This is a genomic window from Actinoplanes sp. CA-051413, from assembly GCF_050955795.1.
Classification (GTDB): Bacteria; Actinomycetota; Actinomycetes; order Mycobacteriales; family Micromonosporaceae; genus Actinoplanes.
Window position 1 is genome coordinate 823,023 of sequence record NZ_CP192100.1, and the last position, 54,930, is coordinate 877,952.

55 protein-coding genes (1 of these 55 cut by a window edge) are annotated in these 54,930 nt (G+C 71.8%); 33 read left to right on the plus strand and 22 right to left on the minus strand.

Annotated elements, in window-relative coordinates:
- Positions 1 to 199: 199 nt before the first annotated feature.
- The 5 genes from ACQP2Y_RS03845 (at position 200) to ACQP2Y_RS03865 (ending at position 1,979) form a co-directional block, all read left to right on the plus strand.
- A complete protein-coding gene (locus ACQP2Y_RS03845) occupies positions 200 to 379 on the plus strand; it encodes a hypothetical protein (protein ID WP_433724646.1) in 180 nt (59 codons plus the stop codon).
- Positions 380 to 396: 17 nt separating this feature from the next.
- Positions 397 to 585, plus strand: a complete 189-nt coding sequence (locus tag ACQP2Y_RS03850) for a hypothetical protein (RefSeq protein WP_433724648.1) — start codon at positions 397 to 399, stop codon at positions 583 to 585.
- Positions 586 to 658: 73 nt separating this feature from the next.
- On the plus strand, positions 659 to 1,009 hold the full coding sequence (locus ACQP2Y_RS03855; RefSeq protein ID WP_433724650.1) for an STAS domain-containing protein: 351 nt from the start codon (positions 659 to 661) through the stop codon (positions 1,007 to 1,009).
- 87 nt (positions 1,010 to 1,096) lie between these two features.
- The gene (locus tag ACQP2Y_RS03860; protein ID WP_433724652.1) at positions 1,097 to 1,543 is read left to right on the plus strand and encodes an ATP-binding protein; all 447 of its coding nucleotides are present in this window, start codon (positions 1,097 to 1,099) and stop codon (positions 1,541 to 1,543) included.
- A gap of 61 nt (positions 1,544 to 1,604) precedes the next feature.
- Positions 1,605 to 1,979, plus strand: coding sequence for a hypothetical protein (locus ACQP2Y_RS03865; RefSeq protein ID WP_433724654.1), 375 nt, complete (start codon positions 1,605 to 1,607; stop codon positions 1,977 to 1,979).
- A 10-nt stretch (positions 1,980 to 1,989) separates the two neighbouring features.
- Here the strand turns inward: ACQP2Y_RS03865 and ACQP2Y_RS03870 are convergent, their stop codons facing one another.
- From ACQP2Y_RS03870 to ACQP2Y_RS03895, 6 genes are all read right to left on the minus strand, one after another.
- Positions 1,990 to 2,943 carry a discoidin domain-containing protein gene (locus tag ACQP2Y_RS03870; RefSeq protein WP_433724655.1) on the minus strand — a complete coding sequence of 318 codons (954 nt, stop codon included), beginning with the start codon at positions 2,941 to 2,943 and terminating at the stop codon, positions 1,990 to 1,992.
- A 70-nt stretch (positions 2,944 to 3,013) separates the two neighbouring features.
- A complete protein-coding gene (locus ACQP2Y_RS03875; RefSeq protein WP_433724656.1) occupies positions 3,014 to 3,958 on the minus strand; it encodes a quinone oxidoreductase family protein in 945 nt (314 codons plus the stop codon).
- The gene (locus ACQP2Y_RS03880; RefSeq protein WP_433724658.1) at positions 3,958 to 4,317 is read right to left on the minus strand and encodes a hypothetical protein; all 360 of its coding nucleotides are present in this window, start codon (positions 4,315 to 4,317) and stop codon (positions 3,958 to 3,960) included. The genes ACQP2Y_RS03875 and ACQP2Y_RS03880 overlap by 1 nt, the downstream gene beginning before the upstream one ends.
- Positions 4,314 to 5,177, minus strand: a complete 864-nt coding sequence (locus tag ACQP2Y_RS03885; RefSeq protein ID WP_433724660.1) for an extradiol ring-cleavage dioxygenase — start codon at positions 5,175 to 5,177, stop codon at positions 4,314 to 4,316. The genes ACQP2Y_RS03880 and ACQP2Y_RS03885 overlap by 4 nt, the downstream gene beginning before the upstream one ends.
- 9 nt (positions 5,178 to 5,186) lie before the next feature.
- Positions 5,187 to 5,966, minus strand: coding sequence for a citryl-CoA lyase (locus ACQP2Y_RS03890; protein WP_360820645.1), 780 nt, complete (start codon positions 5,964 to 5,966; stop codon positions 5,187 to 5,189).
- Positions 5,948 to 7,072, minus strand: a complete 1,125-nt coding sequence (locus tag ACQP2Y_RS03895) for a CaiB/BaiF CoA transferase family protein (protein WP_433724662.1) — start codon at positions 7,070 to 7,072, stop codon at positions 5,948 to 5,950. The genes ACQP2Y_RS03890 and ACQP2Y_RS03895 overlap by 19 nt, the downstream gene beginning before the upstream one ends.
- Before the next feature lie 192 nt (positions 7,073 to 7,264).
- Here ACQP2Y_RS03895 and ACQP2Y_RS03900 point away from each other — a divergent pair, with 192 nt between their 5' ends.
- The 4 genes from ACQP2Y_RS03900 (at position 7,265) to ACQP2Y_RS03915 (ending at position 11,308) form a co-directional block, all read left to right on the plus strand.
- Positions 7,265 to 8,695: an amidohydrolase family protein gene (locus tag ACQP2Y_RS03900; protein WP_360820649.1), complete on the plus strand. Its 1,431-nt coding sequence runs from the start codon at positions 7,265 to 7,267 to the stop codon at positions 8,693 to 8,695.
- Positions 8,696 to 8,724: 29 nt separating this feature from the next.
- Entirely contained in the window at positions 8,725 to 9,522 is a 798-nt protein-coding gene (locus tag ACQP2Y_RS03905; RefSeq protein WP_433724664.1) for an IclR family transcriptional regulator domain-containing protein, read from the plus strand.
- A gap of 70 nt (positions 9,523 to 9,592) precedes the next feature.
- Positions 9,593 to 10,204, plus strand: a complete 612-nt coding sequence (locus ACQP2Y_RS03910; protein ID WP_433724666.1) for a GNAT family N-acetyltransferase — start codon at positions 9,593 to 9,595, stop codon at positions 10,202 to 10,204.
- A gap of 12 nt (positions 10,205 to 10,216) precedes the next feature.
- A complete protein-coding gene (locus ACQP2Y_RS03915) occupies positions 10,217 to 11,308 on the plus strand; it encodes a DNA glycosylase AlkZ-like family protein (RefSeq protein ID WP_433724668.1) in 1,092 nt (363 codons plus the stop codon).
- Positions 11,309 to 11,348: 40 nt separating this feature from the next.
- On the opposite strand, the gene ACQP2Y_RS03920 is transcribed toward ACQP2Y_RS03915, so the two are convergent.
- The 4 genes from ACQP2Y_RS03920 to ACQP2Y_RS03935 all read right to left on the minus strand — a co-directional run bounded on the left by ACQP2Y_RS03920 (position 11,349) and on the right by ACQP2Y_RS03935 (position 16,474).
- Entirely contained in the window at positions 11,349 to 11,648 is a 300-nt protein-coding gene (locus tag ACQP2Y_RS03920; protein WP_433724670.1) for a DUF3040 domain-containing protein, read from the minus strand.
- A 96-nt stretch (positions 11,649 to 11,744) separates the two neighbouring features.
- On the minus strand, positions 11,745 to 13,025 hold the full coding sequence (locus ACQP2Y_RS03925) for a glycosyltransferase (protein ID WP_433724672.1): 1,281 nt from the start codon (positions 13,023 to 13,025) through the stop codon (positions 11,745 to 11,747).
- 135 nt (positions 13,026 to 13,160) lie between these two features.
- Positions 13,161 to 15,314: an ArnT family glycosyltransferase gene (locus ACQP2Y_RS03930; protein WP_433724674.1), complete on the minus strand. Its 2,154-nt coding sequence runs from the start codon at positions 15,312 to 15,314 to the stop codon at positions 13,161 to 13,163.
- Between the two features lie 98 nt (positions 15,315 to 15,412).
- The gene (locus ACQP2Y_RS03935; protein ID WP_433724676.1) at positions 15,413 to 16,474 is read right to left on the minus strand and encodes a 3-deoxy-7-phosphoheptulonate synthase; all 1,062 of its coding nucleotides are present in this window, start codon (positions 16,472 to 16,474) and stop codon (positions 15,413 to 15,415) included.
- Positions 16,475 to 16,744: 270 nt separating this feature from the next.
- Between ACQP2Y_RS03935 and ACQP2Y_RS03940 the strand changes: the two genes are divergently transcribed.
- Complete coding sequence (locus ACQP2Y_RS03940) at positions 16,745 to 17,155, plus strand: hypothetical protein (RefSeq protein ID WP_433724678.1); 411 nt, start codon at positions 16,745 to 16,747, stop codon at positions 17,153 to 17,155.
- On the opposite strand, the gene ACQP2Y_RS03945 is transcribed toward ACQP2Y_RS03940, so the two are convergent.
- On the minus strand, positions 17,121 to 18,662 hold the full coding sequence (locus ACQP2Y_RS03945; RefSeq protein ID WP_433724680.1) for a sensor histidine kinase: 1,542 nt from the start codon (positions 18,660 to 18,662) through the stop codon (positions 17,121 to 17,123). The genes ACQP2Y_RS03940 and ACQP2Y_RS03945 overlap by 35 nt on opposite strands.
- Positions 18,640 to 19,377: a response regulator transcription factor gene (locus ACQP2Y_RS03950; protein ID WP_360832056.1), complete on the minus strand. Its 738-nt coding sequence runs from the start codon at positions 19,375 to 19,377 to the stop codon at positions 18,640 to 18,642. Before ACQP2Y_RS03950 ends, ACQP2Y_RS03945 begins: the two co-directional genes overlap by 23 nt.
- Positions 19,378 to 19,507: 130 nt before the next feature.
- On the opposite strand from ACQP2Y_RS03950, the gene ACQP2Y_RS03955 reads away from it, so the two are divergent.
- Complete coding sequence (locus ACQP2Y_RS03955; protein ID WP_433724682.1) at positions 19,508 to 19,759, plus strand: hypothetical protein; 252 nt, start codon at positions 19,508 to 19,510, stop codon at positions 19,757 to 19,759.
- Positions 19,760 to 19,810: 51 nt separating this feature from the next.
- A complete protein-coding gene (locus ACQP2Y_RS03960; RefSeq protein ID WP_433724684.1) occupies positions 19,811 to 21,433 on the plus strand; it encodes a hypothetical protein in 1,623 nt (540 codons plus the stop codon).
- A 4-nt stretch (positions 21,434 to 21,437) separates the two neighbouring features.
- Here ACQP2Y_RS03960 and ACQP2Y_RS03965 read toward each other — a convergent pair whose 3' ends face one another.
- The gene (locus ACQP2Y_RS03965) at positions 21,438 to 23,603 is read right to left on the minus strand and encodes a hypothetical protein (protein WP_433724686.1); all 2,166 of its coding nucleotides are present in this window, start codon (positions 23,601 to 23,603) and stop codon (positions 21,438 to 21,440) included.
- A gap of 178 nt (positions 23,604 to 23,781) precedes the next feature.
- On the opposite strand from ACQP2Y_RS03965, the gene ACQP2Y_RS03970 reads away from it, so the two are divergent.
- Together ACQP2Y_RS03970 and ACQP2Y_RS03975 are read left to right on the plus strand one after the other, a co-directional pair.
- Positions 23,782 to 24,165, plus strand: coding sequence for a tetratricopeptide repeat protein (locus ACQP2Y_RS03970; RefSeq protein ID WP_433724688.1), 384 nt, complete (start codon positions 23,782 to 23,784; stop codon positions 24,163 to 24,165).
- Positions 24,162 to 24,446, plus strand: a complete 285-nt coding sequence (locus ACQP2Y_RS03975; protein ID WP_212987410.1) for a Smr/MutS family protein — start codon at positions 24,162 to 24,164, stop codon at positions 24,444 to 24,446. The genes ACQP2Y_RS03970 and ACQP2Y_RS03975 overlap by 4 nt, the downstream gene beginning before the upstream one ends.
- 17 nt (positions 24,447 to 24,463) lie before the next feature.
- On the opposite strand, the gene ACQP2Y_RS03980 is transcribed toward ACQP2Y_RS03975, so the two are convergent.
- Positions 24,464 to 26,869, minus strand: coding sequence for a M28 family peptidase (locus tag ACQP2Y_RS03980; RefSeq protein WP_433724691.1), 2,406 nt, complete (start codon positions 26,867 to 26,869; stop codon positions 24,464 to 24,466).
- Positions 26,870 to 26,935: 66 nt separating this feature from the next.
- Here ACQP2Y_RS03980 and ACQP2Y_RS03985 point away from each other — a divergent pair, with 66 nt between their 5' ends.
- From ACQP2Y_RS03985 to ACQP2Y_RS04025, 9 genes are all read left to right on the plus strand, one after another.
- Entirely contained in the window at positions 26,936 to 27,283 is a 348-nt protein-coding gene (locus ACQP2Y_RS03985) for a hypothetical protein (protein WP_433724693.1), read from the plus strand.
- 148 nt (positions 27,284 to 27,431) lie between these two features.
- Entirely contained in the window at positions 27,432 to 28,628 is a 1,197-nt protein-coding gene (locus ACQP2Y_RS03990) for a PP2C family protein-serine/threonine phosphatase (RefSeq protein WP_433724695.1), read from the plus strand.
- A complete protein-coding gene (locus ACQP2Y_RS03995) occupies positions 28,625 to 30,220 on the plus strand; it encodes a sensor histidine kinase (protein WP_433724697.1) in 1,596 nt (531 codons plus the stop codon). The genes ACQP2Y_RS03990 and ACQP2Y_RS03995 overlap by 4 nt, the downstream gene beginning before the upstream one ends.
- Before the next feature lie 28 nt (positions 30,221 to 30,248).
- Positions 30,249 to 30,704, plus strand: a complete 456-nt coding sequence (locus tag ACQP2Y_RS04000; RefSeq protein WP_360551624.1) for a response regulator — start codon at positions 30,249 to 30,251, stop codon at positions 30,702 to 30,704.
- Positions 30,697 to 31,503: an inositol monophosphatase family protein gene (locus tag ACQP2Y_RS04005; RefSeq protein WP_433724699.1), complete on the plus strand. Its 807-nt coding sequence runs from the start codon at positions 30,697 to 30,699 to the stop codon at positions 31,501 to 31,503. The genes ACQP2Y_RS04000 and ACQP2Y_RS04005 overlap by 8 nt, the downstream gene beginning before the upstream one ends.
- A 9-nt stretch (positions 31,504 to 31,512) precedes the next feature.
- Positions 31,513 to 32,286 (plus strand): SDR family NAD(P)-dependent oxidoreductase, encoded by a 774-nt coding sequence (locus tag ACQP2Y_RS04010; protein ID WP_433724701.1) that lies wholly within the window; start codon positions 31,513 to 31,515, stop codon positions 32,284 to 32,286.
- 64 nt (positions 32,287 to 32,350) lie between these two features.
- Entirely contained in the window at positions 32,351 to 33,367 is a 1,017-nt protein-coding gene (locus ACQP2Y_RS04015; RefSeq protein ID WP_433724703.1) for a coiled-coil domain-containing protein, read from the plus strand.
- A 27-nt stretch (positions 33,368 to 33,394) separates the two neighbouring features.
- Complete coding sequence (locus ACQP2Y_RS04020) at positions 33,395 to 34,903, plus strand: fused MFS/spermidine synthase (protein ID WP_433724705.1); 1,509 nt, start codon at positions 33,395 to 33,397, stop codon at positions 34,901 to 34,903.
- A gap of 237 nt (positions 34,904 to 35,140) precedes the next feature.
- Positions 35,141 to 36,877 carry a serine/threonine-protein kinase gene (locus ACQP2Y_RS04025; protein WP_433724707.1) on the plus strand — a complete coding sequence of 579 codons (1,737 nt, stop codon included), beginning with the start codon at positions 35,141 to 35,143 and terminating at the stop codon, positions 36,875 to 36,877.
- Between the two features lie 92 nt (positions 36,878 to 36,969).
- Here ACQP2Y_RS04025 and ACQP2Y_RS04030 read toward each other — a convergent pair whose 3' ends face one another.
- Positions 36,970 to 37,644, minus strand: coding sequence for a potassium channel family protein (locus tag ACQP2Y_RS04030; RefSeq protein WP_433724709.1), 675 nt, complete (start codon positions 37,642 to 37,644; stop codon positions 36,970 to 36,972).
- Positions 37,637 to 38,893: a TrkH family potassium uptake protein gene (locus ACQP2Y_RS04035; RefSeq protein ID WP_433731733.1), complete on the minus strand. Its 1,257-nt coding sequence runs from the start codon at positions 38,891 to 38,893 to the stop codon at positions 37,637 to 37,639. The genes ACQP2Y_RS04030 and ACQP2Y_RS04035 overlap by 8 nt, the downstream gene beginning before the upstream one ends.
- Positions 38,894 to 39,155: 262 nt before the next feature.
- On the opposite strand from ACQP2Y_RS04035, the gene ACQP2Y_RS04040 reads away from it, so the two are divergent.
- Entirely contained in the window at positions 39,156 to 40,385 is a 1,230-nt protein-coding gene (locus tag ACQP2Y_RS04040; protein WP_433724711.1) for an MFS transporter, read from the plus strand.
- A 164-nt stretch (positions 40,386 to 40,549) separates the two neighbouring features.
- On the plus strand, positions 40,550 to 41,275 hold the full coding sequence (locus tag ACQP2Y_RS04045) for an SDR family NAD(P)-dependent oxidoreductase (RefSeq protein WP_433724713.1): 726 nt from the start codon (positions 40,550 to 40,552) through the stop codon (positions 41,273 to 41,275).
- A gap of 66 nt (positions 41,276 to 41,341) precedes the next feature.
- On the opposite strand, the gene ACQP2Y_RS04050 is transcribed toward ACQP2Y_RS04045, so the two are convergent.
- The gene (locus ACQP2Y_RS04050; RefSeq protein WP_433724715.1) at positions 41,342 to 41,743 is read right to left on the minus strand and encodes a hypothetical protein; all 402 of its coding nucleotides are present in this window, start codon (positions 41,741 to 41,743) and stop codon (positions 41,342 to 41,344) included.
- Positions 41,744 to 41,789: 46 nt separating this feature from the next.
- Positions 41,790 to 42,137 carry an integrase gene (locus tag ACQP2Y_RS04055; RefSeq protein ID WP_433724717.1) on the minus strand — a complete coding sequence of 116 codons (348 nt, stop codon included), beginning with the start codon at positions 42,135 to 42,137 and terminating at the stop codon, positions 41,790 to 41,792.
- 137 nt (positions 42,138 to 42,274) lie between these two features.
- Here ACQP2Y_RS04055 and ACQP2Y_RS04060 point away from each other — a divergent pair, with 137 nt between their 5' ends.
- The 4 genes from ACQP2Y_RS04060 to ACQP2Y_RS04075 all read left to right on the plus strand — a co-directional run bounded on the left by ACQP2Y_RS04060 (position 42,275) and on the right by ACQP2Y_RS04075 (position 46,271).
- Positions 42,275 to 44,431 (plus strand): RecQ family ATP-dependent DNA helicase, encoded by a 2,157-nt coding sequence (locus ACQP2Y_RS04060; RefSeq protein ID WP_433731735.1) that lies wholly within the window; start codon positions 42,275 to 42,277, stop codon positions 44,429 to 44,431.
- A gap of 197 nt (positions 44,432 to 44,628) precedes the next feature.
- Positions 44,629 to 44,934 (plus strand): metal-sensitive transcriptional regulator, encoded by a 306-nt coding sequence (locus ACQP2Y_RS04065; protein ID WP_360551644.1) that lies wholly within the window; start codon positions 44,629 to 44,631, stop codon positions 44,932 to 44,934.
- A gap of 103 nt (positions 44,935 to 45,037) precedes the next feature.
- The gene (locus tag ACQP2Y_RS04070) at positions 45,038 to 45,250 is read left to right on the plus strand and encodes a heavy-metal-associated domain-containing protein (protein ID WP_360551646.1); all 213 of its coding nucleotides are present in this window, start codon (positions 45,038 to 45,040) and stop codon (positions 45,248 to 45,250) included.
- Positions 45,251 to 45,380: 130 nt separating this feature from the next.
- On the plus strand, positions 45,381 to 46,271 hold the full coding sequence (locus ACQP2Y_RS04075) for a hypothetical protein (RefSeq protein WP_433724720.1): 891 nt from the start codon (positions 45,381 to 45,383) through the stop codon (positions 46,269 to 46,271).
- Here the strand turns inward: ACQP2Y_RS04075 and ACQP2Y_RS04080 are convergent.
- On the minus strand, positions 46,264 to 47,400 hold the full coding sequence (locus ACQP2Y_RS04080) for a class I SAM-dependent methyltransferase (protein WP_433724722.1): 1,137 nt from the start codon (positions 47,398 to 47,400) through the stop codon (positions 46,264 to 46,266). The genes ACQP2Y_RS04075 and ACQP2Y_RS04080 overlap by 8 nt on opposite strands.
- An 85-nt stretch (positions 47,401 to 47,485) precedes the next feature.
- Here ACQP2Y_RS04080 and ACQP2Y_RS04085 point away from each other — a divergent pair, with 85 nt between their 5' ends.
- Both ACQP2Y_RS04085 and ACQP2Y_RS04090 read left to right on the plus strand, forming a co-directional pair.
- Entirely contained in the window at positions 47,486 to 48,130 is a 645-nt protein-coding gene (locus tag ACQP2Y_RS04085) for a heme oxygenase (biliverdin-producing) (protein WP_433724724.1), read from the plus strand.
- Positions 48,127 to 48,420, plus strand: coding sequence for a DUF2470 domain-containing protein (locus ACQP2Y_RS04090; protein ID WP_212987390.1), 294 nt, complete (start codon positions 48,127 to 48,129; stop codon positions 48,418 to 48,420). The genes ACQP2Y_RS04085 and ACQP2Y_RS04090 overlap by 4 nt, the downstream gene beginning before the upstream one ends.
- A gap of 78 nt (positions 48,421 to 48,498) precedes the next feature.
- On the opposite strand, the gene ACQP2Y_RS04095 is transcribed toward ACQP2Y_RS04090, so the two are convergent.
- From ACQP2Y_RS04095 to ACQP2Y_RS04105, 3 genes are all read right to left on the minus strand, one after another.
- Positions 48,499 to 50,364, minus strand: coding sequence for a DEAD/DEAH box helicase (locus ACQP2Y_RS04095; RefSeq protein ID WP_433724726.1), 1,866 nt, complete (start codon positions 50,362 to 50,364; stop codon positions 48,499 to 48,501).
- A gap of 262 nt (positions 50,365 to 50,626) precedes the next feature.
- Positions 50,627 to 50,851, minus strand: coding sequence for a DUF3107 domain-containing protein (locus ACQP2Y_RS04100; RefSeq protein ID WP_360551658.1), 225 nt, complete (start codon positions 50,849 to 50,851; stop codon positions 50,627 to 50,629).
- Between the two features lie 36 nt (positions 50,852 to 50,887).
- Positions 50,888 to 51,550, minus strand: coding sequence for a TetR/AcrR family transcriptional regulator (locus tag ACQP2Y_RS04105; RefSeq protein WP_360551660.1), 663 nt, complete (start codon positions 51,548 to 51,550; stop codon positions 50,888 to 50,890).
- Between the two features lie 152 nt (positions 51,551 to 51,702).
- On the opposite strand from ACQP2Y_RS04105, the gene ACQP2Y_RS04110 reads away from it, so the two are divergent.
- Both ACQP2Y_RS04110 and ACQP2Y_RS04115 read left to right on the plus strand, forming a co-directional pair.
- Positions 51,703 to 54,177 carry a hypothetical protein gene (locus ACQP2Y_RS04110; protein WP_433724729.1) on the plus strand — a complete coding sequence of 825 codons (2,475 nt, stop codon included), beginning with the start codon at positions 51,703 to 51,705 and terminating at the stop codon, positions 54,175 to 54,177.
- Positions 54,177 to 54,930, plus strand: the 5' portion of a protein-coding gene (locus ACQP2Y_RS04115; RefSeq protein WP_433724731.1) for an alpha/beta fold hydrolase. The gene runs 239 nt beyond the window's last position; the window shows 754 of its 993 coding nt (coding positions 1–754); its start codon is at positions 54,177 to 54,179; its stop codon lies off the right edge, out of view. Before ACQP2Y_RS04110 ends, ACQP2Y_RS04115 begins: the two co-directional genes overlap by 1 nt.

A 54,930-nucleotide genomic window follows, 5' to 3' on the forward strand; every position in this document is an offset into this window, starting at 1 on the left:
CGGGCGTCAGCGTACACGGGTGGGGCGAACCGCCGGCCGGGCCAGATTCCCGTGCGGCTGCGGGGAAACCGATTCGTGCTACCGTGAGTGTGTTCCCGTTTCGAATCCGTTGACGTTCTCCGCGCCCGATGGGTATTCGCTCCCGTCCGGCGCATTTTTCGTTTTCGACGTCGCGACACCTCTCCAGACGGGCAAAAAAATGATCATCCAGAAGAGCGCCATCATCGCCAAACTCCGCGAACGTGGGCTGACTGCGCGGGCCGACTGGGTCGACCGGGAGCTCCCCGACGACGTCGACCCGTTCCTGCACAGCGGTCTGCTGTCCACCCTGCACCTCGATCTCAAAGAGCTGCAGAGCCCGCCCGCCCCCACCCCATAAGAGCATCGGATCGGTCAATGAACTCCACGGACAACAACGACGCCGACTTGTTCCTCGCTCCGGCCGGAAGCGCCGCGCCGCAGGACAAGTCGGAGGTGGCCGACAACAGCGCCGAGGCGATGACGAAGCTGCGTGATCCGTTCGCCGTCGAGGGCGCTGAGCCCACCAAGCCCGGCGAGCGCCAGGCGACCGCCGAGGCGCACTAGGCGTTCGGCACGGTCGGCCATGGCTGCCTCGCGGATGACATTCGCGGCCGCCGCAGGGATCACGGTCCTTTCGGTGGTGACTGTGGAATCGGGACCGGTGACGGTCCTGCAGGCCGCCGGCGACCTGGACATGGACACGGCCGGCCGGTTCACCCGGCAGGTCGACCGGGCCGTTGCCGCCTGCGGGCCCAGGATCCTGGTCGTCGACCTGGCTGATCTCGGCTTCCTCGGCGCGGCCGGCGTCTCGGCGCTGCTCGACGGCGGAGACCGGGTCGGCCGCGGCGGTGGACGGCTGCGCCTGCGCCGGCTGTCCCGTTCGGCCCGCCTGGCCCTGTGGGCCAGCCGCACCCTGGATCTGTTCGAGGTCGAGGACGAGCCGGCGGTGGGCACGGACTGCCGGTCCGGACGAGCGATGGCAGACTGACCCGGTGCAACGCCGGTGCCCGGGGTTGTCCGGTGGGCGCCCAGGACTGTCCCGCCCACCGTCTGCCGCTGGTCCGCTGGATTGACGTTGCCACCTTTCCCCGCTCGGGACGACTCCGCTCCGGAGGACTCCGCCGGCGGTCGCCTCGCGGTGCTGGACGACGTCCCGGCCACGGGCTCGGCCTGCGGGGTGGGGCGCCGGTTCGTGGCCGGCACGCTGCGCGGCTGGGGAGTCCCCGATGAACTCGTCGAGATCTCGGTGCTGATCACCAGCGAACTGGTCGCGAACGCGGTCAACCACGCCCCGCCACCCGGATACCTCCAGGTCCAGGCGGACGACGAGCGGATCCGCATCGAGGTCAGCGATGCCGGTGGAGCCGAGCCCCGGATCGTCCGGCCGGGTGACGCCGTGGCCGGCGGCCGGGGGCTGCTGCTCGTCGACCGGCTCGCCGCCCGCTGGGGTTGGAAAGTCCGGCCCCGGGGAAAAGTGGTGTGGTGCGAGGTGAGCCTCCCGGCCGCCTCCCAGCAAATGTAGGCTGCGATTCGTGGGTGATTCGGAAGCTCCGGATGACCGGCAGAGGGCCAGGGCTGCGAGCTTGGACGAGTGGGAGCGCCGTCTCGACGCACGCGAGAAGGCGGCGGACGAGCGTGATCGGCGTGCCGACCAGCGCGAACGGGACGCTGACCGGCGCGAGCTGGACGCTGACGCGCGGGAGGCCGACGCCACCGAGCGCGAGCGCAAGCTCGACGACGAAGCCGAGCATCAGGCCGAGCGGACGGTGGACCCGATCGGGCGTTTCCGGGACGCGATCGAGCGCACCTCGGCCAAGACCGACCGCAGCAACGAGTTTCTGCAACGCTCCCGGGCGGCGGTCCAGCGCGGCGTCGACCGCATCGACCGGGTCCGCCTGGAGACCTCCCGGTCGGCCGATGAACGGGCCGACAGCGAGCCCGAGGCCGCCGGCGACTGACCAGCGCCGGTCAGCGCACCTCGATCTCCAGCAGCGAGTAGCCGTAGTCGGTCGAGCGCGCGGTGCCGTACATCCGGACCAGCCGGGCCGGAAGCTTCGGCACCTGCACAGTCACGTCACCGCCCGCGCTGTCGGTGGTGCTGAAGACCTGCTTCCACTTCCGGCCGTCGGTCGACAACTCCACCCGGTACGCGGTGGCGTGCGCGTTCTCCCAGCGCAGCAGCACCTCACTGATCTCCCAGCTCTTGCCGAGGTCGACCGTGAGCCACTGCGGGTCGCTGAAACCGCTGCTCCACCGGGTCGCGCTGTTGTTGTCGATCGCGTAGGCGGGTCCCCAGGACGACCGCTCGACGCTGGAGGCCGTGGCCCGCGAGCCGAGGGCCAGGTTCCGGCCGGTGGTGTTGACCGCGGCTGTGGGCTTCCCGACCGGCTTGCCCGAGCGGCTCGCGGCGGGCGATCCGCCGGAGGAGGCCGGCCCACCGGACGAGGTCGAGCCGGCCGAGGTCGAACCGGCCGAGGCGGCCGATCCGGTGGACGCCGTGTCGCTGCCGACCCCGGCGGACGCCTCCGCGCCCGGTGCGGTGATTCGCATGGTGGGAGCAACGGCCGGCGGGAGCACGGGCGCGGCCTGCGGTGCCGGTGGATCGGCGCGATCGTGCGACCACCACAGCGCGCCGGCCACCAGGACCAGGACAGCGGCGGCCGCGGTCAGGATCCAGGACCTCGGCCGGCGTGGCGGAACGGCGTCGGTGGCCACCGGCTGAGGCTGCGGGTCCGGTGCTGGGGACGGGACCACGCGGGGCGGGCGGAAACCGGTCGCCCGGGCCAGGGGAGTGCGGGCAACGGTCCGGGGTCCGGGCGCCGGCCGTTCGGGTGCGACGGTGCCGGGGTGCGGGCCGGCGAAGGGAACCCTTGTCGGCAGCTCGGGGCGGTCGCCGGGTCGCTGCTCGGCAGGCTTCGCCATCGTGGGCCTTCCTCCACGGGGACGCGCCTGACCGGAGAGTCCCGAGCGACCCACCTTAGTGGAGCCCGTGTTACGGGATGACGACCATCCGGCGGTCGGTGCGGTGCCAGGCCGTGGTGACGTCGCTCAGCCGTACCGTCTCGTGGTCGACCGTCAGGCGGCCGGCCGCCGCGTGCGCGGCGACCAGGGTGAGGGCCGCCGACCTTTGCGCCGGGTTCAGTTCGTTGTTGGTGTAGCCGAGGATGCGCAGCGAGCCGGCGCGCAGCGTCGCCGAGTCCAGCGGCGCGGTCTCGCCCGCCGCACTGCCCAGGTTCACCAGCCGGCCGCCGGACCGCAGCGTCCGCAGGGCGGCCGCCGCGGGAATCCCGAACAGCGGATCCAGGACCAGATCGACCGGGCCGTCCGTGGCCGACTTCAGCCGGGCCGCCAGCTGGGCGACATCGTCGCCGTCCTTCAGCGGTACGACCTCAGCCGCCCCCGCTTGCGCAGCCCGCTGCCGTGCGGCGTGGGAACGAGCAGCCGCGGTCACCCGGCCGGCCCCGGCCAGCAGGGCCAGCTGTACGGCGGCCTGCCCGACCACACCGCCCGCGCCCAGCACCAGCACGTGCTCGCCCGGTTGCAGTTCACCGCGCCACGTCAGGGCCATCTGCGCGGCCACCGCCGACAGTCCGAGCGCCGCGATCAGCCGGTGATCGACGTCGTCCGGCAGCTCCACGGTGTCGGCGGCGCGCACGGCTGCGTACTCGGCGAGACTGCCGTCGCCCGGGCGCATACCCGCGGTCGTGGGGAACCAGACCGCGGTGCCGTCGTCGCGGGTGCCGACCCCCTGCACGCCCGGGACGTACGGGGTGGCCGGTGCGCCGAAGTACGACGTACCGGATGCGCACAGCAGGTCGAGCGGGGTGATGGACGCGGCGGTGACCCGTACCAGGATCTGGTCCGCGGCCGGCACCGGCACCGCCCGGTCGCCGACCTCCGGGGGCGCGCCGCAGGCGTGCAGGAGCGCGGCCCGCATCACGTGGCGATGTCCGGGTACGGCATCTCGAAGTGCGCGAGCCGCGCCCCGAACGCCTTCTGGTATTCCAGCGGCCCGTGGTCGCGCTCGAACATCGCGATGAACAGGGTCAGCGTCAGGAACGGGTGCGCACCGAGCGAGAAGAGCGTGACGTGGTCGTGGGCGGCCAGCGCCTCGCGTTCCTCGTCGGTGAAGCGCAGCCAGGTGCTGGCCTCACCGGCGTGGCAGTTCAGCACGGTGTTCGCGCACTCGGTCTCCCACCACGTCACCGTGCCGCGCGGGTCCTCGCGGTACCGCTCGACCAGCTCGGGATCGCGGTCGACGGTGTAGAGGAACTTGTCCACCAGGTACTTGCTCACGCGTCCACCCCGTTCGGATACCAGGTGAAGTACGCCTCCATGGTGTGGAACAGGTCGAGACTGTCCACATAGTCGGCCTTCTGGCCGGCGCCGGCGACGCCCATCATCAGCATGAAGTCCATGAAGCCGTGGGTGGCGTTGCCGGGGGAGTGCAGGCTGTCCAGGGTCACCTCGGCCAGGCAGCGTTCCAGGTCACCGGTGGCGATCCACTCGACGGCCTTGCGGTCGAAGTCGGGGTCCGGCCCGTGCGGCCCGAACTGGCGCGGCCCGCCCAGTTCCAGGGAGAGGTGGCCGGTACCGATCACCGCGACCCGCAGGTGGCTGGGCCAGGACTCGACGATGTCGCGGATCGTCTGGCCGAGCTGGACGAAGCGCTTCGGCTGGGGCAGCGGCGGCGCGAAGATGTTGGTGTAGATGGGCACGATCGGCAGGTCGGCCTCGGGCCGCAGCGTGATGATCGGGCAGGTGATGCTGTGGTCGATCCGCAGCTCGTTGCTGAACGCCAGATCGAAGCCCTCGTCCAGACCCGCCCGCAGGATGTGCGCGGAGAGGTCCTCATTGCCCTTGAGCAGCATCCGGGGCAGGCCGAACTCGCGTTCCTCGTTGTAGAAGTTGGCGTCGTAGAACGGCGCCTTGCCCACCAGGAACTGCGGCATGTTGTCCAGCCAGAGCTGGTGGAAGTGGTCCGAGCCGACCATCACCAGCACGTCCGGGCGGGCCCGGGTCAGCGTCTCCCGGAACGCGGTGATCTTGCGGACCCACTCGTCCGCGAACGGCGGGCGGTCCTCGCCGGTGGCCGTACTGGCCTTGTAATAGAAGGGGTGGTGGGTGGAGGCGATCACCGCGACGACGGTGGCCATGCCGGCTCCTTAGTCCTCGTAGACCGCGTTGCGGTCGACGGTCAGGTAGACATCCATGCCGATCGGGTTGCGGCGTTCCTCGGCCAGGTGGCCGAGCAGGCCGGCCGCGCGGGCCAGCAGCGCGAAGCCGCGCAGCAGATCCACGGGCAGGCCCAGGTCGGCCAGGGCCGCGCCGCACACGCCGGCACCGTTCAGCGGCAGGGTGCGGTTGAGCACCTGCGGGTGCACCCGGCCGATGGCCTCGAACAGGCGCAGGTGCGGGCCGCGCAGGCCCTCCTCTTCCGCGATGCGGATCAGGACGGGGGTACGCGGGTCCTGCTTCTTGTGCACCGGATGCCCGAGCCCCGGCACGAACTTCTTCGCGGCGCGGGCTTCGGTGACAGCGGCCAGCGCGAGGGCGTCGAAGCCCGCGTCGTCTTCCGGTACGCCGTCAGCCAGCACCCCGGCCAGGAACCGTCCACAGTCCTCGGTCACACCCAGGAAGCGCGAGCCGCCACCGAGCAGGCCCGCGGCCAGCGCGCCCTGCAACGACTCCGGCGCGCTCAGGTAGGTCAGGCGGGCGGCGATCGCGGTCGGGGTGAAACCGTGGTCGGCCAGCGCGACCAGCACGGTCTCGAAGACCCGGACCTCCCCCGGGGTGGGCCGGCGGCCGGCCACCAACCAGTACGCCAGCTCGCCGAAGCCCACCTTGCCCATCAGGTCGGCGGCGAGATCCTGGCCGAGCAGCCGGATCTGCGTCTCGTCCGAGGTGCCGATCGCGGTCGGGAACCTCAGTCCTTCGTCAGCCACGCGCGAATCTCCTCACCGTGTTCGTCGAGTCCGGGCGGGGGCAGCTCGTAGCTCGCCGGGGTGCCGGAGAACGTGATCGGGTTGCGGACCCCGGGCACCCCGCCGGTCTCGACCACCGGGTCCAGCCCCAGCTCCGCGGCGAGCGCCACGCCGCCGTCGATCGTGTTGATCGGCGCGCAGGGCACCCCGGCCGCCAGCAGGTCGCGGAACCACTCGTCCTTGGTGCGTTTGCTGAGCCGTTCCACCAGCAGCGGGCGCAACTCCTCGCGGTTGGCCGTACGGTCCTGGTTGCGGCCGAAGCGCGGGTCGTCCGGCAGCTCGGCCAGGTCGAGCACCTGGCACAGCTTGCGGAACTGGCCGTCGTTGCCGGCGATGACGATGAGCTCGCCGTCGGCGGTGGGCAGCGGCTCGTACGGGAACAGGCTCGGGTGCGCGTTGCCCATCCGGAACGGGACCGTGCCCCCGGCGACGTACGCGCTGGAGTGGTTGACCAGTCCGGACAGCGCGGAGGAGAGCAGGTTGACCTCGACGTGCTGGCCGGTGCCGGTGGCCCCGCGGTGGTGCAGCGCGGCCAGGATGCCGATGCTCGCGTGCAGCCCGGCCATCACGTCGAAGACCGAGATGCCGGCCCGGTACGGCGAGCCGTCGGGGTCCCCGGTCAGGCTCATGAGTCCGGAGATCGCCTGGACCATCAGGTCGTAGCCGGGGTAGTTGGCGCCCGCGCCGGTGCCGAAGCCGCTGATCGACGCGTAGATGATCTTTTTGTTGCCGGCCGCGACCGTGTCGTAGTCCAGCCCGAAGCGCTTGAGCCCGCCCGGCCGGAAGTTCTCGATCATCACGTCGGCCCGGCCGGCCAGGCGCTGCGCCACGTCGAGGTCCTCGGGCTTCTTCAGGTCCAGCGCGATCGAGCGCTTGTTGCGGTTGATGCCCAGGTAGTACGTCGAGACGCCGTCGCGCACCGGGGGCATCCAGGTGCGGGTGTCATCGCCGGCCGGGCCCTCGACCTTGATCACCTGGGCGCCGAGGTCGGCGAGCAGCATGGTCGCGTACGGGCCCGCGAGGATCCGGGAGAAGTCCGCGACGAGCAGTCCGCTGAGGGGTCCCATGTGCCGCCTTTCCAAGGTCTGACCGCTAGACGGACAAGCGTCCGCGCAATCGCCAGTCTCGACTCGGAGGCGCTGGGCTGTCAACCGTCACCGTGCCGAAACATGCCCTTGACACTGCTGGTGAGCCGCAACACACTGGCGCCGAGGCAGTGACCGTCAGACGGACGCCTGTCCGGAGGGAGTTGACCGGGAATGACCGACAGTGTTCTGTTCCGCAACGGCACCGTGCTGACGATGGACGATCGGCACACCGTGCTGCCGAACGCCGACGTGCTGGTGATCGATCAGCGCATCGCCGAGGTCGGGGTCGGACTCACCGCCCCCGAGGGCGCCACGGTGATCGACGCGACCGGCGGCATCCTGATGCCCGGCATGATCGACACCCACCGGCACATGTGGCAGACGGCGATGCGCGGCTACGGCGCCGACTGGACCCTGACCCAGTACTTCGTCTGGTACTACCTGGAATCCGGCAAGCTGTTCCGCCCCGAGGACATCCACGCGGGCAACCTGCTGTCCGCCCTCGAAGCGCTCGACGCGGGCGTCACGACGACCGTGGACTGGTCGCACGGCCTGCAGACGGTTGAGCACGCGGACGCCGCGGTCGACGCGCTGCAGGCGGTGCCCGGGCGGTTCGTGCTCGCGTACGGCAACATCCAGCAGGGCCCGTGGCAGTGGTCCGCGACTCCGGAGTTCCGCGACTTCGTGAGCCGGCGGTTCACCTCGGGCGACGACATGCTCGGCTTCCAGATGGCGTTCGACGTCACCGGCGACCCCGCCTTCCCGGAGAAGGCGGCCTTCGAGGTGGCCCGCGAGCTGGGCGTGCCCGTCACCACGCACGCCGGGGTCTGGGGCGCGACCAACGACGACGGCATCCGGCTCATGCACGAGCACGGCTTCATGACCCCGCAGACCATCTACGTGCACTCGGCGACGCTCAACCAGGACTCGTACCACCGGATCGCCGCCACCGGCGGCTCGGTCTCCGTCGCCACCGAGAGCGAGCAGAGCGCCGGCCAGGGCTACCCGCCCACCTGGGCCCTGCGCGACCACGGCATTCCGGTGTCGCTGTCCCAGGACACCAGCGTCTGGTGGAGCGCCGACCTGTTCTCCGCGATGCGCACCACGCTGGGCGCGGACCGCTCCCGGGAGCACATGGAGGCCCACCGGAAGGCCGAGACAGTGACCCACCTGCATCTGCGCGCCGAGCAGGTCGTCGACTGGGCCACCCGCGGCGGCAGCAAGGCCCTCGGGATGGACTCGGTCGTCGGCAGCCTGGAACCGGGCAAGAAGGCCGACGTGGTGCTGCTCAAGAACGACGACTCGCCGGCGATGTTCCCGATCCTCAACCCGTACGGCCACGTGGCCTTCCAGGCGCAGCGCGGCGACGTGCACACCGTGCTGGTCAACGGCCGGATCGTCAAGCGGGATCACAAACTGGTCGGCGCCGACCTGGCCGCCGCCCGGGAGAAGATCGGCCGGACCGTCGAGTACCTGCGGGCCACGCTGGGCGAGGAGGCCTGGGCACGCGGAATGAACCCGGACGTGCCCGAGACGAAGGTGGGGGAGAACCCGTACCAGTACACCGAGTGGGACGCCGGCTCGGCGCAGTGGAAGCATTAGCCGGTCGGATCATCACGGGAGGGGGCTCGATGGCACGGGAGACCGGTCCTGACTTCATCGAGGCCCTCGCTCGCGGGCTGGACGTGGTGCGCAGCTTCCGGCCGGGCCGCCGGGTGTCGACACTGAGCGAGATCGCCGCCGACACCGGACTGGCCCGGCCCACCGTGCGCCGGATCCTGCTGACGCTCACCGAGCTGGGCTACGTGCGGGCCGTCGAGCGCGGATACACGCTTACCCCGCGGGTGCTCGAGCTCGGCATGGCGTACGTGAACTCGCTGGACATGTGGGACGTGGCCCGCCCGCACATGGAACGCCTGGTCGCGCTGACCGGCGAGTCCACCTCGATGGCCCAGCTCGACGGCTCCGACATCGTGTACGTGGCCCGGGTCGCGGTGCCCAAGATCGTCACGCTGGCCGTGTCGATCGGCACCCGGTTCCCCGCCGCCGCCACCTCGATGGGCAAGGTGCTGCTGGCCGCCCTGGATCCCGCGCAGCTGGAGAAGGTGCTGGCGGAGCCGGGCCGGTCCGGCATCAACGCCCGCTGGCAGCCGGACCGCGCGGCGCTGGACGCCACCCTGCGCGAGGTGCGCGCCAAGGGCTGGGCGCTGGCCGACCAGGACCTCGCCCTGGGCATCCGGTCGATCGCCGCCGGCGTCCGCAACGGCGACGGCAAGGTGGTCGCCGCGCTCAACGTCACCGTGCACGCGGCGGAGACGTCTGTCGATAAGTTGACAGGCGAGTATCTGCCGTTGCTGCTGCATGCGGCCGCAGACATAAGCCACGACTGGTCTTTGCTGGATACCGCGCCGATGGTGGTCCGGGGCTGATGAGCGCGACCCGGCTTTCTTAAGGCTCCCCTACTGGCAGGAACCGGTCGCTTACGGGCAGGATCGGCGCATGACGACCGCCGGCCGCCTGCCATACCCGATCGCCCTCACCGGAGACGGCATCTCGCTGCGCGAATGGCGGGACGAGGACCTCGACGATCTGGTGCGGCTGCTCGACGAGCCCGAGATCGCGCGCTGGACGCCGATGCCGTCCCCGTTCGACCTCGAAGCCGGCGTCGCGTACCTGAAACGGGCCCGGCAGAGCCGGGCCAGCGGCCAGCGCATCCAGCTGGCGATCACCGTCGACGGCACCCGCCCGGTCGGCGAGGTGCTGCTCTTCGGCGTCGACGCCGGCGTGCGCGAGGCCGAGCTGGGCTACCTGATCGGGGCCGCCTACCGCCGGCGCGGCCTGGCGTCCGCCGCCCTCTCCCTGCTTTCCTCCTACGCCCGCAGCACCCTGGGCCTGAGCCGCCTGGTGCTGCGCATCGACCCGGCCAACACGGCGAGCTGTGCCGTGGCCCGGCGCTGCGGTTACCGGCTCACCGGCGAACCACCCATCCTCCAGGAAGGCCCGTACGGCCCGAGCAGCCTCGACACCTGGGAACTGGTCTCGGCCGGCGGCGGCACGCGGCTGGAACGACTGAGAAATGTCGCAGCCCGGCGCTACGGTCGACGCGGGTGAAAGGTGGTTCCCATGGACGTGGACCGCAGACAGGTCATGGCCTACCGGGTGGCCGCGCTGGGTCTCGCCGAGCGCGGCAAGAAGCGCCCCGGTGACCTGCCCGTGCTCGACCTCGGCGTGCAGGAATACACGCCCGGCTCGGTGCAGGTGGCGCTGGCTGCCCGCACCGACGCCGAGCTCGCCGACGACCGCCTCCTGATGGTGTGGGCGGCCCGCGGTGCCCCGCACCTGCACCGCCGCAAGGATCTGAAGTCACTGGTCAAAGCGCTCTGGCCGGTCAGCGACTCGGACGCGGCGGCCCGGATCAAGAGCGGGCAGATCCCCGAGGGCGGCAAACTCGGCATCCGGGCGTTCACCGTGACCGCGCAGGCGTTCCGCGACGTGGTGCACTCCTCGATGCCGCGCGGCGAGGTCAGCACCCAGGTCAGCGCGCGGGTGCCGGCGGAGCTGACCTACGACTGCCGCAGCTGCGCGGCCCGGCACATCGCCGGCAACGTCTGGCAGCACTCCGGGCTGGCCGGAGGCGTCCAGGTCGAGTCCCGCGGCAAGGACGCGACGCTCGGCCCGATCCGCGACGCCCCGCCACTGCCGACGGAGAACGCGGGCATTGAAGCGCTGATCAGGACCTATCTGCGGTTGCTGGGGCCGGCGACACCACTGGAGCTGGGCAAATATCTGGGCAGCTCCACGGCGGAGATGAAGAAGGTCTGGCCCGACGAGCTGGCCGAGGTGCGGATCGACGGCCGCAAGGCCTGGCTGCCGAGCGGGGCGATGGCGGAGCTGGCCGCTGCTGAGCCGGTGCCGGGGGTGCGGCTGCTGCCGGCGATGGACCCGTTGCTGCAGGCGCGCGACCGCGATGTGCTGGTGCCGGATCGGGCGCAGCAGAAAGAGATCTGGAAGCTGCTGGGCAACCCGGGCGTGCTGGTGATGGACGGTGAGATCGCCGGGGTGTGGCGGGCGAAGATGGCCGGGAAGAAACGCGTCGATGTGACGGTGACGGCGTTCCGTGCGCTCTCGGCGAAGGTGCGCAAGGCGGTGGAGGAGGAGGCGGCCGTGGTGGCCCGGGCCCGGGACGCGGCCGAGGCGACGGTCAGCTTCGGTTGAGCCCGCCGCCGGCCGGGGTCTTGCTCTCAGCTGCTGGGGGCTACCAGGTGGATGGGGGTAGGTCCGGGTGGGTTGTGTCGCGGCCGGGGCGGCAGCGGTAGGCCAGCGCCGCCACGATCACCGTGCCCCATACCGCCGCGACCGCCGCCGCGCCCCACCAGCCGAAGACGGCCAGGGTCAGGGCCGCGGCCCAGATCACCACGCCGGTCAGCACCAGCGACAGCGGCATGCGCCGGCGGGTGGGCAGGTCGCCGCGCATCCGGGCGCAGAAGTCCGGGTCGTCCCGGCGGAGCTGGCGTTCCAGCTGCGCCAGCCTGCGGCTGTCTTCCTTGCTGAGCATGTCGCCACCTCCGGCGGGGCCCGGACTGAAAGGCACATCGACCGGGGCCGTTGGGCGACCCTGATCCCTGCCATTGTTACCCGCCGGTCATCGAATTCATACAGTCGGGGCACTTGCGTTCATGCCGGGTTCATGGGCGGTTGCGAGGTTCGCCGGCATCGTCTGCGCGGCACGGAAGACCCAGATCCGCATGAGCAGGAAACGCACCCCGGTGGCGACCAGGTTGGCCGCCACCAGCACGCCCAGTTCCACCGTGGTCGGTGGGTCGCTCACCGCGTGCAGCAGCCCCAGCGAGCCACTGGTCAGGCCCAGCCCGACGGCGAAGACGACCAGCCCTTGCGCCTGGTGACGCCAGGCGCCGTCGTGGCCGCGTACCCGGAAAGTGAGCCGCCGGTTGGCCGCCGTGTTCGCCACCGCCGTCACCAGCAGCGCGACCAGGTTGGCCGCCTGCGGGCCGACGCCGGTGCGCAGCAACGCGTAGAGCAGCAGGTAGGCCAGCGTGCTGGCCACCCCCACCGCGGCGAAGCGCAGCAGTTGGCCGGTGAGCCCGGCCGGCACCCCGGCGACCGGCAGCGGGTTGCGGCCCAACTGCTCACGCAGGGCGCCGAGGGGCAGCCGGCCGGTGCCGAGCGCCCGGGTCAGCCGGGCGATGCCGCGCAGGTCCGCCAGCGCCGTGGACACGATGTCCACCCGGCTGTCCGGATCGTCGACCCAGTCCACCGGCACCTCGTGGATGCGCAGCCCGGCGCGTTCGGCCAGCACCAGCAGTTCCGTGTCGAAGAACCAGCCGGTGTCCTCGACCATCGGCAGCAGCCGGGCGGCCACGTCCGCGCGGATCGCCTTGAAGCCGCACTGCGCGTCGGAGAAGCGGGCCGCCAGGGTGCCGCGCAGGATCAGGTTGTAGGTGCGGGAGATGAACTCGCGCTTGGCGCCGCGGACGACCCGGGAGCCACGGGCCAGCCGGGAGCCGATGGCCAGATCCGAGTGGCCGGAGATCAGCGGGGCGACCAGCGGCAGCAGCGCGCCGAGGTCGGTCGACAGGTCGACGTCCATGTAGGCCAGGACGGCCGCGTCGGAGTGGGTCCACACGAACTTCAGCGCCCGGCCGCGGCCCTTCTCGCTCAGGTGCACCGCGGTGACGCCGGGCAGCACCTCGGCGAGGCGGTCGGCCACCTCGGCGGTGGAGTCGGTGCTGGCGTTGTCCGCGATGGTGATCCGGAAGCGGTACGGGAACCCGTCCCGCAGGTACGCGTGCAGCCGGCGTACGCACGGCTCGAGGTCGATCTCCTCGTTGTACACCGGGACGACCACGTCGAGCACCGGAGCAACGGCCCGCACCTGGTCGTCGGCGTACGAGGGCAGCGTGGAAAGGCTCATGCCACCAAGGTCGACTCCCAGGCTTTGCCCGGATTGTGGCGAACCTGTGGCGGCCCTATGAGTTTCGTGGTCCGCGGCTGACACGCCGGCCGGGCGGCCCCCTACGTGGAGAGCCGCCCGTGGTCCGGTCGTCATCTACCGGGTGGTGAGGTCGTAGAGGGTCACACCGTCGACGGTCCGGCTGGTGAAGTTCGCGCTGACCCACTCGGAGATCTGCGAGCTGGCGTTGCTGCCGCCCGAGCCGGTGCCCCCGCGGCCGCCGCCGAAGCCACCACCGCCGAAGCCTCCGCCGCCGATGAAGTAGTGGATCTTTCCTTCGGCGACGTACTGCTGGAACTGGGCCAGGGTGGGGGACGGGTCGCTGCCGTTGAAGCCGCCGATCGCCATCACCGGGTCTCCGGTGGCCAGCTGATAGCCGGAGGCGCTCTGCGAGCCGACCGCGGCGGCGACCCAGGTGTACCGGTCGGCGTTCGCGTCCAGCAGCGACTTCATCTCGTCGCTGACCGTGGCGGCGTTCAACAACCCACCCATGCCGCCACCACCGCGCATACCGCCGCCGGTCGCCGTCCCGCCGGTCGCCGTCCCGCCTGGAGCGGTGCCGCCGGTAGCAGTCCCGCCCTGAGCGGTGCCGCCCTGAGTGGTGCCGCCGGGGAAACCGCCGCCCGGGAAACCGCCGCCGGGGACGCCACCCGGGAACGTGCCGCGCTGACCGCGGCCACCACCGCCGCCGGGCCCACCGCGACCGCCGAAGCCGCCGCCCTGCGAGGCCGGGCCGGCCGAAGGGATCGAGCCGGTATGCGGCGTGGCCGCCGTCTGCACCGCGTACGCGGCCGGTCCGGCCAGTACAGCGGCCAGGGCAAGACCCGCGGTGATCAGGGCCAGCCGAGCCGGCAGCCGCAGCCCCGCCAGCATGCCCAGCGCCGCCACGATGCCGCCGGCCAGCACCACCCAGCGCAGCCAGGGCACGAAGTCGGCGCTGCGGCCGAGCAGATGGAAGGACCACCAGGCGCTCACCGCGATCGCCGCCGCCAGGGTCAGCGCCGCGAAGATGTTGTTCCGGCGCCGCCACAGCAGCACCGAGCCCATGCCGACCACCGCGCCGATCGCCGGGGCCAGCGCCACCGTGTAGTACGCGTGGAAGATGCCCTGCATGAAGCTGAAGACGCCGGCGGTGATGACCAGCCACGAGCCCCACAGGATCAGCCCGGCCCGCAGCCGGTCGGTACGCGCCGCGCGCAATGTCAGCACCAGCCCGGCGACCAGCACGATCAGTGCCGCCGGCAGCAGCCACGAGACCTGGCCACCCTGCGAGCTGTCGAACATGCGCAGCAGCCCTGACTCACCCCACATGCCGCCACCCGCGCCGCCGCCACCACCGACGCTGCCGGTCTCCTCGCCGTTGAGCCGGCCCAACCCGTTGTAGCCCAGGGTCAGCTCCAGCAGGCTGTTGTTCTGCGAACCGCCGATGTACGGCCGCATCGAGGCCGGCACCAGCTCGACGATCGCGATGTACCAGCCGGCCGAGACGACCACCGCCAGCCCGGCGAGCAGCAGCTGCCCGATCCGCTTGCCCAGCTTCGGCGGGCCGGCGAACAGGTACGCCAGCGCGTACGCCGGCACCACCAGCAGCGCCTGGAGCATCTTGGTGAGGAAGCCGAAGCCGACGAACACCCCGGCCAGCACCAGCCACTTCGTCGAGCCGTTCTCGATGGCCCGGACGGTCGCGTAGGCGCCGGCCACCATCAGCAGCACGAGCAGGGCGTCCGGGTTGTTGAACCGGAACATCAGCACGGCGACCGGGGTCAGCGCCGACACGGCTCCGGCGAGCAGACCGGCGGCCGGGCCGTACCAGCGGCGGACCGTGGTGAACAGCAGGCCGGCCGTGGCGACACCCATCAGTGCCTGCGGCACCAGGATGCTCCACGAGCTGAGGCCGAAGATCCGGACCGACAGCGCCATGATCCACAGTGAACCGGGGGTCTTGTCGACGGTGATCGAGTTCGCCGCGTCGGACGAGCCGTAGAAGAACGCCTTCCAGCTCTCCGAGCCGGCCTGCACAGCCGCCGAGTAGAACGCGTTGCCCCAGCCGGAGGCGCCCAGTCCCCAGAGGTAGAGGACGCCGGTGAGCAGCAGCAGGGCGAGCAGCGCGGGCCGTACCCAGGGGGAGTCGTCCGCGCGGCCGCGCAAGAACCCCGGCCAGCGGGACCGGGGACGGTCCGGCGGTGGGGGCGCGGCCGGCGGCGGGCCGGCCGGCGACACCATCGGCGGTACGGGCAACGTCGAGGTCATCGGGGTTCCTTAGAGAGGCAGGCGGAAGCTCTGACCTCGTTACTGTCTTCCGCCTGCCTGTCGGCCCCTTATGCCCATCCTGTGGGCCGGCTGTGGGATCAGCTCGCGCGTCGTTTCGCCGCTGCGGTCGCGAGCCGGTCCAGCACCCCGACGGTCGGTTCCCAGCCCATGCACGCGTCCGTGACGCTCTGCCCGTACGCCAGCTCGCCGCCCAGGTCCTGGCGTCCCGGGATCAGGAAGCTCTCCAGCATCACGCCCTTGATGCCCTGCTGGCCGGCCTCCAGCTGGCCGGCCACGTCGTCGGCGACGATCGGCTGGCGCAGGTGGTCCTTGTTGCTGTTGCCGTGCGAGCAGTCGACGATGAGCCGCTCCGGCAGCCCGGCGGCGCGCAGCTGGCCGAGCGCGGCGTTGACGTCGGCGGCGCTGTAGTTCGGGCCCTTGCCGCCGCGCAGCACCAGGTGGCAGTCCGGGTTGCCGGTGGTGTGCATGATCGCCGGGGTGCCGGAGACGTCGATGCCGGGGAACACGTGCTGCGCCGCTGCGGCGTTGATCGCGTCGATGGCGGTGGCGATGCTGCCGTCGGGCCGGTTCTTCATGCCGATCGGCATGGACAGGCCGGAGGCGAGCTGCCGGTGCACCTGCGATTCCACCGTACGGGCGCCGATCGCACCCCAGGCCACGGTGTCGGCGATGTACTGCGGGGTGATCGGGTCGAGGAACTCGACGCCGACCGGCAGGCCCCGGCCCAGCACCTCGAGCAGCAGCGCCCGGGCGACCCGCAGGCCCTTGCCGACGTCGCCGGTGCCGTCGAGTCCCGGGTCGTTGATGAGTCCCTTCCAGCCCACGGTGGAGCGCGGCTTCTCGAAGTACACCCGCATCACGATCAGCAGGTCGTCGGCGAGCCGGGCGGCTTCACCGCGCAGCCGGTCGGCGTACTCCGTGGCGGCGACGGGGTCGTGCACGGAGCACGGGCCGACGACGACGAGCAGGCGCGGATCTCGGCCGTCGAGCACGGCCTCCACCTGCCGGCGGCTGTCCAGCACGGTCGCCGACAACTCGTGGGTCAGCGGCAGCTCGTGATGGAGCAGCGCGGGGCTCATCAGCGGCACGACGGTCTCGATGCGCTGGTCGCTGACCCGCTGCACCTCGGGGATGGTCACGGCTGTCTTCTCCTCCGCCGGGACCGGGGGCCGGCAGCCCCGGTGTGACCGGCATTCGTGCAAACGAAAAGGCAGCGACGAATGTCGCTGCCTCGGCCGGCCCTACGGGGTGTCTCAGGTCATGGGATCATGGCTGAGGCACCGGCGGGAGCCGGCCTCGTAAACCACTGATACGTCCAGGACACGCGGTGAGCTTAGCTCATCGCGGCGTCCGGGTGTCCGTCAGCCGGGGTATGGGCACGTGCAAGTTGCTGTGCTGCGATTGAGCACATGAACAACGCGAGCGCGCCGTACCTGCTGGACGGCCTGGCCGAGCTTCCGCCGGCCCGGCGCAGACAGGCCGTGGCGGCGGTCGTGCTCCGGGTCTGGGAGACGCCGTCCGTCCTGCTGGGTGAGATACCACCGACGCAGGCGCTGACCGCGATCGCCGCGATCGCGGCCGGGCTGCCCGGTGCGGCGGCCCGGCCCTGGCTCGACGACCGGCTGGCGGCGGCGGCGTGCCCGGACGTGACGAGCGAGCTGGCCGGGCGGGCGCTGTGCGCGCTCGACGTGCTGGTGGGCCGCGACCGCGAATCGGTCCCGCTGGAGCTGCACGTCACCGACGGGGAGGCCGCCGGCGCACTGCTGGAGGACCTGCGCGACGTGCTCATGGACGCGCTGCGACGGGGACACCCGGCGTAGGCGGCGCGGCGAGGGCCGCGGAGGTCGGCAGCCGTACGGTGAACTCGGTCCGGCCCGGCACGGTGTGCACCGAGACCGTGCCGCCGTGCGCGGTCACCACCGCGTGCACGATCGAGAGCCCGAGGCCCGTGCTGCCCGCCGCCCGCGACCGGGAGCTGTCCCCGCGCGCGAACCGCTCGAAGATGTGCGGCTGCAACTCCGCCGGAATGCCGGGCCCGGCGTCGGTCACGGTCAGCACGGCCGCGCCGCCGCTCTCACCCACCCCGACCGTCACCGTGGTGCCCTCCGGGGTGTGCGTGCGGGCGTTGGCCAGCAGGTTGGCCAGGACCTGGTGCAGCCGCTGGGCATCGCCGACCACCGTGACCGGCTCCTCGGGCAGGGCGAGCTGCCAGTCGTGCCGCGGGCCGGCCGCGTGCGCGTCGCTGACCGCGTCGACCACCAGCATGGTCAGGTCGACCGGGTCCTGGGCCAGCGGCCGGCCGGCGTCCAGGCGGGCCAGCAGCAGCAGATCCTCGACCAGGGCGGTCATCCGCTTGGCCTCGGACTCGACCCGCCGCAGCACGTGGGCGATCTCCTCCGGGACCGGCTGGCGGCTGCGCCGGCTCAGCTCGGCGTAACCGCGGATCGCGGCGAGCGGGGTGCGCAGCTCGTGGCTGGCGTCGGCGACGAACTGCCGGACCTGCATCTCGCTGGCATGCCGAGCCTCGAGGGCGTTGCCGACGTGGTCGAGCAGTCTGTTCAGCGCCGAGCCGACCTGGCCCACCTCGGTGCGCGGGTCGGTGTCCGAGGCCGGCACCCGCTGGGCCAGCTCGACCTCACCCCGGTCGAGCTCCAGCTCGGCGACTTTGGTCGCGGTGGCCGCGACCCGGGACAACGGCTGGAGGGTACGGCGGACGATGAACGCTCCCGCCCACCCCGCGATGAGCAGGGCGGCCAGCACGGCGCCGCCGGTCACCAGCGCGACCTGGAGCAGCGTCGCCTGGGTGGAGGCCAGCGGAACCGCGGTGATGCTGACCCCGCCGCTGCCGTTGAGGTTCGAGACGACACGGTAGTCGCCGAGATCGCCGCCGAGGTCGATGTCTCTCGGAGTGCTGTCCGGGGTCACGGCGGCGAGTTGCGCGACGGTCGGAGCGGTCAGATCGTCGTAGATCTCGTCGTAGAAGCCGTTCGTGTCCGTGCCGAGAGCGACGATACCGCCGCCGGTGAACGCGCCGGTGCTGTTCAGGCGCACCGCGATCCAGTTCGCCTCGGAGCCGGGCGGTGGCTTGTCGCTGTTGAAGGCGGGACCGCCGAGGCCGCGCGGGTGGTTGAACGCGTTCGTCTCGAGCAGCTTGGAATCCAGCTGCTGATACAGCGACTTGTGCAGGTAGATCTCCGCGGTGGCCCCGACGACCAGGCCCAGCAGCATCAGCAGGCCGATCATGACGGCGACCAGCCGGGTGCGCAGCGGCCAGCCGGCCGGGTTCCACCGCGCCGGGCGGGTCTCAGTCTGCGGGCTTGAGGACATAACCGGCTCCGCGCATGGTGTGGATCATCGGGTTGCGGCCGGCGTCGATCTTCTTGCGCAGGTACGAGATGTACAGCTCCACCACGTTGGCCTGGCCGCCGAAGTCGTAGTTCCACACCCGGTCCAGGATCTGGCTCTTACTCAGCACCCGGCGCGGGTTGCGCATGAGGTACCGCAGCAGCTCGAACTCCGTGGCGGTCAGCGTCACGAGGTCGCCCCCGCGGCGCACCTCGTGGCTGTCCTCGTCCAGGCTCAGGTCGCCGACGATGAGCTGCGAGTCCGTCCGCATCGGGGAGTGGCCCATCCGGCGCATCAGGCCGCGCAGCCGGGCGACGACCTCCTCCAGGCTGAACGGCTTGGTGACGTAGTCGTCGCCGCCGGCGGTCAGGCCGGTGATCCGGTCCTCGACCGAGTCCTTGGCGGTCAGGAACAGCACCGGCACCTCGGGCGATTCGCCACGCAGCCGGCGCAGCACCTCGAGGCCGTCGATGTCGGGCAGCATCATGTCGAGGACAACGGCGTCCGGGCGGAAGTCGCGGGCGGTCCGTACGGCGGTCTGCCCGTCGCCGGCGCTGCGCACGTCCCAGCCCTCGTAGCGCAGGGCCATCGACAGCAGCTCGGCCAGGGTGGGCTCGTCGTCGACCACGAGCACCCGGACGGGACCGCCGTCGGGGCGCCGGAGCTCCGTGCTGCTGTCTGCGTTCGCCATCGTCATGCCCCTACTGTCGCGGGCCACGCTTTGCGCCGGCTTTCCGCTTCCTGTGTAGCACCTGTGTGTCCGGGACACAGTCTGACCATGGTTTTCGCACAGCGTCGTGACACCGGCGGCCGACACAGTGATCGGCATGACGGACATGATGATCTCCCAGGTACAGGGGTGGCGGCGCCGGACGACCGGGGCCGCCCTGGTCGCGACACTTGCTCTGGCGGCGGTGCTGGGGCCGCCGCTGGCCCCGGCGACCCGGCTCGGTGCCGGTGAGCTGGTCGGCTTCTCGACGGTGAGCGCGGTGGACACGATCACCAGCAGCGGCGTGCTCGCCGAGGTTCCGGCCGCCGGGCGTGGCCGGGAGCGTGTCGGAAACGGACTAAAAGCTTAAAACTCCGCATAATGTCCCGCGTTGTGCCGGCGGTGGAGAGCGGAGGAACGGTTGCGACTGGGTCGTCTCGGTGGTGCCCTCGCGGCTCTCGCCCTCATCGTTCTGCCGGTGGCCCCGGCGGCGGCCACGCAGGGGCCGTACCCGCCCGGCATCAACGCCGACACGATCCGGCTGGCGAGCCCGGGCACGGCCTCGATCGCGGCGGGCGGTGCCCACTCCTGCGCCCTCACCAGCCTCGGTGAGCTGTACTGCTGGGGCGACGACTCGTCGGGGCAGCTGGGCGACGGCGTCGCGCCGCACACCACCGGGCAGGCGGTGCTCGCGCTGCACAAAGCGGTCGCCGTCGACGCGGGCCAGGCGCACACCTGCGCGATCGACGTCCGCGGTGCCGCGCACTGCTGGGGTGACGACTCCGCCGGCCAGCTCGGCGACGGCGCACGGACCGACCGGGACGCTCCGGTGGCGGTGACCGGTCCGGCCGGCCGCGACCTGGTGGAGATCACCACCGGCGCCCGGCACACCTGTGCCGTGGACGACGAGGGCGGCGCCTGGTGCTGGGGTGACGGTTCGCACGGCCAGCTCGGCGTGGCCGGGCTGCGTGGCTCGACGGTGCCGGTCCGGGTCAGCGCGCGCAGCGGCATGCGGGGCCCGGTGGTCGACATCGCCGCCGGCCGTGACACCACCTGTGCGGTGACCGCGGCGGGGGCCGCGTACTGCTGGGGCTCGAACGCGTTCGGGCAGCTGGGGAGCGGTGGGCGCGGTGACCGCGAGGAGCCGGTGGCCGTCTCCGTGCGGGGCCGGGTCCGTGAGGTCACGGTCGGCGGAGCGCAGGCTTGTGCGCTGGCGGTCGAGGGACAGGCATTCTGCTGGGGGACCGGGGGAGGCACCCGCAGGGCGAAGGCCGAGCCGGTCGGCGTCGACCTGACCGCGGCGCTGGGCGAGATCAGCGCGGGCGGCGAGCACATCTGTGGGCTGGACCGGGGCGGCCGGGCGTTCTGCTGGGGCGACGGGGCTGACGGGCGGCTGGGCAACGGGCGCTCGGTGGACCGGGCGGTGCCGGTCCGCACGGCCGGGCCCGGGCTGCGCGATCTGGACGCCGGCGAGGAGCACAGCTGCGCTTTCGACACCCGGGGGTACGCGTACTGCTGGGGAGCCGGCGCCGATGGACAGTTGGGATCGGGCAGCACCGCGGCTAGTGCTGTGCCCGTACCGGTGACGGGTCTGCCCCGGCCGCCCGGCACCGCGACCGGCATCCGGGTGCGTGCCCTCGACGGCGGTCTGCGGGTCGACTGGCGGCCGCCGGCCGACCTCGGCACCGGGAAGTTCGCCTACTTCTGGGCGACGACCGCCGGCTACGAGGCCGGCTGCACACTCACCGTCCCCACCGCCGGCGGCTGCGAGCTGACCGGGCTGCGCAACGACCGGGAGTACGACGTCGCAGTCATGGTGCGCACCGGCGACGGCATCACCGTCAGCGACTTCGTGACGGCCACGCCCGCCGCGGCCGCACCGCTGCCGTCGGACACCCCGGAACCGCGCCGGATGAGCGTCTCGGTGCTGCCCGGCTCGGGTGGCGGCCTGCCGGTCACCGGGCTCAGCCCGGTCGCGCTCATCGCGCTCGGCACCCTGCTGCTGGGCGGCGGACTGGCCGCCATGCTCGTCCGCCGGTCCTGAGCCGTCACGGCCCCGCGGTGTCCAGCGCGGCGTCCCGGAACTGCTCAGCGCCCGGCTTGAGGCGCTCGGTGTAGTACGGCCGGTTCCAGTTCACCCAGGTCACGGGCCCGGCCGTCTGGTCGGTGCCGGTCGCCGACACGGTGACCCCGACCCCCGGCGCGGCCCGCAGGGTGAGCTTGCGCCCGGCCGGTACGCCGACCATGTGCCGGGACGGGTCCGCGAAGCCCAGCATCGCCCACGGCACCCGCACCACGAGGTCGTCGCCGTCGCGTTCCCACAGGGCCCGGCTGTCCGCGTCCGGGCCGCCGTACCGGAGCATCCCGGCGTTCTGCAGCTCGGCCGGCAGCTTCCGGCCGGTGCCCGGCAGGGTCCGGGCCCGGTTGACGATCAGCTCGAAGCGCTGCCAGCCGATCGCCGCCGGCCCGCGGGCCGCGACCGGCACCTTGACGTCCAGCGGCAGCGGGTCGAGCTGCCGGCGCAGGTACGCCTGCCCGGTCCGGGCCACCAGGTCCAGGAAGAACGCGGCGTCGGCGCTGCGGTTCGCGGTGCCGGGCGCGGGCTCGCCGGTCAGCCCGGGCAGCACGTCGAAGCCGAGGGTCAGCGTGCTCGGCGCGGGGTTGCCGAGCCTGACCCGCAACCGCAGGTACGCCTCGTCGACCCGGGCCGTGACCCGCCGCGACGGCCAGCCGTTCTCGTCGTCCAGCAGGTACTGGGTGCTCGCCTCCGGGGAGCCGGCGGCGGCCATCGCGATCAGGCCGAAGTGCTGCTCGTTGGTGAGCACGTCGTGCCAGAGCTGGCGGCGCTCGGGATCCTGGTGCCGCTGGGTGTTCCAGGTGGCCTTGAACCACTCGTCGGTCCAGGCGAAGAGGAAACCGCCCGCCAGGCCCTCGTCGCGGATCAGCCGCAGCAGCTCCGCGTCGATCCGCAGGGCCTCCCGCTCGCTGTGGTCACCCTGGCTGCGCCCGAGCGGGCCGCTGTGCGCGGACCCGAGCGCCGACGGTACGCCGAACTCGGTGATCAGCGTGGGCAGGTCACCGTGGTGCCGTTTCAGGGCGGCGACATAACCCGCGTACGGGTCGGCGCGGCCCGCGTACCGGTGGGCCAGCAGCGCCGGCTCGTGCCGCTGGAAGTCGGGGTAGTACGGGTAGGCGTGGTAGCTGGCGAAGGTCCCGGCCGGCCACTTCGCGGTCGCCACCACATGGTTGGCGTCGAGCTGGGCCAGGTCCTCCTCGGGCAGCGGCTCCTGGGGGTGGCGCAGCGGGTCGGTGGTCGGCCAGTTGACGAAGGCGATCGGCTGGCTCAGCCCGGCCGCCGCCTGGAGGGTGGCCAGCTCGTTCAGCCGCGCGGCCAGCCAGCGTTCGGTCGGGGACGCCTGCGGGGTGCTCCGGACGTACCGGCCACGGACCGGGGGAGCGTCCGCGTTGCGGTCGTCGGAGCGGGCCGTTGCGACGGGGTCGAGCTCGGCGCCGATGATCCAGCCGGCCAGCCAGGGGGTCACGTCGGCGGTCCAGGTGCCGTCGGCCCGGCCCGGTTGCGGCGTACGCGTGAGCTGCCCCCGCACCGCGCTGTCGGCGTCCCGGATCTCCCGCTGGAACGCGGTCGTGACGGCCCGGTCGAAGAGATCGCTCTTCTCGACGTACGACTCGTCCGGTGGATAGACGCCCTGCATCAAGTAGAGCGGCCGGTCCGGGTTGGCCCGGTTGTAGGCCACCAGTTCGGTGTAGAAGGACGGCGGGTGGATCGTGTAGATCCGCACGACCCGGATGCCGAGCCAGGCCATCGCCGCGAACCAGGTCCGGTACTGCCCGGTGCTCACCGACAGCTCGCCGGGCTGGTGCCCCGGCGTGGTGCTGCCCAGGTTCACGCCGGGCAGGAAGGTGACGTCCCCGCCCGCGGTGTGCAGCGCGAACTTGCCCTGACCGGCGGTCGCGAGGCTGCGCAGGCCACCGGCCTCCCGAGGTGTGGGAGCCCAGGAGCGGCCGGTGGGCGGTGAGCCTATGCCGGTCATGCCCGGGATCGCGAAGGCCGCCGAGCGCAGTTCGGGCCGTGCTGCCGCGCCGGCCAGGAACAGGCACATGACCAGCGTGACGGCACCGATCAGCAGCGGCTTGGCGCGCGCGGACCGGTGACGCCGCGGCGCCTGGACGAGATGGAGCGGGAAGTCCCCCACCCCGGCATTCTGTGCCGCGAGGGTTGCGGAATGGGGCGAATTGTCGGGAAGCTTGAGCCAGCGGAACACTCGCCGTTCGAGAAATGTTGTGCCAGCGTTGAATCAAGTGCGATTTTGCCTGGGTTTTCCGCCGCGGGTGAGATCAGCCGCTGGTTGCGCGAGCGTGGGGAGCGGGGTCGTGGATCTTCTGGAGGAGTACCGCCGGGCCACATTCTTCTTCGAGTCCGGCGACCCCCTCGGGGCGGCCCGGCTGCTGGAACCGATCGTCGAGGCCGAGCCGCACAACGCGGCCGTACGCCAGTTACTGGCCCGCGCCTACTTCAACTCCGCGCAGCTGGGCGGGGCGGAGGCGCAGCTGAGAGCGCTGATCGAGCACGATCCCTCCGATCACTACGCACACCACGTCCTCGGCCGGACCCTCGAAAGGGCCGGCCGCTTCCGTGAGGCCCTGCCGCACCTGCGACTGGCCGCGGCGATGAAGAATCACGGTGACTACACCGAGGCGCTGCGGCGGGTCGAGACCTGGCTGGGCAAGAACGAGGGACGAGGATCGCAGACGTGAAGATCAAGCTGGACCTGCACGACATCTTCAACAAGGGCACCCAGATCGACAAAGCGCTGCGCGACGTCATCGACGAGGCCATCCAGAAAAAGGCCACGCTGGTCGAGATCATCCCCGGCAAGGGATCGGGCGCCCTCAAGAAGAAGGTGATCCGCTTCCTGGACCAGAAGGAGATCAAGCAGCTCTACCACCGGGTCGAGAAGGACGGCGACAACTGGGGCCGGCTCTTCGTGCACTTCAAGTTCGAGTCGGCGCAGGGCAAGGGCCGGCGCGGCCGCTGAGTGATCAGTCGGGGCGGTCAGAGCGTGAAGGTGTGCGCCACCGCGGCCATCTCCGAACTGTGTGAGCCCACGACCCCGACGTCCGCGGGCCGGGGGCGGAAGCCCGGCAGGGCGGACAGCCCGTCACTGGCGTCCATCGCCCGCAGCCGCAGCGGGATCTGCGCGGGCACGGTCAGGGTCACCTCGATGCCGTCGGGCGGCGGCGCATTGAACACGAAGCCGAAGCCCCACGGCCCGCCCGCCTTCCGGTCCGTGGGCACCGGACGGCCGGCGACCGTGGCCGCGCTGACCGTCGCCTCCGCGTTGACGTGCAGGGTGATCAGGCGTACCGCTCGCTGCGGGGTCAGCCGGAACGTGACGGTGCGCAGGCCCCCGGTCGTCGTGTCGGCCGACGGGGTCAGCGTCGGGGCCGGCAACCCCGCGGGCTGAGCCGGGCCGCTGAACACCTCCGCCGGGCCGAACGCGGGCAGGGTGTCGAGGACCGGCGCCCGCCCGCCCGAGACGTACTGACCTGTCCACTCCTGCGGCTTGCTCTGCTGGCTCAGCCAGCGGGCCTGGCCGGTGTCCGTGTCCAGGGCGTACATCAGGTGGGTGGGGGACGGGTGCGCCGGGTCGAAGCGGTCCACGGCCAGCCCGGTCGCGACACACGCCACGGCGGTGAGCGCCGCCACCAGCGTCGGCAGGCCGCCCAGCCGCCGGGCCCGCAGCGCCACCATCCCGCGCTGGCCGCCGGCCTCCGGATGCAGCAGGTCGACGATCGGCAGCGCGGCCAGGGCGAGCAGCGTCGTGAAGAACGCGCCGGCCGCACCCAGCGCCAGGCCCAGGGCCGGGAAGAACATGACCACCGTGGGCAGCAGCACCACGATCGCGACAGCCGCGCCGACGGTCACCGCCAGCACCGACCACCAGCCGCGCAGCAGCACCGCGACGATGCCCATGAGCGCACCGGCCAGGGCGGGCAGGGCCGCGAGGTAGGAGCCACCGGGAGCGAAGGCGGCCAGGACGAGGCCGAGCACGGCCAGCCAGCCGAGGCCACCGACGGCCAGCGCCGCCGGACCCAGCCGCCGGCGCAGCAGCGCGTACCAGGCGCAGACGATCGTGGCGGTCAGGGCCAGGATCGCCAGCCTGTACCAGAACGGCCGGTACGGGTCGATGAGCTGTTCGGCGTACCCCGGCCGGATGAGTTTCAGCATCGCCCACAGGAGCTGGGCCGCCACCGGGGCCGCGATGAGCGGCACCAGAGCCGCCGCGAAGCCGCCCGCCAACCGGCCGCCGGTGGCCAGCCCGCGCCGCCGGGAGAACCACGCCAGCGCCAGCACGGCCAGCAGCGCCAGCCCGGCCAGCGGCCAGGTCAGCGCGCCGGAATAGACGGCCAGGCCGCCGGGCACGGGGAAATACACCGCGTCGCCGTCGGAGCGCAGCGCGGGCAGATCGCGGTCACCGAGCTCGCGGGTCAGCGCCAGGGCGTTCGCACCGAGGTGCTGCAGGCTGTCCTTATCCATCGCCGCCGGGGTGTCGGTGGGTGCGTGATACACCGCCGCGCCGTCGATGTACGCACTGTTGAAACCGGTGAAGCCCGCCTCCCGGAACGAGGTGAAGTCGGTGTCGTTGGGCATCAGCCGGTAGACCTCCACGGCGAACGAGGTGCCCACCGGCTTCGGCGCCCCCGCGTACACCCTGGCCAGGGCCGCGTTGTCGGCCGCGGTCTCGAACATGATCGCCGGGCCGGTGCTGCCGCGGGCCTCCAGGTTGAGCACGACGCCGCCGCCGCGGGCCAGCGGATGCTGGTCCACGAACGCCTGCGCGCCGCAGATGCACGCCTCCTCGGCGTCCGTGAGCACCAGCACCACGTCGTTGCGCAGCCGGGGCCCGGCGGTCAGGGCCCGGGCGGTCTCCAGGATCGCCGCCGTGCCCGCCCCGTCGTCGTTGCCGCCCAGCGAGGTCTGCGCGGAGTCGTAGTGCGCGACCAGGAAGATCCGGCCGGTCGGTGCCGTGCCCGGCAGCAGCGTCACCACGTTGCCCAGCCGGGCCAGCCCGATCCCGCCCGCGCTCGACGACAGCTCGCCGCCCTGCACCGACACCGTCTCCTGCACCTGGGGGTCGAGGCCCAGACCGCGCAGGGTGGTCAGGAGGTGCTCGCGGACCGCGCCGGCGGCCGCGCTGCCGGCCGGGTGCGGCTGCGCGCCGATCGTCCGGACCTGCTGGAACGCGCGCCCGGCGCTGAACTCGGCGGCGGGGGCGTCGATGCCCCGGGCTGCCGGCGCCCGCACGGACTGCAGCGCCGCCACCGCGACGACCAGCAGCAGCACGACCGCGATCAGCGCCGCGGCCGCCCGGTGGGTGGGGCGGGTCAGGGCCCGGGACGCGGCCTCGATCCGGGGTACGCCCACGTGGACCTCCTCGACGACGGTGTCGGATGCCATCTAAGCCGTTGCGGCCCCGCCCGGGTACCCCGTGGATCTTTCGAGGCGGTGACATAACTTTGTGCGGTGACCGCCCCGCTCGACCCCCCTGCCGTGTTCGCCGAGTTCATCGACCGGGTCGCCTGCTACGACCCGGCGCCCGAGGCCGGTCCCGCCGCCGTGCTCGGCCTGCGCACCGCGCTCGGGGAGGCGACGTTCCAGATCAGCGACCATGTCGTGCGGGCGATGTGCCGGGCCCTGGAGGCGTACCGGGATCCCGCCGACCGGGGCACCTGCACCGGCTGCGGCAGCCGCCGCCTCGACGAGAACCTGCATTGCGGCGACTGCGGCCGGCTGCACGGGATCCTGGGCCAGGTGATCGCCGAGCACGCCCGCCGGGTGGCCGAGGACCCGTCGTACGGGCCGCCGGCGTGAGCCGCGCCGCTGCCGTGGGTGTCCGGTGTTGTGCGTCCGCAGCCGGTGGTGGACTATCAGCGGGTCACGCCCGAAGGAGTCGAGCCATCAAGCGTTCCCACCGCGCCGGAGCCGCCGTTGCGCGCACCCCGTCGTGCGGGGTGGCGTGGTGAGCGAACGCGCTCTCACAGTGCCGCCGGCGGCGTTGAAAGCCCCCGAACGGCTGCGCATCCTGCTGGTCGAGGACGACGAGGGCGACGCCTTCCTCGTCAAGGAGCTGCTCGCCGAGGCCGGTGCGCTGTTCGACCTGCGGGTGGCGACCAGCCTGCGCGAGGCCCGGCCGATGATGCGCGGCGTGCAGTGCGTCCTGCTGGACCTGGGACTGCCCGACGCCGAGGGCATCGACGGCCTGCGCAAGCTGCTCGCCGTGGCCGGCAGCGCCGCGGTCTGTGTGCTGACCGGGCGCTCCGACGAGCACCTCGGGGTCGCGGCGGTCGCCGAGGGCGCCCAGGACTACCTGGTCAAGGGCCAGGTCGACGGCGTCCTGCTGGTCCGCGCCCTGCGGTACGCGGTCGAGCGCAAGCGGGCCGACGAGAACACCCAGCGGCTGCGCGAGGTCGAGCTGCGCCAGGCCGAGTCGGCCCGGCTCGAACGTGGCCTGCTGCCCCAGCCGCTGATGCAGACCACCGAGGTCGCGGTGCACACGTTCTACCGTTCCGGGCGGGCGATGGGCCTGCTCGGCGGCGACTTCTTCGACGTGGTGCAGGTCGGTCCCGACCGCCTGCACGTCATCGTCGGTGACGTCTGCGGGCACAGCGTGGACGAGGCCGCCCTCGGCGTCGAGCTCCGGGTGGCGTGGCGGGCGCTGGTGCTCGGCGGGGTGCCGGAGGACCAGATCCTGGGCGCGCTGGAGCAGGTGCTGATGAGCGAGCGGCGGGCCCGTGAGGTCTTCGCCACGGTCGCGTCGGTGGTCCTAGACCTGAGCGCCAACCGGGCCACCGTGCGGCTGGCCGGGCATCCGCCGCCGGTGCTGCTCAAGGACGGCCGGGCCGAGCCGGTGGCCGCGCGCCGCGGCATCGTGCTGGGCGTCAAGCCGACCCCCACGCCCGCGACCGACGTGGAGCTCTCCGGCGACGACTGGTCTCTGCTGATGTACACCGACGGACTGATCGAGGGGCACACCGGCGTGGGCAACGAACGTCTCGACGTGGACGGGCTGTGCGGCGTGCTCGCCGAGCCGGCCGCCAAGGAAGTGCCGCTGGCGGCGCTGCCGGCGTGGCTGGTCGGCCGGGCCGAGCAGGGCAACGGCGGCCCGCTCGCCGACGACGTGGCGATGCTGCTGATCTCCCGGGGCGGCGGCCGATGAGCCTGCTCGACCTGCGCACCTGGACGCTGCGCCGCCGGGTGGTGGCCCTGTCGGTGACCGTCGCGCTGCTGCTGACGATCCTCGGCGTCTTCGCCGCGATCACCGCCGCGGACAGCAACGAGCACATCGACAACATCCTGAACAAGACCGGCCCGATGCGGGCCTCCGGCGAGAGCCTCAACACCGCGGTGGTCAATCAGGAGACCGGCATCCGCGGGTACGCGATCAGCGGCGAGCAGAGCAACCTGAAGCCGTACAACGACGGCCTCGCCGCCCAGCGTCAGCTGCTGGACGAGATCACCCGGCTGAACGGCGCCGACGGTGACCCGGCCGTGCGCGCCTCCCTGCAACGTGTGCAGCAGCGGGCGGACGAGTGGCGACTGGTCGTCGCGGAGCCGGTGATCAATGCTGTTCGCGACGAGGGCCCGCAGGCCGGTCAGGTCCTGATCGACCGGGCGGGCACCCAGCAGTTCGACGCGCTGCGAGCCGCGATCACCGGCCTCCAGCAGGACATTCTGGTGGTCCGCAACGATTCGGCCACCGCGGCCAAGCGCACCGGCACGGTGCTGGTGGCGCTGGAGATCTTTGCGGCGGTGGTCGTCATCCTGGCCGGCGCGGTGCTGTTCCTGCTGCTGGACCGCCTGGTCAGCCGGCCGGTGACCGAGCTGGCCGAGCAGGTCCGCGAGGTGGCCCGCGGCGACTACGAGAAGCAGATCACCAGCAGCGGTTCTCCCGAGCTGCGCACCCTGGCCGCCGACGTGGACGGGATGCGCCGGCAGATCGCCAGCGAGCTGACCGAGGTGCGCGAGGCCCGCGAGCAGATCGAGTGGGTCAACGACCAGCTCAAGCAGCAGGCGGAGGAGCTGACCCGGTCCAACCGTGACCTCGAGCAGTTCGCCTACGTGGCCTCGCACGACCTGCAGGAGCCGCTGCGCAAGGTGGCCAGCTTCTGCCAGCTGCTCCAGCGCCGCTACGCGGGCCAGATGGACGAGCGCGCGGACCAGTACATCGCCTTCGCGGTCGACGGCGCGCAGCGGATGCAGCGCCTGATCAACGACCTGCTGGCGTTCTCCCGGATCGGCCGGCTCACCGCGGGCTTCACCGACGTGGACCTGGACCGGGTGCTGACCGAGGTGAAGTCGCAGCTGGAGGCCCGGGCCGGGGACGACGCTGAGATCACCTGGGCCGACCTGCCCACCGTGGAGGGCGAGGAGCCGCTGCTCACCACGCTCTTCGTCAACCTGATCGGCAACTCGCTGAAGTTCCGCCGCCCGGACGTCGCCCCGGTGATCCGGGTCACGGCCGAGCGGCTGGAGGAGGAGTGGCAGATCAACGTCCGGGACAACGGGATCGGCATCGAGCCCGAGTTCGCCGACAAGGTCTTCGTCATCTTCCAGCGGCTGCACGCGCGGGACGCGTACGAGGGCACCGGCATCGGGCTGGCCATCGTCAAGAAGATCGTCGAATACCATGGCGGACGGATCTGGCTCGACCTCGAGGTGACCGAGGGCACGTCGATCTACTTCACGTTGCCGCTGCTCGCCGGGGTGCCGGTGGCGGAACCCCGGAAACAGGATGAGGTCGCGGCATGACGCCGGAACGTGCTGAAGGAGGCTCGGCATGACGGGTGCGGTGCGGCAGGACGGCACACCCATCGAGGTGCTGCTCGTCGAGGACGACCCGGGCGACGTGCTCATGACGCAGGAGGCGTTCGAGGAGCACAAGGTCCGCAACCGGCTGACCGTGGTGTCCGACGGCGCCGAGGCGCTGGCCTACCTGCGCCGCGAGGGCGCGTACGAGGGTGCGCTGCGGCCCGACCTGATCCTGCTCGATCTGAACCTGCCCCGCCGCGACGGCCGGGAGGTGCTCGAGGAGATCAAGAAGGACGACGACCTCTGCCGCATCCCGGTGGTGGTGCTCACCACCTCGGCCGCCGACGAGGACATCCTGCGCAGCTACCAGTTGCACGCCAACGCCTACGTCACCAAGCCGGTCGACTTCGACCGGTTCATCTCGGTGATCCGGCAGATCGACGAGTTCTTCGTCAGCGTCGTGAAGTTGCCGCCGCGTGCGTGACGACCTGATCGACGAGGTCACCACCCTGGTCCGGGAGGTGGCGCAGACCATCGTGCTGCCCCGGTGGCGGCATCTGAGCGACTCCGAGATCCAGCAGAAGTCGCCCGGCGACCTGGTCACCGTCGCCGACCAGGAGTCGGAACGGGCGCTGACCGCCGGCCTCACCGCGCTGCTGCCCGGCTCGCAGGTCGTCGGCGAGGAAGCGGTGGCGGCCGACCCGGGCGTGCTGGGCCGCGTCGGTGACTCGGGCGCGGTCTGGATCGTGGACCCGGTCGACGGCACCAACAACTTCGCGGCCGGCAAGACGCCGTTCGCCGTGATGGTCGCGTTGCTGCGCGACGGGGAGCCGGCCGCGTCCTGGATCCTCGACGTGGTCGCCGACCGGATGACGGTCGCGGAGGCGGGCAGCGGCACGTTCATCGACGGGCTGCGGGTCAAGACCCGCACCGACGATCCGGGTGCGGCCGGGCTGACCGGTTCGTTGTCGCGCAACTATTTCCCCGACGACCTGCGCGAGCGGATCGAGCGGCGGATCGCCACGCTGGGCACGGTGACCGGCGGCCACCACTGCGCCGGCTACGAGTATCCGGCCGTCGTCTCCGACGAGCAGCAGTTCGCCACCTTCTGGCGGATCCTGCCCTGGGACCACGTGCCGGGCTCGCTGATCGTGCGCGAGGCCGGTGGCACGGTGCTGCACCTCGACGGCTCGGCGTACCGGCCGACCGACTCGGAGCGCGGCCTGCTGGTGGCGGCCAACGAGGACATCTGGCGGACCGCGCACGCGGCCCTGTTCGTGTAGAGCTCCGACATGTCTGCGTACCTCTCTGAGCTTTTCGGTCTGACCGGCCGGACCGCGGTCGTGACCGGCGGCAGTTCCGGGATCGGCCGGGCCATGGCCGGCGCGCTGGGCGGCGCCGGCGCCCGCGTCGTGCTGGTCGCCCGGCGCCCGGAGCCGCTGGCCGAGACCATCCGCGAGCTGGCCGCCGACGGGGTCGAGGCCGCCGCGGTCCCGGCGGATCTCGCCGACCGGGCGGCGCTCCCGGCCGCGATCGACACGATCATCACCCGGTACGGGGAACCGGACATCCTCGTCAACGCGGCGGCGGTGAACCGGCGCCCGCCGATGGACGAGCTGACCGACGACGACTGGGACGTCACCATGGCCGCCAACCTGACCGCGCCCTTCCTGCTCGGGCAGCGCTTCGGGCCCGCGATGGCCGAGCGCGGCTGGGGCCGGATCATCAACGTGGTCTCCCAGCAGGCCTTCCGCGCGTACGGCAACAGCGGCGCCTACGGCGTCTCGAAGGCCGGTCTGGTCGCCCTGACCCGCTCGCAGGCCGAGGCGTGGTCGGCCCGGGGCGTCTGCTGCAACGCGGTCGCCCCCGGCGTGGTGCACACGCCGCTGACCGAGCCGGTCTTCGCCGATCCGGAGAAGGTCGCCGCGCACGCCCGGCGCACGATGATCGGCCGGAACGGGCTGCCGAACGATTTCGCCGGATGCGCGGTGTATCTGGCGAGTGCCGCTAGCGCTGCGGTGACCGGCCAGACACTCTTCGTCGACGGTGGATATTCATCGACGTGAGCGCGCTGCCGTTTCGACGTGCGGCGCGGTAGAGTCACCGCGCTCACGACTTGGGAGGTAGACCGTGGCGGCGACTCTCCTGCGCCGGCTCCAGCCTGTCCTGGCCATTCTCGCTGCCCTCGCGGTGCTGCTCGTCGCCGCCCCGGCCGCGCACGCGGATCCGGACGACGAGGGCGGCACCAAGACGCTGCGGTCGGCGCTCGAGTCCGCGGCCAAGGGACACATCGAAGCCAAGAACAAGCTCGACAATTCCCAGAAGCGGCAGAAGCAGCTCACTGTCACGCTGGCCCAGGCCAAGCAGAAGACGACCGAGCTGCAGGTCCGGGTCCGGGAGATCGCCAACCGCGCATATCGGCAGGGCCGTTTCAACACGATGACCCTGCTGCTCAACGCCTCCTCGCCGGAGACGTTCATGGAGCGGGCGCTGCGCCTGGACCAGATGGCCCAGATCGACGGCAAGGCCCTGACCGGGTACCGCGAGGCGCTGACCACCACCGCGAAGGCCAAGCAGGCCATCGACCTGGAGGTCAAGGAGCAGCAGAACCAGGTCAAGATCATGGCCAAGAAGAAGCAGCAGGCCGAGCAGGCGCTGGCCATCGCCGGCGGCGGCGCGGCGCGCAGCGGCTTCATCAACGCCAACTCGCCGCTGGCCAAGCCGGCCCCGCGCAACTCCGACGGCTCCTGGCCCAAGGAGTCCTGCTCGGTCAGCGACCCCTCCCCGGGCGGCAGCGGGTGCATCACGCCGCGGACGCTGAACGCGTACCAGCAGGCTCGGGCGGCGGGTTTCAAGCGGTACACAGGTTGCTTCAGTCAGCGTTCCTCCGGTGAGCACCCCAAGGGGCGAGCCTGTGACTTCTCCGCGGCCTCCGGCGGCTTCGAGAACGTCAACGCGTCCGGCGGCGACCGTACGTACGGCGACAACCTGGCGGCGTACTTCGTGAAGAACGCCGCACGTCTCGGCGTGCTGTACGTGATCTGGTACCGGCAGATCTGGCATCCGGGCACCGGCTGGCGCTCGTACAGCGGCTCGGGCGGACCGGCCGCGACCCACACCAACCACGTGCACCTATCAGTCATCTGACAGGCGCACGCCGGTAGCATCCGCGCGATGGAGACCTCCGCCCCGCGCGCCCTGCCTTCCGGACTGGCCACCGCCCTGGTGTTCTTCGCCAGCGGTGCCGTGCTGGTCCTGGAGATCGTGGCGCTGCGGCTCGTCGGCCCCTACGTCGGGGTGACCCTGCAGGTCAGCAGCTCGGTGATCGGGATCTCGCTGGCCGCCATCGCGTACGGCACCTGGCTCGGCGGCCGGCTGGCCGACAAGTTCGACCCCCGGCTGCTGCTCGCCCCCGCGCTGTTGCTGGCGGCGATCGGCACGGCGATCACCCTGCCGCTGGTCCGCTGGGGCGGTGAGCTGCTGCGCGGCGGGTCGGCGCCGGCCGTGCTGCTGCTGGCGGTGCTGGCCGTCTTCCTGCCCGCGTTCCTGCTCGCCGCGATCACCCCGCTGACCGTGAAGCTCCAGCTCGGCGACCTGCGCCGGACCGGCGAGGTGGTGGGCCGGCTGTCCAGCTTCGGCACGCTCGGCGCGATCACCGCGACGCTGGGCACGGGCTTTGTCTTCGTCGCCGCGATGCCCAGTAGTTGGATCGTGCTGACCCTGGCCGCCGTGCTGGCCGTGGCCGGTTTCGGGCTGGGCTGGTGGCTGCACCGCAACCCGGAACTGAAGCTGCCCGGCAAGCCGCGGACCCGGGCCGTCGTGGTCACCATCGGGCTGTTCGGGGCCGGGCTGGGGGCCACCGCGCCGACACCGTGCGACATCGAGACCGCTTATCACTGCGCGCGGGTGGACGCCGATCCCAGCGTGGCCGGTGGGCGGACGCTGATCCTGAACTCGGCGCGGCACTCGTACGTCGACCTGAACGACCCGACTCACCTCGAGTTCGCGTACGTGCAGTGGATCGGTGCCGTGGTGGATGTCGTGCGGGCCGGTGGTGCTCCGATCAGTGCGCTGCACCTGGGTGGTGGCGGGTTCACCGTTCCGGCGTACGTGTCGCGGACCCGGCCCGGCAGCGACCAGCTCGTCCTGGAGCTCGACGGCGGCCTGGTCGACCTGGACAAACGCGAGCTGGGCCTGCGCACCGGGCCGAACCTGCGGGTCCGCGTCGGCGACGCGCGGGTCGGCCTGGCCGAGCAGCGGAGCCAGGGGTACGACGTGGTGGTCGGCGACGCGTTCGGCCACCTGGTGGTCCCGTGGCACCTCGCCACCCGGGAGATGGCCGCTGACATTGCCCGCGTCCTGCGCACGGACGGCGTGTACGCGCAGAACGTCATCGACTACCCGCCGAACCGTTTCATCCGGGCCGAGCTGGCCACGGTGGCCGACGTCTTCCCGCACGTGGCTCTGGTGGCGCCGCAGGCCGCCCTCGACGGTGAGACCGGCTCGAACTTCGTGATCGTCGCGTCGAAGTCGCCGCTGGCCCTGGACGAACTGCGCAACCATCTCGACCTGGTGGACGAGCCGGTGCAGCTGTTGTCGGGTCAGCCACTCACCGACTTCATCGACGACGCCCGGGTGCTGACCGACGACTTCGCGCCGGTGGATCAGCTCCTGGCCGGGTGACGCCGGTTGGGTGGATCGGCTTCTGGCCGGTGGCGCCGGTCGGGTGGATCGGCTTCTGGGCAGGTGGCGCCGGTCGGGTGGTGGCCGGCGGTTTTGCGCCGGTGGATCGGGTCCTGGCGGGGTGGCGCCGGCGTTATTCCGGACAAAGAGCGATGTGCTGGTCAGAGCACGCCCGGCGGCTCTCTGGATTCCGCCGACCCCCGGTGAGCGGGGCGTCCCTCGGGCCACAATCGGCACATGGGTTGGCTGGCGACCGGGGGACAGGGCAGCCTCGTCGGCGACCGGTACCGCCTGATCGAACGGCTCGGCACCGGCGGCATGTCCGTCGTGTGGCGGGGCCACGACCAGGTGCTGGGCCGGGCCGTCGCCGTCAAGGTGCTGTCGCCGCAACTCGCCGGCGACTCGACGTTCCGCGACCGGCTGCGGCTGGAGGCGCTGGCCGCGGCCCGGCTGTGCCACCCGCACATCACCGGCGTGTTCGACTTCGGGGAATCTCCGCTGGACGAGCACCGCTCGGTCCCGTACGTGGTGATGGAACTCAACGAGGGCGAGTCGGTCGCCGCCCGGCTGAGCCGCCAGGGCCCGCTGCCCTGGCGCGACGCGGTGGTGATCGCGGCCGAGGTGGCATCGGCCCTGGCCACGGCCCACGTCCGAGGTGTGGTGCACCGCGACGTGACTCCGGCGAACGTGATGCTCACCGGCGCGGGAGCGAAGGTCGTCGACTTCGGCATCTCGGCGCTGATCGGGCAACGGGACGCCGCGCCGGACGGCAGCCTGCTGGGCACCCCGGCGTACCTGGCCCCGGAACGGCTCGGCGGCGGCCACGTCTCGCCTGCCGCCGACGTATACGCCTTGGGGCTGCTGCTCTATCGGACTCTCACTGGGCGGCTGCCGTGGCCGGCGGGGAACACCACGCAGGCATTGCGGGCGCACCTGTTCGCTGATCCGGAGCCCGTACCGTCGCTGCCCGGGATGCCGGCGCAGGTCGCCGACCTCTGCCTGCGCTGCCTGGCCAAGCAGCCCGAGGACCGGCCCGGCGCAGCCGTGGTCGCCGCGGAGCTGGCCGCGCTGGTCGGACTTCAGCCGATCATTGCGGTCGGCGCGCCCGCGTCCGGGCTGCGCCCGTCACCGCATCCGATGCCACGGCCGGCCCGGGCGCCGGGGCTGCGGGTCCGCGCCGGTTTGCGGGTGGCCCGGGCGTTGCGGCTCGGCGGTCCGCAGCCGCTGGGCGGTGGGCTGTTCCGCGCCGGTGGGCTGCTGCGCTCTGTCGGATTGCTACCCGATCCGATTAAGGGCGCTCGGCTCACGGATGCGGTGCTGGCCGGGCGGCACCGGATCCAGGCAGGCGTCGCGACGATCATCCTGGCGGCGGCGGTGGGCTTGATCTGGTCGTCGACCCGCGAGCCGGTCGACGTCGGCACAGCTCAAGCGGCGGCGGCCGGCGCCGGGCCGGGGGCGGTGGTCCCGCACGGTACGGGGTGCAAGGTCCGCTACCGCGTGCAACGCGACTCCGGGTCGGACTTCGGCGCCCAGGTGACCGTGGTCAACACGGGGGAGCACGTGCTGTCGGAGTGGTCGCTGGAGTTCAGTTTTGCGGGTGGTCAGCGGCTCACCGACGCACCGAAACGGCTCACCCAGCGGGGGCGGAAACTGTTGCTGCGGGCCAAGAACGGGACGAAGCTGCGGCCTGGGCGGTCGGCGAGTGTGACGTTGAGCGGGAGTTATCGGATCAGTAATCCGCTGCCGGTGGCGTTCGTGCTGAACGGTAAGGCTTGCCAGGCTGAGGTGCTCGGGGCGGTGGGGGCGGCGGCTCCTTCGGCGGAGATCTCCGGGGGGATGCCGGCGTCGGACGATGTGCGGAAGAAGCCGTCTCCGCGGAAGAAGGACAAGGCGACGGCTCCAGCGCCGGCGAAGAGCAGTAAGCCGCCGGCCAAGGCGCCGGAGAAGAAGTCAGGCTTCTCAGTCACGGTGTGATGGTCGTGTCGGCTCGGCGTGGCCGGCCCGGCCCCCTGCCGCGCTTCGGCTCCGCCCGGCCTCCGGCCCGGCCTGCTCTGTCGCGGTTCGGCTCAGGTCACTGCGGCGAACTGCTCGACCTTGGTCGTGTCGCCGGCGACGATCAGGATGCAGCCCGGCGGCACGACCGTTTCGGGTCGCGCGTACGTGAAGTCCTCGCCCGGCAGTTTGGTGCCGACCACCGTCACGCCCCACTTGCTGCGCAGGCCGATGTCGGCCAGCGTGCGGCCGATCGCTTCCTTCGGCGCCCGCACCTTCGCGATGGCGAAGCCGTCGTCGAACTCGATGTAGTCGAGCATCTGGCCGGTGATCAGGTGCGCGACCCGTTCACCCATCTCCGCCTCGGGGTAGATGACGTGCCGGGCGCCGACCGAGGACAGGATCTTGCCGTGTTTGGTGCTGATCGCCTTGGCCCAGATCTCCGGCACGCCGATCTCCGCCAGCGTCAGCACGGTCAGCACGCTGGCCTCGAGGTTCGTACCGATGCCGACCACGGCCCGGGCGAACTCCTGCACGCCGAGCTGGCGCAGCGCCTCGGTGTCGGTGGAGTCGGCTTCCACGACCTGGGTGAGCCGGTCGGACCAGTCCTGCACGATGTGCGGGTCGGCGTCGATGCCGAGCACCTCGTGGCCGAGGTTGACCAGCGACGCGGCGACCTGCCCGCCGAAGCGGCCCAGCCCGACGACAACGACGTTGTCCGGGTTCGCGGTGAGTCTTCTGTCAGCCAACGAGGGGTCGCTCCTCCGGGTAGCGGTAGAGCCGGCGGCGGGTGTTCAGGGCGATCGCCGTTCCCACGGCGATCGTGCCGACGCGGCCGACATACATCAGGATGGTGAGCAGGACCTGCGCGGACGGCGGCAGTGTGGGCGTGATGCCCGTGCTGAGGCCGACCGTAGCGAACGCTGAGGTGACTTCGAACAGCGCCCGGTCGAACGGCACGTGGTCGGTCAGCCCGATCAGCGCCAGTGTGCCGCCGGCGACCAGGGCGACGCCGAGCAGCGCGACGGTGATGGCCTGCCGCTGCGTCTCCTCGGCGATCCGTCGCTTGCGGATGACCACGTCGGGCTCACCCCGGATCTCCGCCCAGATCACGAACGCCAGCAGCAGGAAAGTGGTGACCCTGATGCCGCCGGCGGTGCTGGCGCTGCCGCCGCCGATGAACATCATGCCGTTGGTGACGGCGATGGTCTCGGTGTTCATCTTGCCCAGGTCGATGCTGTTGAAGCCGCCCGAACGCGTCATCACGTCCTGGGTGAACGCGGCCAGGATCTTGGTGGGCGTGCTGAGCGGGCCGAGGGTCTGCGGATTGGCCCATTCGAAGGTCAAGAAAACCAGGAAACCGATCCCGCTTAGCAACACAGTGCCCCACACCGTCAGCCGTGTGTGGGTGGACCAGAAGCCGGGGGTACGCCATTCCCGGGCCAGCTCGAACAGGACAGGAAAGCCGATCGAGCCGGCCAGCACGCCGAGCGTCACGGGGACGCAGATCCACCAGTCGCCGACGAACCGCGTCAGGCTGTCCGGGTAGAGCGCGAAGCCGGCGTTGTTGAAGGCCTGCACGGCGTGGAAGACGGCCTCCCACACGGCCCGGCCGAACGGATAGTCGTACGCCAGCCAGAACCGCAACGTGAGCACGACGCTGATGGCGGCCTCGGAGGCGAACATGACGATTGCGACGCGGATCAGCACGCCGCCGACGTTGCCGCTGAACAGGCCGGCGCTCTCGGCCTGCGCCATGAGCCGGCTGCGCAACCCGAGCCGCCGCGACACCAGCAGGCTGAGCAGCGTGGCGAGGGTCATGATCCCGAAGCCGCCGATCTGCGACAGCACGGTGAGCAGCACCTCGCCGAAGCCGGACCAGTAGCTCGGCGTGTCCACCACGGCCAGCCCGGTGACACAGACGGCGGAGGTCGCGGTGAACAGCGCAGTCACGAACGGCGCATGCCCGGGCTCGGCCCGCGCGGCCGGCAGCATCATCAGTGCGGTGCCCACGGCGATGGCGCCGAGGAACGCGATCGGCACGATCCGGGCCGGGTACTGCCACGGCGAACGACCCCGCACCCGTACCTCCCCGTTTCGATCTAGAGTGCCTTACCAGCCGACAGAAAGGGTGCGTGATGCAACTCGACATGGCAACGGTCTTCGCCCCGACGCGAGGACGCGCCGCTTAGTTTCCCGCGGCCCGTAGCTCCTCGCACGGGGCGGTCATCGACCGTCACCCCTGTCTTGAGGAGCAATGTTGCGTGCCCTTTTCCCGCGCCTCGGCGCGGACTTCAGCAAACTCTGGACCGCGAGCGCGGTCTCCAACCTCGGCGACGGCGTCACGATGGCGGCAGGCCCGCTGCTGGTCGCCTCGATCACCACCGAACCGGCGGCAGTGGCCGGCGCCGTCTTCGCCCAGCAACTGCCGTGGCTGCTGTTCGCCCTGATCAGCGGAGCGTGGGCGGACAGACTCGACCGCCGCCGCCTGGTGGTGACGGTCAACCTGATCCGCGCGGCTGCGATGGTCATGCTGGTGGCGGCGGTGGCCGGCGACGTGGTGACCGTACCGCTGATCTATGCGGTCTTCTTCGTGCTCGGCACGGGGGAGACGCTGGCGGACACGGCGGCGTCGGCGTTCGTCCCGGCGCTGGTGCCGGCCGAGAGGCTGCCGACGGCGAACGCCTGGCTCGGCGGGACGTTCACGATGCTCAACCAGTTCGCGGCGAAACCGCTGGGTGCCTGGCTGTTCGTGGTGGCCGCGGCGGTGCCGTTCGGAGTGAACGCGTTGTCGTTCGCCGCATCGGCTGCGCTGGTCGCCGGCATCGGTGGCATCCCGGTCCCGGAGCCCCGGCCCCGCAGGCCGCTCCGGACAGACATCGCGGAGGGGATCCGATGGCTGTGGCGGCACCGCCTGCTGCGCACGCTCGCGATGACGATGGCCTTCGGCAACGTGGTCTTCTGCGCCGCCTTCGCCATCTTCGTGCTGTACGCCTTCGAGAGGCTCAGCCTGAGCCGGCTGGGCTACGGCGTACTGCTGACGGCGTTCGCGGTGGGCGGCCTGGCCGGAACGGTGACGGCTCCGGCCCTGCTCCGCACTGTCAGCGCGACGGCACTGCTGCGAGCTGGCCTGCTCGTGGAAGTGGCGCTGCACGCGACGCTGGCGCTGACCCGGACGCCGTGGATCGCGGCGGCGATGATCGTGGTGTTCAGCGTCCATGCCGCGGTCTGGGGCAACGTGGCGACGACACTGCGGCAGCGCTCGATCCCCGGAGGGCTCTACGGGCGGGTGGCCGGTGTGTACTCCCTGCTTGACTTGGGTGGGGCGGCGCTGGGCTCCCTGCTGGGTGGAGCGGTGGCGCAGGCCTACGGGATCACCGCGACGTTCTGGACGGCAGCCGCGGCGATGGCAGTGATCATGCTGCTGGCCTGGCGAGCGTTGGGGCCGGCAACTTCCACGCTACGTACCGCTGTCCCGGAGAACGCCTGACTGAACGGCGGCGCCGGCCCAGCACCCCGGCGCCGCCGCTCCATCACCGCCCTCACCACACCACCCCCGCGGCGTTTACGACCACCGCGTACCCGGCGCAGCGTGGATCAGGTCTCTTGTCCGGCCCGTCCGGCCGGCGCAGGCCCCTCCTCTAGAGTCGGGGCATGGCGAGGCTTGCGGTGGTCAGCGGTGGCGGCACGGGAATCGGCCGGGCGACAGCGGGAATGCTGGCGGGGGAGGGCTACGACGTCATCATCGTCGGGCGGCGCCCCGACGTGCTGGCCGACGCGGTGAAGTGGATCGGCCCGCAAGCGACGGCGGTCACCGCCGACCTGTCAGTTCCCGGCCAGACCACCGCGGTGGTCGAGGCCGTCGGCGGCCGCCCGGTCGACGTGGTCGTCAACAACGCCGGCGCGTACGTGTCAGGCGACGACTCCACCCCCGAGGGCCTGGCGGCGCGCTGGCGGGCGAACCTCGACTCCAACGTCCTGACCGCGGTGCTCCTCACCGACGCCCTGTTGCCGTTGCTCCGCCGGCCGGGTGGACGCATCATCCTGACCAGCTCGATCGCCGCCCAGCGGGGTGGCGGCGGCCCCTACTCGGCGGCCAAGGCGGCCCTGCACGGCTATGCGCTGGACCTGGCCACCCAGCTCGGCCCCGAGGGCATCACCGCGAACGTGATCGCCCCCGGCTACGTGACCGACAGCGAGTTCTTCGCCGGCCGGATGACCGAGGAAGGCCACGCCCAGCGAGTGGCCGCGACGCTGGTCAAGCGGGCGGGCGTGCCGGACGACATCGCGGAGGCGGTGCGCTGGCTGGTCGGCCCCGGCGGCAGCTTCGTGACCGGCCAGATCATCAACGTCAACGGCGGCACGGTGCTGGGCCGCTGACCTCAGGCGATCTTGCTGAGCACGTCCTGGGCGACGATCAACGTACCGCCCGTCAATTCCTTGGTGCTACTTCGCGGCACCACCGGTGAAGCGGCCCTCACCCGGCTTGTTGGGGCGGAACCGCAGCGCCGACCAGCGCTCGTCGATCGCCACCTGGCCGTTCGGACGCATGTCGAAATCCGCCACGATCGGCCAGAGCGTGTCGCGGTTGATGTCCGCCTTGTTGCCCTTCGGATAGGCGATCCAGAGCACCGCGGGCTTGGCCAGATCGTCGGCGTGCTCCTCGAGGAGCTTGCGAGCACTCGCGGCATCGTCCGCGAACAGCACTGCCGTGCTCGCCGACGCGAGCCCGTCGCTCTCCCGTACGCCCTCCGGCATCGGTGTCAGCAAGGGCAGGTGCGCAGCGTGCGAAAGCCACACCGTGGTGTGCGGCTTGATCTGCAGCTTTTCGGCGATCGTCTTCGTCATGCCGCCCACGCTGCCACCGACAAATTTAGTTGTCAAGGAACCAGTGTCACGGGAGGTCGACCAGGCCCAGCCCAGGCAGGGTCGGCCCAACGGCCGAGCTCACCCGAAAGACTCCGCCAATCTTCTCCGGCGTCCAGCCCGCCTCCAGCCCCCACGAGACGAGCCGGCGCACGATGGCCGCGCTCGGGTAGGCATACGTCGTCTCCTCCGACGGGGCCGGAACGGGCAGCTCGGTCATGTCGGCCTGCAGCACGCAGCTGTTCTTACCTGCGCCCCACACACGAACCCGGATGTATCGGTGTCGTCTGCCGTCGGCGCCCGGCGCGGCCCGGATCTCCGCCTTCCAGGCGAACTCCCGGCCGTCGAGGTGCAGCTTTCGGAGCCTCTCTCGCATGCCGCCAATGGTGGCAGCGCACGACGCCCGGCCGCGCGGGCAATCGCCGGCCTGTGGACAACGAGCCCGACGGATCGGGCCTGTGGATAACCCGGGTCTTGTCGGTGCCGGCTGGTAGACATGCTGGCGTGGTGGAGATGACGCGGTCAGCGGTGAGCGAAGCCGAACGGGTGGCGGTGCGCGAGTGCGCCGAGGAGGTGCTGCGCCGGCTCGCCGGTGAGCATGCGGTGCTGCGAGAGGATCAGTGGCGAGCCATTGAGGCCCTCGTGGTCGATCGGCGGCGAGTGCTCTGTGTGCAGCGCACGGGGTGGGGCAAATCGGCGGTCTACTTCGTGGCCACCGCCCTCCTGCGCGACGGCATCACCGCCGAGCCCGGTGATCCACCTGCCGGGCCGACCGTCATCGTCTCGCCCCTGCTCGCCCTCATGCGCAACCAGGTCGAGGCGGCGGCGAGGGCCGGCATCCGGGCCCGCACGATCAACTCCGCCAACCTCGACGAGTGGAGTGAGATCACCGCCGAGATCCGGGCCGGTGAGGTCGATGTCCTCCTGATCAGCCCCGAGCGGCTCAACAATCCGGACTTCCGCGACAACGTGCTGCCCGGCCTGGCCGCGAGCACCGGCCTGCTGGTGGTTGACGAGGCACACTGCGTGTCGGACTGGGGTCACGACTTCCGCCCCGATTACCGGCGGCTGCGCACCTTCCTAGCTGGTCTGCCGGGTCTCACGCCTGTGCTCGCGACCACGGCCACCGCTAATTCACGTGTGACCGCTGACGTGGCCGAGCAGCTCGGTGACGCGCTCGTGCTGCGCGGATCGCTGGAGCGGGATTCGCTGCGGCTGGCGGCACTGGAGCTGCCCAATCCGGCGCACCGGCTGGCCTGGCTCGCGGACCATCTCGACCGGCTGCCGGGCTCCGGCATCGTCTACACGTTGACGGTCGCCGCAGCCACGGAGACTGCCGAGTTCCTGCGGTCACGGGGCTTCGCCGTGGCGTCGTACACGGGACAGGTGGAGGACTCCGCTCGCCGCGCCGCCGAGCAGGATCTGCTGGACAACAAGATCAAGGCGCTGGTGGCAACCTCCGCGCTGGGTATGGGCTTCGACAAGCCGGACCTCGGTTTCGTCGTGCACCTCGGGGCGCCGCCGTCACCTATCGCGTACTACCAGCAGGTCGGCCGCGCGGGCCGAGCCGTGGAGCATGCCGAGGTCATCCTGCTGCCGGGTCCGGAGGACATCGCGATCTGGCGATACTTCGCCTCTCTCGCGTTCCCGCCCGAGGAGCAGGTGCGCACAGTGCTCGCCGCCTTGTCGCCTGACCGGCCACTGTCGACGCCGGCGCTGGAGCCGATCGTCGACCTCCGCCGCACCCGCCTGGAGCTCATGCTCAAGGTCCTCGACGTGGACGGCGCGGTCCGGCGCACCCGCGGCGGCTGGCTCTCCACCGGCGAGCCGTGGACCTACGACACCGCGCGCCTGCGCCGGGTCGCTGAGGCCAGGACCGCAGAGCAGAAAACCATGATCGAGTACGCCGGGACAACGGCTTGCCGGATGGAGTTCCTGCGCCGCTGCCTCGACGACCCCGAAGCCACGCCGTGCGGCCGCTGCGACAACTGTGCCGACCCGCTGTTCGACGCCGAGGTGTCGGCCGAGGCGCTGGCCGCGGCACAGACCTTCCTCGGCCACGCGGGCGTGGAGATCTCCCCGAAGAAGCTCTGGCCGACCGGTCTGGCCACCGTCGGCGTTTCGCTGAAAGGCAAGATCGGCCCGAGTGAGCAGATCCTGCCGGGCCGGGCCGTCGGACGGCTGTCGGACCTCGGGTGGGGCGACAGGCTGCGTGCCCTGGTGGGGCCGGAAGCGGCGGACAGCACGATTCCGGACGAGATGGTGGCTGCCGTGGTCGAGGTCCTGAAGGGTTGGGCTCACGGTGACGACGCTTGGGCGCAGCGCCCGGTGGGCGTGGTCTCGGTCGGCTCTCACCGTCGGCCGAAGCTGGTGGACAGCCTCGCGGAACGGATCGCGGCAGTGGGCAGATTGCCGCTGCTGGGGACGCTGACTTCCACGCACACGGGTGACAGCGGACCGCGGGGGAACAGTGCGCAGCGAGTTCTCGCCTTGCATGACGCCTTTGCTGTCCCGCCGGAGATGGCGGAGGCCCTTCGAGACCTTGAAGGCCCGGTCCTTCTGGTGGACGACATGTCGGATTCCGGCTGGACGATGGTTCTGGCGGGCCGGGCACTCCGACAAGCCGGCGCACCCGGTGTCCTGCCTCTCGCCTTGGCTGTGGCGGGCTGACAGCTGCGGCGGTCTGATGCATCGATGGAAGACGCCGCGGCTGACCGGTGCTTGCGGAGCCCGGTGGGAGGCGGCGCAGACCCGGGCGGGACAATGATCGTGCGGACGGCGGTGGTCAGGAATGCAACGCCGAAAGAGACAAAAGCCACGCCACCGGAGTACCGCGGTGGATACGGGTGGGGGGTATTGTGGGTGGCATGACCACCGACCACGACGAACATCCCGGACCGCACGGGTACTCCGGCGACAAGGCTGCCCTGCTCGGGCGCCTACGCCGCATCGAGGGCCAGATCCGCGGCCTGCAGCGGATGGTCGACGAGGACACCTACTGCATCGATGTCCTCACGCAGATCTCCGCGGCGAAGAGCGCCCTGCACGCCGTCGCGGTCGGCCTGCTCGAGGATCACCTTGCCCACTGCGTTGTCGACGCTGCCCGCGCCGGCGACCCGAGTGCCAAGGTCAAAGAGGCTTCGGACGCCATCGCTCGCCTGGTCCGCTCCTGAGCGGAGCCCAACCGACCGCGTTCCAGCCCGAAGCGGAGGCGCATGGCCGGCTGAAGCGCCGTCGCGAAGATACGTGGGCCGAGGGCCCGAGGAAGGAACGACCATGTCTGTCACCAGCACGTACACCGTGACCGGGATGACCTGTGAGCACTGCGTCAAGGCCGTCACCAGCGAGATCTCCGAACTCCCCGGCGTAGACGCCGTCCAGGTCGACCTCGCCTCCGGCGCCGTCACGGTCACGAGCGCGGCCCCGCTGGCCGCCGATGAGGTCCGTGCCGCTGTTGACGAGGCCGGCTACGAGCTTGCTGATGCCTGACGAGCAGACTGGAGAACAGTCTGCGAGGCGGGAAGATGAGCACCCTGTAGGAGAGTCGGCGGCACAAGCGAACGGGCAGCCTAAGCCCGATCAGGCCAGCTTCCGCCGGGCGGCATTCGCGGCGGTCATCGTGGTTGTCCTCTTCGCGGGCTACGGCCTCGGCCGCCTCAGCAACTCCGCCGAGCGGGTGCAGGCCACCTCCGCCGCCCTCAACAACGGCGTGGCCAGCACCACCGCCCCCCACGACGACATCGGCGCAGCGCCGCACGTCCACACCGCCGACGGCACCAACGCCCAGCCAGCCGCAGCCGCAGCCGAAGCTGTCGGCGGCCTGACGATCACGTCCGCCGGGCTCACCCTCGTGCCCGAGGCCACCTCGCTCAAGGCCGCCCCCTCCCAGCCGTACCGGTTCCGGATCACCGGACCCGGCGGCGCGCCGATCACCACCTACGCCGTCGTGCACGACAAGCCGCTGCACTTCGTTCTCATCCGCCGCGACCTCACCGGCTTCCAGCACCTGCACCCCACGATGGCCCCCGACGGCACCTGGAGCGTCGACCTCGCGCTCACCGCCCCCGGCAGCTACCGCGCCATCACCGACTTCACCGCAGTCGTCGGCGGCCGGCAGACGCCCGTCACGCTGGGCGTCGACCTGACGGTCGCCGGCGACTACCGGCCGGTCCCGCTGCCCGCGCCGGTCACCCAGGCGACCACTGACGGCTTCGTCATCTCGTACGCCGGTACGCCCCGAACAACGGCAACCCAGCCACTGCTGATGACAGTGACCGGCCCGGACGGCAAGCCCGCGACGCTCGAGCCGTACCTGGGCGCGTTCGGTCACCTGGTTGTGCTGCGTGAGGGTGACGTCGGCTATGTGCACGTCCACCCGGAGGCGCAACCCGTCGACGGCGCGGTCAAGTTCTGGCTCACCGCTCCCGGGCCGGGCCGCTACCGGATGTTCTTCGACTTCCAGGTCGCGGGCAAGGTGCACACCGCAGCGTTCACCACCGTCGTCAGGTGAGCAGCTTCTCCAGCGCCGGCGTCACGCCCCACTGGCTGGTCAGCGCCTCGTACTCGGCGCGCTGATCGTCGGTCGGGGGTGTGCCGGTCAGCCTGGCCCGCAGCAGCAGGTTCCGGGGCGTGTGCGCCGAGTCCACGAACTCGACGACCTCCACCCGGTACCCGTGCAGCCGCAGCAGCGCCGAGCGCAGCGAATCCGTCAGCACGTCCGCGAACCGTTCCCGCAGGATCGCGTGCCGGGTCAGCTCCCCGTACGGCGCCGGAGCGGGATGGCCCTTGAGCTGGGCCGCGATGTCGTGGTGGCAGCACGGTGCCGCCAGCACCCACTTCGCGTCCCAGTGCACCGCCCGGGCCAGCGCCTGGTCTGTCGCGGTGTCACACGCGTGCAGGGCCAGCACCAGATCCGGCGCCTCCGCCACGACCGCGTCCTCGATCGTGCCGGCCACGAACGTCACCGCATCGGCGCAGCCCAGCTGCTCGGCGACGGCGCTGTTGCGTACCCTCTGGTCCTCACGCACGTCGACCCCCACGACCCGGACCTTGACGCTGCGATCGGCCAGGAACCGGTAGGCCGCGAACGTCAGATACGCGTTGCCGCAGCCCAGGTCCACCACCCGCAGCTCCGCGGGCAGCTCGTCCGGCAGGGTCGCGGCCAGCGCCCGCAGGAAAGCGTCCACCTGGCGGCGCTTCGCCGCCGTGCCACCGACCACCGTGAACAGCGGATCGCCCGGATCGAGCAGCCACTGCTTCGCCCGGTCGTGACCCTGGGTCACGGCCGGCTCGACCGCCGCGGCCCGGTGCACCTGGGCGTCGCCCTTCTTCGTCACGCGGACCTGGACGGTGGTCGCGGCCGTCTCGACATGCCAATTCCCGAAGGGCTCGGCCAGCAGGGCATCGACCGCCGCTGCGGCCTCCGGGCCGGGTTCGACATTCCGGGTGTACGGCCGGGAGCCGTCATCGGTCACGATCTGCAACCGGGGTCCACCCTTGAGGGCGACCGGCCGGAACTCGGCGCGGGTGACCGACGGGGTGGCACCGCGGCGCTTGCCGGCTGCGACCGCGCGGGTGAGCGCCGGATCGAGCAGCAGGCCACGCACCTCGGCGAGGACGGCGTCCAGTGGTTGGGGCATCCCACCATTCTGCCCCGCGGATTTTGCTGATCTTCGGAGCCCATCTGTTTGTTAGGCTCGCCTAACCAAGCATGGAGGTGCTGCGATGACCCTGGCCGACCCTCCCACCGAAAGGCTGTCCGTCCGGCTCCGCAGCGGCACCCGCTCGGACCACGACGCGGCCCAGGGCAGCGGGTTCCTCGACGCGCTCGCCGCGGGCACGCTGCCCCGGCAGGCCTACGCCGACCTGGCCGCGCAGCACTGGTTCATCTACGAGACGCTGGAGCAGGCCGCCGAAGCGATGGCGACCCACCCCGTCGCCGGGAACTTCGTCTTTCCCGAGCTGACCCGGCTGCCCGCGCTGAGCCACGACCTGGCTACCCTGCTCGGCCCGGCACCCCAGCTCAGCGCCCTGCCGGCCACCCAGGAATACCGGGCCCGGCTGCGCGCGGTGGCGTTCGACCAGCCGTGGGGTTTCATCGCCCACCATTACACCCGCTACCTGGGCGACCTTTCCGGCGGCCAATACCTCGGCCCGGCCATCGCCAAGGCGTACGGCCTGAGCGGCGAAGGCCACCGCTTTTTCGTCTTCGACGGCGTCTCGCCGCCGGCCTTCCGCACCCGCTACCGGGAATTGCTCGACGGGCTCGCCTTCTCCCCGGCGGACGAGCAGAATTTCCTCGCCGAGGTGCAGGAGGCCTACCGGCTCAACATCGCTGTGCTGCGCCAACTCAAGGAGCGCTGGGCATGACCTTCACCCCGGAAGTGGTGGCGCAGATCGCCCGCCACATGAACGACGACCACGCCGACGACAACGTGCTGATCGTGCGCGGCCTCGGCGGCATCGGCACGGCGAGCGCGGCCCGGATGTCCGGGCTGGACCCCGACGGGATGGACTTCGAGGCCACGGTGGACGGCATCGCGGTGCCGGTCCGGATCCCGTTCAGCGAACGCCTGACCGAACGCCGCCAGGTCCGCGGCGAAGCGGTCCGGATGTACCAGCAGGCCTGCGCGGCGCTGGGCGTGACCCCGACCCACTGACCGGCTTTTGGAACGGCCAAGAGCAAAATGGGTGCCCCGCCAGCCGGCGGGGCACCCATTCCGGGTTGTTGCGGTGGGTCAGTCCTGCGCGCCGGTGCCGACCCCGGCGTCCGAGCCGCCGGTCATCTCGGCCGGAGCCGATCCCGTCGCGGCCGAGGCCGGAGCCGAGTCAGTCGCGGCCGGTGCCGCGTCGCCATCCTCGGAGGTCGTCTCCGCGCCGCTGGCACTGCGGGTGCCCCGGCCACCGCGACGACGACGCCGGCGGGGACGGCCCGTGGCGTCGTCGTCACCGTCGTCGGACTGCCCGTCGGAGTCGCCCTCTGCCGTCGGAGCCAGCTCGGGGGTCGCCTCGGAGCCGTCCGAGAAGAGCGGCGTCGGGGACGTTTCTGTAGTCGTACCCTCGTCGGTTGTGGTCAGGGGGTCGCCCGCCCGGCGGCGGCGACGCTGACGGCGCGGCCGGTCGTCGGCGTCCTCCGCCGCGGGAGCCGGGGCCGTGGGGGCCGCATCCTCGCGGCGCGGTCCGCGGGCCGGCCGGTCGCTGCCGCGACCATCGCGACCGCCGCGGCCACCGCCGCTGCGGCTGGAGTCGCGGCCACCGTCGCGGCTGCCCCGGCGGCGGGTGCCACCCAGGTCCTCCTCGACCTCGGCCGACAGGCCCACCCGGGTGCGCCCGGCGGTCGGCAGCGTGCCCGAGATGCCCTCCGGGATGTCCAGGTCGGAGAACAACGCCGGGGACGTGTGGTACGTCTCCGGGGGCTGCGGCATGTTGAGCCCCATCGACTTGTCGATGAGGACCCAGCGCGGCATGTCCTCCCAGTCCACGAAGGTCACCGCGACGCCCGTGGCGCCCGCGCGGCCGGTGCGGCCGATGCGGTGCGTGTAGGTGTCCGGGTCTTCCGGGCAGTCGTAGTTGATCACGTGGGTGACGCCGGAGACGTCCAGGCCGCGGGCCGCGACGTCGGTGGCCACCAGCACGTCGATCTTGCCGGTGCGGAACGCGCGCAGGGCCCGCTCGCGGGCACCCTGGCCCAGGTCACCGTGGACGGCGGCGACCGCGAAGCCGCGGAAGTCGAGGTCCTCGGCCACCCGGTCGGCGGCGCGCTTGGTGCGGGTGAAGATCATGGTCAGGCCACGCTCGCGGGCCTGCAGGATGCGGGCCACCATCTCCAGCTTGTTCAGCGGGTGGCTGCGGTAGACGACCTGCTTGGTCAGCGGGGACATGCCGCTGTCGGCCGTGTGGCCCGCGTGGATGGTCACCGGGTGGTGCAGGAAGCGGCGGCTCAGCGCGACGATCGGGTCCGGCATGGTCGCCGAGAAGAGCATCGTCTGGCGCTCACTCGGGAGCATGGCCAGGATCTTCTCGACGTCCTCGAGGAAGCCCAGGTCGAGCATCCGGTCGGCCTCGTCGAGCACCAGGGCCTTGATCGAGCCCAGCTTCAGCTGCTTCTGCTTGGCCAGGTCGAGCAGGCGGCCGGGGGTGCCGACCAGGATCTCGACGCCCTTCTTGAGGGTGTCGACCTGCGGCTCGTACGCAACGCCGCCGTAGATCGGCAGCACCCGCACGCCACGGGTGCTGCCGGCGGCGGCGATGTCGCGGGCGACCTGCAGGCCCAGCTCGCGGGTCGGGACGACGACGAGCGCCTGGGGCTGGCCGTCGGCGCCCTCGCTCGGGGCCAGCACCCGCTCCAGCAGGGGCAGGCCGAAGCCGAGGGTCTTGCCGGTGCCGGTGGGCGCCTGGCCGATCAGGTCGGTGCCGCGCAGGGCGATGGGGAGCGCGTATTCCTGGATCGCGAACGCGCGCGTGATGCCGGCCGCGGCCAGCGCCTCGACGGTCTCCGCGCGGACGCCCAGCTCAGCGAAGGTGGGGCTGTCCGGGCGGACGGGCGCGCGGTTGAGGACGGGGACCAGGGCGGGTTCTGTCTCGGTGTTCTCGATGTCGGTCATGGAGTTCTGCGGGTGCCTCTCGTGGTGCGCCCGTCGAATTCCTGGGGCGCGGTCTGGGTAGGGCGCGGGCCACACGCGAGGTGCTCGCGGGCCGCACGCGCGTCGCCGCGGCGACTCGATATATCGAGCCGACGTCGACGGCGACAACGGCAAGTCTACCCGACAGAGAGATTCCGCACCTCAGCGCGAAGGTGACGGTGCTGTATAGAAACCGCAGGGAGCCCCGGGTGGGACTCCCTGCGGTCCTGTCGTGCTGTGCCGCTTATCGCGTGGTGAAGCCGAACGGCCGCTCGGACTTCTCGGCGATCTCCACGTAGGCCACCTTGGCGATCGGGACGATCACCTTGCGGCCCTTCTCGTCGGTCAGAGTGAGAACGCTGTCCTTGGCCATCGCCTCGGTCACGGCCTGCTCGACCTCGGCCTGAGTCTGCGCGCTCTCCAGCACCAGCTCGCGCTGGGCGTACTGCACGCCGATCTTGACCTCCACGGGGTCCTCCTCCTCAGATGTCTTCCGACATGAAGGCTAGCCGATTTCCCCGGACGTACCGGGCGTTGACTCACCCTGCAGCGGGAAGCTGGCGATACCCCGCCAGATAAGGGCGGCGACCAGGGCTTCCGCCTCGGCCTTGGGGGTCTGCCGGCCGCTCGCCAGCCAGTACTGGGCCGCCTGGCCGGCCGCGCCGACCAGTCCGGAGGCCAGCAGCTCGGCGTTCGCCTGGTTCTGGCCCGTGTCGGAGACGACCGTGTCCGTGACCGCGGCGATGCAGCCCTGCTCGACGCGTTCGACGCGCTCGCGGACCTGGGGATCGTTGCGCAGGTCGGACTCGAAGACCAGGCGGAAGGCCTCGCTCTCGTGGTCCATGAAGTCGAAGTACGCCCGGACGGCGCCCTTGACCCGCTCCTTGTTGTCCGGAGTCGCCAGCATCGCGCCGCGCACCTTGGCGATTATCGCGTCGCAGTGGGTGTCCAGCAGAGCCAGGTAGAGCTCGAGTTTGCCCGGAAAGTGCTGGTAGAGCACAGGCTTGGAAACGCCGGCCTGTTCGGCGATCTCGTCCATGGCAGCGGCGTGATAGCCCTGTGCCACGAAGATCTGCTGCGCGGCGGCAAGCAGCTGCTTACGGCGCGCGGAGCGCGGCAGACGCGTGGGGCGCCCCGCCGTCTGTGCCCCGCCGGACGCAGCGGTCATGTGTACCTCCGAGATGTGTTTCCCCCGCGGTAGGGCGCGGATTGCCCGGTTCGCCGTCTGTCGCTTGCCGGGCGGGCAATTGTCGCGACGCTGCAACTTATCGCCACTGCAAGCACACGGTAGCCTCAGCGGGGGCAAGCGAGGAGCGCACGGTGGACGAAACAGGGCATTCCGGGGACGCCGGTGCAGCGGACGGCGGCACCGGCGCTGAATCGCGCGACCGCACCCTGCTGAACGGCTGGGCCGCGCGAGAGAGCCCGTGGTCCAACGCGGGCTCGGCGCTGGACCCGGAGACCGAGGTGCCCGCCTGGCGCCGGCCCGCCACCGAGATCCGCCCGTTCACCCAGGAGCGGCCCCCGCCGGCGGACCCCCCTTCGGGGGAGATCCGCCCGTTCACGATGCCGCCGCCCCCGCCCTCCTTCTCCCCGGCGCCCTTCTCCCCGGCGCCCGAGCCGCAGGGACCGCTGTCCCCGCTGGAGAACGCAGCCGCCCCGCGCTGGTCGGACAGCCGCTCCCGCTACGAGGACCTGCTGGCCCACCTCTCACCCAACGGCAGCGAGCCCAGGGACGACGAGCCGCGCGCCGGGATGCCCCGCCCGAATCCGCTCGCACCCGAGCTGCTGCGCCCGGACGCGCAGGACACCACCGAGCTGCGCGCGGTCAACGGCAACCTGCCGGCCAGCGCGCCGCCGTACCCGTACGAGGGTGATCTCGACGACGCGCGCCAGGAGCCGCCACGTCCGCCGGCAGGCCAGCAGCGTGCGGCCGTGCCGGCCGAGCGGCCCTTCCCGGCGGTACGCCCGGCGACTCCCGGCGGCCGGCGGCCCGACTGGATGACGAGTGAGTCCGCCCGCCACGCGCTGGACCCGCCGACGCCCATGGAAGGCCTGCCCAGGGTCGCCCAGCCGCAGGCTACCGACGAGTCGCGTTCCGGTGATCAAGGCATGCTCCGGCCGTCGTACGATCCCACCAGCTTTCCCCGCCGCCTGCCGTACGAGACCGCCGCCCAGCCCCCGGCGTTTCCCGGCCGTCCCACCGGCGACCCCGGTACGGGCAGCACGGGGGAGCAGTCCTTCCCCGCGTTGCCGCAGCGCGTCCCGGCCCAGCCGGACGTGCCCACCGTCCCGGAGCCGCCGTCCGTGGAGCCACCCGCCGAGACCCCCGCGCTGGCCCGCATCGCGACGCACCTGCGCCGCGGTGACGTGCTGTCGGCGCAGGAACGGCAGGAGGGCTTCGACGTGAACGCCATCCTGGCGGCGGTCCGCGAGGTCGAAGGGGTGCGCGACGCGTCGCTGCGGTCCACCCCGGCGGGTGCGCACAGTCTGCGACTGGATCTGTCCGAGGGTGCCGACCCGGCCGAGGTGAGCCGGCAGGTCGCGCGGCTGTTGCAGGACCGGATGGGGCTGGACGCCGCGATGAAGGGCGCCTCGCCGCTCTCCGGGCCCGCGGAGGCTCCGGCAGCTCCGCGGTCGGCGCCGCCGGCTCCACGGTCGGGCCCGCCGGCCTACTCGGGGTCCGCTCCGGCGGCTCCGGCTTCCGGGCCTCCGGCGGCCCAGGCGTCGGCGCCGCCGGTTGCGCCGTTCGTGCCGAGCCAGCCCAACCCGACCGGCCGGCCGGTTCCCGGCCCCGGCCTCAGTTCCGGCAGCTACTCGTCCGCCTCCCGGCAGGCGCCCGACGAGCTGACCCGCCCCGGCGAGCGGCGGGGCTCTGATGAGCTGTCACGGCCCGGCGACCGGCGGCCGGCCGATGAGCTGACGCGGCCCAGTGAGCGGCGGGCGGCCGATGAGCTGACCCGCCCTGGCGAGCGGCGGGGCTCTGACGAGCTGTCACGCCCCGGCGAGCGGCGGGCCGCTGATGAGCTGACGCGCCCGAGCGAGCGGCAGGATGCCGAGGAGCGGCAGGCCGCGAGCGAGCGGTCCGGCGTAAGCGACCGCCAAGGCCTGGGCGATCGTGGCCTGGGCGATCGAGGGCAGAGCGACCGGGGCCCGGGCGACCGGGGCCCGGGCGACCGAGGCTTGGGTGACCGAGGCCCGAGCGCCCGGCAGGGCGTGAGTGACCGGCAAGGCCTGGGCGAACGCCAAGGCCTGGGCACCCGCCAAGGCACAGGAACACGGCAGACCCCGGACGACCGGCAGAGCTCGAACGAACGCCCGACCCTCAGCGAGGCCCCGACCAGCGTCGAGCCCGCCCCACCCCGCCCCCTGGACATCGGTGAGCGCCCCGGCCCGCGGGTGATGATCGAGAACGTCCGGGTCAACACGTTCGGCACCGAGGCCACCGTCGAGGTGCGGCTCACCGTCAACGGCCAGATCGCCGCCGGTGAGGCCACCGGGCCTGCCGTCGACGGCTACCTGCTGCGGCTGTGCGCGCTGGCCACCGCCCGGGCCGTCGACGAGCTGCTCACCACCTCCGACCACGCGGACGGTCCGGCGAAGTGTTTCGTCGAGCACGCCGCGGCCGTGCCGTTCGGTTCGATGCAGGTCGCCGTGGTGGTCATGCTGCTGTCGGTCGGGGGCTGGGTCGAGCAACTCTCCGGTTCCGCGGTGATCACCGGTGACGACCGGCACGCCATGGTGCGCGCCACACTCAATGCGGTCAACCGTCGTCTTGAGGCACTGTTGTCCTGATGAAGGGTGCGATCCTCGCCGGCGACGACGTCCTGCCTCCGGACGGTGCCGTGCCGTCGCCGTGGCCGGCCCGCCGGGTCATGATCGACGGGGCGATGCTGCACGTCCGGGACACTCCGGGCACCACGCCGGAGGCCGAGCCCGCCGTCTACGTGCACGGCCTGGGCGGCTCCTCGCAGAACTGGACCGATTTCGCCGGTCTGCTCGCCGACCGGCTCGACGGCCAGGCCGTGGACCTGCCCGGCTTTGGCTACAGCGACCCCAGCCCGCGCTACTCCATCGCGGCGTTCGCCGACAAGCTGATCGGCTATCTGGACTACGCCGTACGTGGCCCGGTGCACCTGGTCGGCAACTCGCTGGGCGGCTCGATCTGCGTACGCGTGGCCGCCCTACGCCCCGACCTGATCCGGACCCTGACGCTGATCTCCCCGGCCATGCCCTTCCTCGACCCCCGGCGCACGGCTCAGGGCCCGGTCCTGCCGCTCCTCGCGCTGCCGCGCGCCGACCGCCTCCTCGCCTGGGGGATGGCCCGGCTGACCCCGGAGCAGATGGCCCAGCAGGTGCTGCTCGCCTGCTTCGGTGACACCACGAAGGTCAGCCCGCAGCGCCGCGCGGAGGCCATCGAGGAGATCAAGCTGCGCTACACGGTCGAGCACTATTCGAAGGCTTACCTCGGGACGTTGCGCGGGCTGGTGTCGAGCTTCCTGCGGGCGTACCTGCCGGGGGTGAATTCGCAGTGGCGGCTGGCCGCGC

What these genes read in the sequence shown, in the direction of transcription:
- ACQP2Y_RS03845 (WP_433724646.1), top strand. Translation starts at nt 200, where the DNA reads ATGATCATCCAGAAGAGCGCCATCATCGCCAAACTCCGCGAACGTGGG.
- ACQP2Y_RS03850 (WP_433724648.1), top strand. Translation starts at nt 397, where the DNA reads ATGAACTCCACGGACAACAACGACGCCGACTTGTTCCTCGCTCCGGCC.
- ACQP2Y_RS03870 (WP_433724655.1), bottom strand. Translation starts at nt 2,943, where the DNA reads ATGGCGAAGCCTGCCGAGCAGCGACCCGGCGACCGCCCCGAGCTGCCG.
- ACQP2Y_RS03875 (WP_433724656.1), bottom strand. Translation starts at nt 3,958, where the DNA reads ATGCGGGCCGCGCTCCTGCACGCCTGCGGCGCGCCCCCGGAGGTCGGC.
- ACQP2Y_RS03885 (WP_433724660.1), bottom strand. Translation starts at nt 5,177, where the DNA reads ATGGCCACCGTCGTCGCGGTGATCGCCTCCACCCACCACCCCTTCTAT.
- ACQP2Y_RS03895 (WP_433724662.1), bottom strand. Translation starts at nt 7,072, where the DNA reads ATGGGACCCCTCAGCGGACTGCTCGTCGCGGACTTCTCCCGGATCCTC.
- ACQP2Y_RS03900 (WP_360820649.1), top strand. Translation starts at nt 7,265, where the DNA reads ATGACCGACAGTGTTCTGTTCCGCAACGGCACCGTGCTGACGATGGAC.
- ACQP2Y_RS03905 (WP_433724664.1), top strand. Translation starts at nt 8,725, where the DNA reads ATGGCACGGGAGACCGGTCCTGACTTCATCGAGGCCCTCGCTCGCGGG.
- ACQP2Y_RS03910 (WP_433724666.1), top strand. Translation starts at nt 9,593, where the DNA reads ATGACGACCGCCGGCCGCCTGCCATACCCGATCGCCCTCACCGGAGAC.
- ACQP2Y_RS03915 (WP_433724668.1), top strand. Translation starts at nt 10,217, where the DNA reads ATGGACGTGGACCGCAGACAGGTCATGGCCTACCGGGTGGCCGCGCTG.
- ACQP2Y_RS03920 (WP_433724670.1), bottom strand. Translation starts at nt 11,648, where the DNA reads ATGCTCAGCAAGGAAGACAGCCGCAGGCTGGCGCAGCTGGAACGCCAG.
- ACQP2Y_RS03925 (WP_433724672.1), bottom strand. Translation starts at nt 13,025, where the DNA reads ATGAGCCTTTCCACGCTGCCCTCGTACGCCGACGACCAGGTGCGGGCC.
- ACQP2Y_RS03930 (WP_433724674.1), bottom strand. Translation starts at nt 15,314, where the DNA reads ATGACCTCGACGTTGCCCGTACCGCCGATGGTGTCGCCGGCCGGCCCG.
- ACQP2Y_RS03940 (WP_433724678.1), top strand. Translation starts at nt 16,745, where the DNA reads ATGAACAACGCGAGCGCGCCGTACCTGCTGGACGGCCTGGCCGAGCTT.
- ACQP2Y_RS03945 (WP_433724680.1), bottom strand. Translation starts at nt 18,662, where the DNA reads ATGTCCTCAAGCCCGCAGACTGAGACCCGCCCGGCGCGGTGGAACCCG.
- ACQP2Y_RS03950 (WP_360832056.1), bottom strand. Translation starts at nt 19,377, where the DNA reads ATGACGATGGCGAACGCAGACAGCAGCACGGAGCTCCGGCGCCCCGAC.
- ACQP2Y_RS03955 (WP_433724682.1), top strand. Translation starts at nt 19,508, where the DNA reads ATGACGGACATGATGATCTCCCAGGTACAGGGGTGGCGGCGCCGGACG.
- ACQP2Y_RS03980 (WP_433724691.1), bottom strand. Translation starts at nt 26,869, where the DNA reads ATGGCATCCGACACCGTCGTCGAGGAGGTCCACGTGGGCGTACCCCGG.
- ACQP2Y_RS03995 (WP_433724697.1), top strand. Translation starts at nt 28,625, where the DNA reads ATGAGCCTGCTCGACCTGCGCACCTGGACGCTGCGCCGCCGGGTGGTG.
- ACQP2Y_RS04000 (WP_360551624.1), top strand. Translation starts at nt 30,249, where the DNA reads ATGACGGGTGCGGTGCGGCAGGACGGCACACCCATCGAGGTGCTGCTC.
- ACQP2Y_RS04010 (WP_433724701.1), top strand. Translation starts at nt 31,513, where the DNA reads ATGTCTGCGTACCTCTCTGAGCTTTTCGGTCTGACCGGCCGGACCGCG.
- ACQP2Y_RS04020 (WP_433724705.1), top strand. Translation starts at nt 33,395, where the DNA reads ATGGAGACCTCCGCCCCGCGCGCCCTGCCTTCCGGACTGGCCACCGCC.
- ACQP2Y_RS04025 (WP_433724707.1), top strand. Translation starts at nt 35,141, where the DNA reads ATGGGTTGGCTGGCGACCGGGGGACAGGGCAGCCTCGTCGGCGACCGG.
- ACQP2Y_RS04035 (WP_433731733.1), bottom strand. Translation starts at nt 38,893, where the DNA reads ATGATGCTGCCGGCCGCGCGGGCCGAGCCCGGGCATGCGCCGTTCGTG.
- ACQP2Y_RS04045 (WP_433724713.1), top strand. Translation starts at nt 40,550, where the DNA reads ATGGCGAGGCTTGCGGTGGTCAGCGGTGGCGGCACGGGAATCGGCCGG.
- ACQP2Y_RS04050 (WP_433724715.1), bottom strand. Translation starts at nt 41,743, where the DNA reads ATGACGAAGACGATCGCCGAAAAGCTGCAGATCAAGCCGCACACCACG.
- ACQP2Y_RS04055 (WP_433724717.1), bottom strand. Translation starts at nt 42,137, where the DNA reads ATGCGAGAGAGGCTCCGAAAGCTGCACCTCGACGGCCGGGAGTTCGCC.
- ACQP2Y_RS04060 (WP_433731735.1), top strand. Translation starts at nt 42,275, where the DNA reads ATGACGCGGTCAGCGGTGAGCGAAGCCGAACGGGTGGCGGTGCGCGAG.
- ACQP2Y_RS04065 (WP_360551644.1), top strand. Translation starts at nt 44,629, where the DNA reads ATGACCACCGACCACGACGAACATCCCGGACCGCACGGGTACTCCGGC.
- ACQP2Y_RS04070 (WP_360551646.1), top strand. Translation starts at nt 45,038, where the DNA reads ATGTCTGTCACCAGCACGTACACCGTGACCGGGATGACCTGTGAGCAC.
- ACQP2Y_RS04080 (WP_433724722.1), bottom strand. Translation starts at nt 47,400, where the DNA reads ATGCCCCAACCACTGGACGCCGTCCTCGCCGAGGTGCGTGGCCTGCTG.
- ACQP2Y_RS04085 (WP_433724724.1), top strand. Translation starts at nt 47,486, where the DNA reads ATGACCCTGGCCGACCCTCCCACCGAAAGGCTGTCCGTCCGGCTCCGC.
- ACQP2Y_RS04090 (WP_212987390.1), top strand. Translation starts at nt 48,127, where the DNA reads ATGACCTTCACCCCGGAAGTGGTGGCGCAGATCGCCCGCCACATGAAC.
- ACQP2Y_RS04095 (WP_433724726.1), bottom strand. Translation starts at nt 50,364, where the DNA reads ATGACCGACATCGAGAACACCGAGACAGAACCCGCCCTGGTCCCCGTC.
- ACQP2Y_RS04105 (WP_360551660.1), bottom strand. Translation starts at nt 51,550, where the DNA reads ATGACCGCTGCGTCCGGCGGGGCACAGACGGCGGGGCGCCCCACGCGT.